Source organism: Rhizobium sp. Nf11,1, assembly GCF_050587665.1.
Lineage (GTDB): Bacteria > Pseudomonadota > Alphaproteobacteria > Rhizobiales > Rhizobiaceae > Rhizobium.
The window spans coordinates 1-54246 of the sequence record NZ_JBOBHU010000030.1 but is presented as its reverse complement, the minus strand read 5'-3'; the positions used below and the strand labels follow the sequence as shown (position 1 = coordinate 54246).

At 61.2% G+C, this 54246-nt stretch carries 57 protein-coding genes (1 of these 57 only partly in view); 22 read left to right on the top strand and 35 right to left on the bottom strand.

From position 1 onward, the window contains the following. On the top strand, nt 1-634 hold the 3' portion of the coding sequence (locus tag ACQ7C1_RS29115; RefSeq protein ID WP_430960800.1) for a dihydrofolate reductase family protein. 8 nt of this gene lie to the left of the window's left edge; the window shows 634 of its 642 coding nt (coding positions 9-642); the start codon falls outside the window, past its left edge; the stop codon is at nt 632-634. 207 nt (nt 635-841) lie between these two features. Here ACQ7C1_RS29115 and ACQ7C1_RS29110 read toward each other — a convergent pair whose 3' ends face one another. Beyond that, the gene (locus ACQ7C1_RS29110) at nt 842-2287 is read right to left on the bottom strand and encodes a DUF5939 domain-containing protein (RefSeq protein WP_430960799.1); all 1446 of its coding nucleotides are present in this window, start codon (nt 2285-2287) and stop codon (nt 842-844) included. Nucleotides 2288-2665: 378 nt separating this feature from the next. Between ACQ7C1_RS29110 and ACQ7C1_RS29105 the strand changes: the two genes are divergently transcribed. Then, the gene (locus ACQ7C1_RS29105) at nt 2666-2869 is read left to right on the top strand and encodes a hypothetical protein (RefSeq protein ID WP_430960798.1); all 204 of its coding nucleotides are present in this window, start codon (nt 2666-2668) and stop codon (nt 2867-2869) included. A gap of 107 nt (nt 2870-2976) precedes the next feature. Here ACQ7C1_RS29105 and ACQ7C1_RS29100 read toward each other — a convergent pair whose 3' ends face one another. Then, nucleotides 2977-3627 (bottom strand): TetR family transcriptional regulator, encoded by a 651-nt coding sequence (locus ACQ7C1_RS29100; RefSeq protein ID WP_430960797.1) that lies wholly within the window; start codon nt 3625-3627, stop codon nt 2977-2979. A gap of 91 nt (nt 3628-3718) precedes the next feature. Here ACQ7C1_RS29100 and ACQ7C1_RS29095 point away from each other — a divergent pair, with 91 nt between their 5' ends. Further along, nucleotides 3719-4372 carry an O-methyltransferase gene (locus ACQ7C1_RS29095; protein WP_430960796.1) on the top strand — a complete coding sequence of 218 codons (654 nt, stop codon included), beginning with the start codon at nt 3719-3721 and terminating at the stop codon, nt 4370-4372. Between the two features lie 121 nt (nt 4373-4493). On the opposite strand, the gene ACQ7C1_RS29090 is transcribed toward ACQ7C1_RS29095, so the two are convergent. Next, nucleotides 4494-5369, bottom strand: a complete 876-nt coding sequence (locus tag ACQ7C1_RS29090) for a bifunctional helix-turn-helix transcriptional regulator/GNAT family N-acetyltransferase (protein ID WP_430960795.1) — start codon at nt 5367-5369, stop codon at nt 4494-4496. A gap of 140 nt (nt 5370-5509) precedes the next feature. Between ACQ7C1_RS29090 and ACQ7C1_RS29085 the strand changes: the two genes are divergently transcribed. Then, complete coding sequence (locus ACQ7C1_RS29085; protein ID WP_430960794.1) at nt 5510-6322, top strand: hypothetical protein; 813 nt, start codon at nt 5510-5512, stop codon at nt 6320-6322. 116 nt (nt 6323-6438) lie between these two features. After that, nucleotides 6439-7437, top strand: coding sequence for a DUF808 domain-containing protein (locus tag ACQ7C1_RS29080; RefSeq protein ID WP_430960793.1), 999 nt, complete (start codon nt 6439-6441; stop codon nt 7435-7437). A 43-nt stretch (nt 7438-7480) separates the two neighbouring features. Here the strand turns inward: ACQ7C1_RS29080 and ACQ7C1_RS29075 are convergent, their stop codons facing one another. Continuing rightward, complete coding sequence (locus ACQ7C1_RS29075; protein ID WP_430960792.1) at nt 7481-7858, bottom strand: winged helix-turn-helix transcriptional regulator; 378 nt, start codon at nt 7856-7858, stop codon at nt 7481-7483. A 133-nt stretch (nt 7859-7991) separates the two neighbouring features. Here ACQ7C1_RS29075 and ACQ7C1_RS29070 point away from each other — a divergent pair, with 133 nt between their 5' ends. Next, a complete protein-coding gene (locus tag ACQ7C1_RS29070) occupies nt 7992-8831 on the top strand; it encodes an SDR family oxidoreductase (protein WP_430960791.1) in 840 nt (279 codons plus the stop codon). A 65-nt stretch (nt 8832-8896) separates the two neighbouring features. On the opposite strand, the gene ACQ7C1_RS29065 is transcribed toward ACQ7C1_RS29070, so the two are convergent. Then, nucleotides 8897-9796, bottom strand: a complete 900-nt coding sequence (locus ACQ7C1_RS29065) for a transcriptional regulator GcvA (protein ID WP_430960790.1) — start codon at nt 9794-9796, stop codon at nt 8897-8899. Nucleotides 9797-9971: 175 nt separating this feature from the next. Between ACQ7C1_RS29065 and ACQ7C1_RS29060 the strand changes: the two genes are divergently transcribed. From ACQ7C1_RS29060 to ACQ7C1_RS29050, 3 genes are all read left to right on the top strand, one after another. Further along, nucleotides 9972-10451, top strand: coding sequence for a VOC family protein (locus tag ACQ7C1_RS29060; protein WP_430960789.1), 480 nt, complete (start codon nt 9972-9974; stop codon nt 10449-10451). A gap of 23 nt (nt 10452-10474) precedes the next feature. Continuing rightward, nucleotides 10475-11206: an SDR family oxidoreductase gene (locus ACQ7C1_RS29055; protein WP_430960788.1), complete on the top strand. Its 732-nt coding sequence runs from the start codon at nt 10475-10477 to the stop codon at nt 11204-11206. A gap of 85 nt (nt 11207-11291) precedes the next feature. Continuing rightward, nucleotides 11292-11651, top strand: a complete 360-nt coding sequence (locus ACQ7C1_RS29050) for a hypothetical protein (protein WP_430960787.1) — start codon at nt 11292-11294, stop codon at nt 11649-11651. 114 nt (nt 11652-11765) lie between these two features. Here ACQ7C1_RS29050 and ACQ7C1_RS29045 read toward each other — a convergent pair whose 3' ends face one another. Continuing rightward, nucleotides 11766-12233 (bottom strand): Lrp/AsnC family transcriptional regulator, encoded by a 468-nt coding sequence (locus ACQ7C1_RS29045; RefSeq protein WP_430960785.1) that lies wholly within the window; start codon nt 12231-12233, stop codon nt 11766-11768. Between the two features lie 125 nt (nt 12234-12358). On the opposite strand from ACQ7C1_RS29045, the gene ACQ7C1_RS29040 reads away from it, so the two are divergent. The 3 genes from ACQ7C1_RS29040 (at nt 12359) to ACQ7C1_RS29030 (ending at nt 16034) form a co-directional block, all read left to right on the top strand. Then, nucleotides 12359-13573, top strand: a complete 1215-nt coding sequence (locus tag ACQ7C1_RS29040) for an argininosuccinate synthase (RefSeq protein ID WP_430960784.1) — start codon at nt 12359-12361, stop codon at nt 13571-13573. 785 nt (nt 13574-14358) lie between these two features. Then, nucleotides 14359-15135: a phosphodiester glycosidase family protein gene (locus tag ACQ7C1_RS29035; protein ID WP_430960809.1), complete on the top strand. Its 777-nt coding sequence runs from the start codon at nt 14359-14361 to the stop codon at nt 15133-15135. Between the two features lie 497 nt (nt 15136-15632). Further along, on the top strand, nt 15633-16034 hold the full coding sequence (locus tag ACQ7C1_RS29030) for a GFA family protein (RefSeq protein WP_097600055.1): 402 nt from the start codon (nt 15633-15635) through the stop codon (nt 16032-16034). 39 nt (nt 16035-16073) lie between these two features. Here the strand turns inward: ACQ7C1_RS29030 and ACQ7C1_RS29025 are convergent, their stop codons facing one another. Further along, nucleotides 16074-16547: a VOC family protein gene (locus tag ACQ7C1_RS29025; RefSeq protein WP_430960783.1), complete on the bottom strand. Its 474-nt coding sequence runs from the start codon at nt 16545-16547 to the stop codon at nt 16074-16076. Between the two features lie 161 nt (nt 16548-16708). Between ACQ7C1_RS29025 and ACQ7C1_RS29020 the strand changes: the two genes are divergently transcribed. Then, nucleotides 16709-16924, top strand: a complete 216-nt coding sequence (locus ACQ7C1_RS29020) for a hypothetical protein (RefSeq protein WP_430960782.1) — start codon at nt 16709-16711, stop codon at nt 16922-16924. A 144-nt stretch (nt 16925-17068) separates the two neighbouring features. Further along, nucleotides 17069-17857: a 4-hydroxy-tetrahydrodipicolinate reductase gene (dapB, locus tag ACQ7C1_RS29015; protein ID WP_430960781.1), complete on the top strand. Its 789-nt coding sequence runs from the start codon at nt 17069-17071 to the stop codon at nt 17855-17857. Nucleotides 17858-17879: 22 nt separating this feature from the next. Here the strand turns inward: dapB and ACQ7C1_RS29010 are convergent, their stop codons facing one another. The 4 genes from ACQ7C1_RS29010 to ACQ7C1_RS28995 form a co-directional block, all read right to left on the bottom strand. Then, nucleotides 17880-18818 carry an ornithine cyclodeaminase family protein gene (locus tag ACQ7C1_RS29010; RefSeq protein ID WP_430960780.1) on the bottom strand — a complete coding sequence of 313 codons (939 nt, stop codon included), beginning with the start codon at nt 18816-18818 and terminating at the stop codon, nt 17880-17882. 82 nt (nt 18819-18900) lie between these two features. Then, the gene (locus ACQ7C1_RS29005; RefSeq protein ID WP_430960779.1) at nt 18901-19407 is read right to left on the bottom strand and encodes a GNAT family N-acetyltransferase; all 507 of its coding nucleotides are present in this window, start codon (nt 19405-19407) and stop codon (nt 18901-18903) included. Nucleotides 19408-19575: 168 nt separating this feature from the next. Then, complete coding sequence (locus tag ACQ7C1_RS29000; RefSeq protein ID WP_430960778.1) at nt 19576-19947, bottom strand: hypothetical protein; 372 nt, start codon at nt 19945-19947, stop codon at nt 19576-19578. A 140-nt stretch (nt 19948-20087) separates the two neighbouring features. Next, the gene (locus ACQ7C1_RS28995) at nt 20088-20909 is read right to left on the bottom strand and encodes an AraC family transcriptional regulator (RefSeq protein WP_430960777.1); all 822 of its coding nucleotides are present in this window, start codon (nt 20907-20909) and stop codon (nt 20088-20090) included. Between the two features lie 93 nt (nt 20910-21002). Between ACQ7C1_RS28995 and ACQ7C1_RS28990 the strand changes: the two genes are divergently transcribed. From ACQ7C1_RS28990 to ACQ7C1_RS28980, 3 genes are all read left to right on the top strand, one after another. Next, nucleotides 21003-21926 carry a phytanoyl-CoA dioxygenase family protein gene (locus ACQ7C1_RS28990; RefSeq protein ID WP_430960776.1) on the top strand — a complete coding sequence of 308 codons (924 nt, stop codon included), beginning with the start codon at nt 21003-21005 and terminating at the stop codon, nt 21924-21926. A gap of 165 nt (nt 21927-22091) precedes the next feature. Further along, nucleotides 22092-23495 (top strand): pyridoxal phosphate-dependent decarboxylase family protein, encoded by a 1404-nt coding sequence (locus tag ACQ7C1_RS28985; protein ID WP_430960775.1) that lies wholly within the window; start codon nt 22092-22094, stop codon nt 23493-23495. A 117-nt stretch (nt 23496-23612) separates the two neighbouring features. Further along, nucleotides 23613-24101: a hypothetical protein gene (locus ACQ7C1_RS28980; protein WP_430960774.1), complete on the top strand. Its 489-nt coding sequence runs from the start codon at nt 23613-23615 to the stop codon at nt 24099-24101. Nucleotides 24102-24210: 109 nt separating this feature from the next. On the opposite strand, the gene ACQ7C1_RS28975 is transcribed toward ACQ7C1_RS28980, so the two are convergent. Both ACQ7C1_RS28975 and ACQ7C1_RS28970 read right to left on the bottom strand, forming a co-directional pair. After that, nucleotides 24211-24633: a TIGR02594 family protein gene (locus tag ACQ7C1_RS28975; RefSeq protein ID WP_430960773.1), complete on the bottom strand. Its 423-nt coding sequence runs from the start codon at nt 24631-24633 to the stop codon at nt 24211-24213. 414 nt (nt 24634-25047) lie between these two features. Next, the gene (locus tag ACQ7C1_RS28970; protein ID WP_430960772.1) at nt 25048-26631 is read right to left on the bottom strand and encodes a Na+/H+ antiporter; all 1584 of its coding nucleotides are present in this window, start codon (nt 26629-26631) and stop codon (nt 25048-25050) included. 215 nt (nt 26632-26846) lie between these two features. Here ACQ7C1_RS28970 and ACQ7C1_RS28965 point away from each other — a divergent pair, with 215 nt between their 5' ends. Beyond that, complete coding sequence (locus ACQ7C1_RS28965) at nt 26847-28748, top strand: potassium transporter Kup (protein ID WP_430960771.1); 1902 nt, start codon at nt 26847-26849, stop codon at nt 28746-28748. 118 nt (nt 28749-28866) lie between these two features. After that, nucleotides 28867-29643: a protocatechuate 3,4-dioxygenase gene (locus ACQ7C1_RS28960; protein WP_430960770.1), complete on the top strand. Its 777-nt coding sequence runs from the start codon at nt 28867-28869 to the stop codon at nt 29641-29643. A gap of 104 nt (nt 29644-29747) precedes the next feature. On the opposite strand, the gene ACQ7C1_RS28955 is transcribed toward ACQ7C1_RS28960, so the two are convergent. From ACQ7C1_RS28955 to ACQ7C1_RS28870, 18 genes are all read right to left on the bottom strand, one after another. Then, entirely contained in the window at nt 29748-31217 is a 1470-nt protein-coding gene (locus tag ACQ7C1_RS28955) for a right-handed parallel beta-helix repeat-containing protein (protein WP_430960769.1), read from the bottom strand. 353 nt (nt 31218-31570) lie between these two features. Further along, on the bottom strand, nt 31571-33061 hold the full coding sequence (locus ACQ7C1_RS28950; protein ID WP_430960768.1) for a right-handed parallel beta-helix repeat-containing protein: 1491 nt from the start codon (nt 33059-33061) through the stop codon (nt 31571-31573). Nucleotides 33062-33443: 382 nt separating this feature from the next. Further along, nucleotides 33444-34670, bottom strand: a complete 1227-nt coding sequence (locus ACQ7C1_RS28945) for an ABC transporter permease (RefSeq protein ID WP_430960767.1) — start codon at nt 34668-34670, stop codon at nt 33444-33446. 4 nt (nt 34671-34674) lie between these two features. Beyond that, nucleotides 34675-35814, bottom strand: coding sequence for an ABC transporter permease (locus ACQ7C1_RS28940; RefSeq protein WP_430960766.1), 1140 nt, complete (start codon nt 35812-35814; stop codon nt 34675-34677). Then, nucleotides 35811-36515 carry an ABC transporter ATP-binding protein gene (locus ACQ7C1_RS28935; RefSeq protein WP_430960765.1) on the bottom strand — a complete coding sequence of 235 codons (705 nt, stop codon included), beginning with the start codon at nt 36513-36515 and terminating at the stop codon, nt 35811-35813. Before ACQ7C1_RS28935 ends, ACQ7C1_RS28940 begins: the two co-directional genes overlap by 4 nt. A gap of 67 nt (nt 36516-36582) precedes the next feature. Continuing rightward, nucleotides 36583-37758, bottom strand: coding sequence for an efflux RND transporter periplasmic adaptor subunit (locus ACQ7C1_RS28930; protein WP_430960764.1), 1176 nt, complete (start codon nt 37756-37758; stop codon nt 36583-36585). A gap of 414 nt (nt 37759-38172) precedes the next feature. Next, on the bottom strand, nt 38173-39180 hold the full coding sequence (locus tag ACQ7C1_RS28925) for a helix-turn-helix domain-containing protein (protein ID WP_430960763.1): 1008 nt from the start codon (nt 39178-39180) through the stop codon (nt 38173-38175). A gap of 143 nt (nt 39181-39323) precedes the next feature. Then, a complete protein-coding gene (locus ACQ7C1_RS28920; RefSeq protein ID WP_430960762.1) occupies nt 39324-39905 on the bottom strand; it encodes a dienelactone hydrolase family protein in 582 nt (193 codons plus the stop codon). Nucleotides 39906-40016: 111 nt separating this feature from the next. After that, nucleotides 40017-40382, bottom strand: coding sequence for a cytochrome C oxidase subunit IV family protein (locus tag ACQ7C1_RS28915; protein WP_183705870.1), 366 nt, complete (start codon nt 40380-40382; stop codon nt 40017-40019). Between the two features lie 7 nt (nt 40383-40389). Continuing rightward, nucleotides 40390-41109: a heme-copper oxidase subunit III family protein gene (locus ACQ7C1_RS28910; RefSeq protein WP_430960761.1), complete on the bottom strand. Its 720-nt coding sequence runs from the start codon at nt 41107-41109 to the stop codon at nt 40390-40392. Nucleotides 41110-41120: 11 nt separating this feature from the next. Beyond that, nucleotides 41121-41834 carry a cytochrome c oxidase subunit 3 gene (locus ACQ7C1_RS28905; RefSeq protein ID WP_097600075.1) on the bottom strand — a complete coding sequence of 238 codons (714 nt, stop codon included), beginning with the start codon at nt 41832-41834 and terminating at the stop codon, nt 41121-41123. Further along, a complete protein-coding gene (ctaD, locus tag ACQ7C1_RS28900) occupies nt 41831-43609 on the bottom strand; it encodes a cytochrome c oxidase subunit I (RefSeq protein ID WP_430960760.1) in 1779 nt (592 codons plus the stop codon). Before ctaD ends, ACQ7C1_RS28905 begins: the two co-directional genes overlap by 4 nt. A gap of 67 nt (nt 43610-43676) precedes the next feature. Beyond that, on the bottom strand, nt 43677-44495 hold the full coding sequence (locus ACQ7C1_RS28895) for a cytochrome c oxidase subunit II (protein ID WP_097600077.1): 819 nt from the start codon (nt 44493-44495) through the stop codon (nt 43677-43679). 143 nt (nt 44496-44638) lie between these two features. Beyond that, the gene (locus tag ACQ7C1_RS28890) at nt 44639-45028 is read right to left on the bottom strand and encodes a c-type cytochrome (RefSeq protein ID WP_198175452.1); all 390 of its coding nucleotides are present in this window, start codon (nt 45026-45028) and stop codon (nt 44639-44641) included. Between the two features lie 233 nt (nt 45029-45261). Continuing rightward, nucleotides 45262-46185 carry an MYG1 family protein gene (locus ACQ7C1_RS28885; RefSeq protein ID WP_430960759.1) on the bottom strand — a complete coding sequence of 308 codons (924 nt, stop codon included), beginning with the start codon at nt 46183-46185 and terminating at the stop codon, nt 45262-45264. 153 nt (nt 46186-46338) lie between these two features. After that, on the bottom strand, nt 46339-46899 hold the full coding sequence (locus ACQ7C1_RS28880) for a hypothetical protein (RefSeq protein WP_430960758.1): 561 nt from the start codon (nt 46897-46899) through the stop codon (nt 46339-46341). A 147-nt stretch (nt 46900-47046) separates the two neighbouring features. Then, nucleotides 47047-48327 carry a bifunctional sulfur transferase/dioxygenase Blh gene (gene blh / locus ACQ7C1_RS28875; RefSeq protein WP_430960757.1) on the bottom strand — a complete coding sequence of 427 codons (1281 nt, stop codon included), beginning with the start codon at nt 48325-48327 and terminating at the stop codon, nt 47047-47049. Between the two features lie 176 nt (nt 48328-48503). Then, nucleotides 48504-48899 carry a hypothetical protein gene (locus ACQ7C1_RS28870; protein ID WP_097600080.1) on the bottom strand — a complete coding sequence of 132 codons (396 nt, stop codon included), beginning with the start codon at nt 48897-48899 and terminating at the stop codon, nt 48504-48506. A 306-nt stretch (nt 48900-49205) separates the two neighbouring features. Here ACQ7C1_RS28870 and ftsZ point away from each other — a divergent pair, with 306 nt between their 5' ends. Next, a complete protein-coding gene (ftsZ, locus tag ACQ7C1_RS28865) occupies nt 49206-50228 on the top strand; it encodes a cell division protein FtsZ (protein ID WP_085780110.1) in 1023 nt (340 codons plus the stop codon). 289 nt (nt 50229-50517) lie between these two features. Here ftsZ and ACQ7C1_RS28860 read toward each other — a convergent pair whose 3' ends face one another. Then, nucleotides 50518-51342 (bottom strand): helix-turn-helix transcriptional regulator, encoded by an 825-nt coding sequence (locus tag ACQ7C1_RS28860; RefSeq protein WP_183705860.1) that lies wholly within the window; start codon nt 51340-51342, stop codon nt 50518-50520. A 91-nt stretch (nt 51343-51433) separates the two neighbouring features. Between ACQ7C1_RS28860 and ACQ7C1_RS28855 the strand changes: the two genes are divergently transcribed. Continuing rightward, nucleotides 51434-52336 carry an SDR family oxidoreductase gene (locus tag ACQ7C1_RS28855; RefSeq protein ID WP_430960756.1) on the top strand — a complete coding sequence of 301 codons (903 nt, stop codon included), beginning with the start codon at nt 51434-51436 and terminating at the stop codon, nt 52334-52336. 80 nt (nt 52337-52416) lie between these two features. Here the strand turns inward: ACQ7C1_RS28855 and ACQ7C1_RS28850 are convergent, their stop codons facing one another. Together ACQ7C1_RS28850 and ACQ7C1_RS28845 are read right to left on the bottom strand one after the other, a co-directional pair. Continuing rightward, nucleotides 52417-52626, bottom strand: coding sequence for a hypothetical protein (locus ACQ7C1_RS28850; RefSeq protein WP_085778591.1), 210 nt, complete (start codon nt 52624-52626; stop codon nt 52417-52419). A gap of 1 nt (nt 52627) precedes the next feature. Then, nucleotides 52628-52828, bottom strand: coding sequence for a hypothetical protein (locus ACQ7C1_RS28845; RefSeq protein WP_085778592.1), 201 nt, complete (start codon nt 52826-52828; stop codon nt 52628-52630). Nucleotides 52829-52954: 126 nt separating this feature from the next. Here ACQ7C1_RS28845 and ACQ7C1_RS28840 point away from each other — a divergent pair, with 126 nt between their 5' ends. Further along, the gene (locus ACQ7C1_RS28840; RefSeq protein WP_097600084.1) at nt 52955-53128 is read left to right on the top strand and encodes a hypothetical protein; all 174 of its coding nucleotides are present in this window, start codon (nt 52955-52957) and stop codon (nt 53126-53128) included. Nucleotides 53129-53302: 174 nt separating this feature from the next. Here ACQ7C1_RS28840 and ACQ7C1_RS28835 read toward each other — a convergent pair. Continuing rightward, nucleotides 53303-54246, bottom strand: a 944-nt coding sequence (locus ACQ7C1_RS28835; protein ID WP_430960754.1) for a calcium-binding protein, incomplete at its 5' end; no start/stop codon positions are given.

Here is a 54246-nt window from a genome sequence, read left to right as displayed (position 1 = left end):
GGTGCGCGTCGCGGGGTTTTCCGTTTCCGTGGATGGTTTCGGCGCCGGGCCGGAGCAAAGCCTGAATGATCCGCTCGGAAAGCGCGGGCCGGAAATGTTTCAATGGTTTTTCCACACGCGCACCTTCCGCGCGATGATGGGTAAGGACGACGGTTCATCCGGCATCGACGAGGATTACGCATCCCGCGCCATGGCCAATTTTGGCGCCTTCATTCTCGGGCGCAACATGTTCGGCCCGATCCGCGGCGAATGGCCCGACGATGCATGGAAAGGCTGGTGGGGTCCGAACCCGCCTTACCACGCGCCGACCTATATCCTCACCCATTATCCACGCGAACCGCTTGTCATGGAGGGAGGCACCACCTTCCATTTCGTCACCGGCGGCATTCATGAGGCACTCGACCAGGCGAAGGCGTCGGCCGGCGATAAGGATGTGAAGATCGGCGGCGGGGTGGCGACCGTCCGCCAATATCTGCAGGCTGGTCTGATCGACGAGCTGCATTTCGCCGTCTCGCCCGTCGTGCTCGGCAAGGGCGAAGCGATGTTTGCAGGCATCGACCTTCCTGCTCTGGGCTTCCGCGTCGTCGAGCATGCCGCCAGCGAAAAAGCCACGCATGTCGTACTGGCGAAATAACCGAACCGCCGGTTCAGTCTGGCGATCTCCAGCGTGAGCATCGCCGGAAGAATATTTCTTCCGGCGTCAGAACCAGGCGTCTGCCATCGCCGTCTCGCCTCGCGTCGATCCCGTCACATTTTGCCCGTGCTTTTTTATGGGCATCTCCACATGCACCTCGCGGTCGTGCATCTTCATGACGACTTTTATAAATCAACGGACTTGGGATTAGGCCGGCATCACCCGGTAGACGCATGCCATCCCTTCGACGCCCCGAAGCGGAGCCTCGAAGGCGACCACCCTGTGTCCGGAGAGCAGCCGGCTGACGTCAGGCGCCGAAAACAGGGCTTCGGATAGACAGATCTCGCCGGCCTCGGCCAATGATTGCACCCGTGCCGCGACATTGACGGTCTGCCCGAAATAATCGAGGTTGTCGTTCAAGGTCACGGCGATCGACGGACCGCAATGGGCGCCGATCTTCAGGATGATGCTGGGATCGCCATGCTCGCCGTTGAAGCGCTCAATTTCTTCAAGCATATGCAGAGCAGCCGAGATGGCGTCGCTCGGGCGGGAGAAGGCCGCCATCACCGCGTCGCCGATCGTCTTGACGATCGCGCCCGAATGCTCCTGCACCGTGGCGCCGAGCAGGGCGAAATGCTCGCGCACCAGTGCATAGGCATTGAGATCGCCGAGCCGCTCGTACATCGCGGTCGAACCCTTGAGATCGGTGAAGAGAAGCGTCACCTGACGGATGCCGAGGCCCTCCCTTTCATCAACGCATTCGGAGCGAAACAGCCTCCGAAAAGTCTGGCGCGCAAGCAGCATCCCGCCTGACATGTAAGGATCGAAATCGAGAACAGGCTTGGTGGTCTGCGCCAGGATCTCGGGCGGCCAGTTGATGAGAAGCAGTGAGCCGCGCGCGGCAGCCGAGTTCTCGACTTCGACGATGGCCGGGCCGGGCCGAACCGCTGAGGACGAAGGGCAAAAATGCCGACCGTCGTACCCGATTCTGAGGAGTGCCGGCGCCGTAACGGGCTGGCCTGCCACCGGCAGCGCAAAGCTCGCCTGGGTCTCCACATTGATGCCAGCGAGCGCACCTGGGCCGAGTTCAGCCCTGATCGTCGTAACTGAACCCGGCGTCAGGAAGGAAAGGCCGCGCACCAGCCCTTTCAGGACGTCGAGGAAGCGGACCTGCTGACCGGGCAGCCGCGCATCGCTGAGAAACCGTGCCTTCCAGTGAAAATCCTCGACCGAGAGCGAGCCGGGATCGTGAAAAGACAGCCGGCGCAGCTGCGGCGACACTGTGAAGGTGACCTCGATGAAATCGTCGAGGTCGGTTTCGCCGGAGACGTCGCACAGGCCGCAGACATAGTGAGTCTTCAGCGTTCTCAAGGCGCCGAAACTATCGAGCACCATTCCAGATTGGGGACATACGACGTCCCAGCTCATCTCGAACAAACCGCTGCGCGTCGCATAGAGAAAGAGATCGATGCTTTCCGCCTCCGAAATGGCGACGTCGTGCGCGAAAGCCAGCGGGTTGACGCGGTAGAGGGACAGATCGTCACCGCTGCGGATCAGGTTTTCGAATTTGGCGAGGCCTCGCGGGCTCCAGGACCGGGCCTGCTGGATCTCGGTCATCTTGCTCTCAAGGAGCCGTTCCTGAACGCCAGTCATCTGACGCCTCACAAAGTTCGGCCGGGCCATGCGACCGGGAATCGCCGCGATTATAGCAGACGCTCGTCCGTGCGGGTCAAACGGAGCCTGGCCGAGCAGAAGTCTTACGGATTAGCCCGGAAAGGCGGCGCCAGGGTTTTCAGAAGCTTTCCCGCTCGATCCCCTATCCCGGCATTTACTATCTGCGACATCCGGACTGCCTCAGCGGACCATAACGCTCAGCAGTGCTGTTCTCGAGCGGTCGTCAACTAAGCGTCTCCAAATAGCTGTGGCATTGCTGCAGAATGAGCGTAGAGTACGTGTCATCGGCCCATCGGATCATCGGCACGACCGCTTGAGAGACCGTCGTGCTCTTGCCGCTTTATACAGGGTACGAAGATGCTCTTGTCGCTTATTTCACTCGACGACAGCCAAATAACCATCGTCACCGATGCCGTTCGGCAATGGTGCTGCGAGAAAAAGCTCGACATCGACAGCCTCGAAGGACGCCGCGCCATCACCGTTGCCGTCGATCTCGTGCAGATGAACACGGCTCGCGACCGGCTTTTTGCCGAACTGTCGAAGCAGTTGGATCACCAATAGGAACCCGAAATCGGTCCATCAGGGCTGCCCCTGCGCCGTGACAGGGGCTGCGATAATCCGTGACCGGCTCGCAGAAAGCCTCTCATTTGCCGTGTTGCGGTCGTTTGTTAGGAATTCACCGCGTCCCGGCCGGATTCGAGCTCTTCAAGATACGCTGCGAACATGTCGGCCATGGCTTCCGCGTAGGTTTCGATCTCGCTCAAGCTTCGGGGAGCCTCCGAGAACTGCTTGCCCACCGTGGCGAGCGTCGTGACGATCAGGTCACCGGCAAGTGCCCGGCTTGCCTCCGGGACCGATGGCAGCACCTCCTGCATGAACAGCCCGATGATGCGGTCTCCCGACGCCCTCACCGCCTGCGCCTCCGGCGCATCGCGATAAAGCGGCGCTGCGTCGTGAAGCGCCACTCGCATCGCCGCCTCCTCACACTCGGAGCGAAGAAAAGCGTGAACAAGGCTGCGCAGCCGTTCGAACGGCGGTCGTTGTGCATCGGCAAGAATATCGGCGAGCATGCCGTTCGTCTGCCGCCATTCGTCGCTCTGCAGCCGGAAGAGGATTGCCGCCTTGTTGGGGAAATATTGGTAGAGCGAACCGATACTGACGCCCGCCCTCTCCGCTACCCTCGCCGTGGTGAAGCGATGGGCTCCCTCACGCGCCAAAACCTGAGCAGCAGCATCGAGGATCGCCGCCACGAGCTCCGTCGAGCGGGCCTGCTTAGGCTGCTTTCGTGAAGAAATCCGGGTACTTGGCCGGTCGCTCATGGCGGCTCTCCGCAATGCGATTAGAAAATGCGAGGGATTATTCGTATTTTTCACCCAGCGCAAGACCCTCATCATTCCAAGGAGCCCTCCGATGACGACACTGACCACCGCGCCACTCGCGCCTCTCCTCGACCGCCTGTTCGAAGAAGCCGCCGCGGCGACGAGCCCCGCCATATCCGAGCTTTCCAGCGAGGAGCGGATGCGCCTGATCAGCAGCAAGACGGAATATCTCGACCTTTACGGGCGACTGAAGGATCTCTGGCTTCCTGTCTCGCGCGAGGCCGGCACGCTGCTCTACATGCTGGCGCGCAGCTGCCGTGCTCAAACGATCATCGAGTTCGGCACATCCTTCGGCATCTCGACCCTCCATCTTGCTGCAGCACTGCGCGACAATGGCGGCGGCCGGCTGATCACCAGCGAGTTCGAACCCTCGAAGCTGAGGCGGGCGCGCGAAAACTTGACGGCCGGCGGCCTCATCGACCTTGTCAAAATCCGTGAGGGAGATGCCCTCCACACCCTCGGCACAGATCTTCCTGATACCATCGACCTCCTGTTTCTCGACGGCGCCAAGGGCCTCTATCGTGACATCCTGGAGCTGGTGGAAGACCGCCTGAGACCCGGCGCCCTCATCGTCGCCGACAATGCCGACCTCAGCCCCGAATATCTCGCACGCGTTCGCTCCGCCGCAGCTGGCTATCTGTCGGTCCCGTTCGAAGAGGACATCGAGCTGTCGATGCGCGCCTGAGGATATTCGCAACTGACTCCGCGCCCTCACCCTTGGATGTTCGCAATGGCACCAACGGTGAGGCCGCGCACAAGCATCGCACAGCACCATCGCAGCCACTTCGGGACAAAGCCGGTCACGCTCAAAGACGCTTTTCGAAGAACGTATCCGGATATGGATCGTCATTGAACCGCTCGATCTCGGTCCAGCCGATGCCGCGATAGAGCTGCTGCGCCTCGGGAAGCGCGCTGTTGGTATCCAGACGCAGGAGCCGGATGGACAACTCGCGGGCGATCGTCTCGGCAGCCGACATAAGCCGTTTTGCCATCCCGAGGCCGCGCGCGGCCGGGGCGACCCAGAGCCTCTTGATCTCCGCCACCTCGCCGCCGCTACCCTTCAACCCGACACAGCCGATCGGCAATCCGTCGGACATCGCGACCAGGAACGCGCCGCGCGGGCGGATCATGTCCTTGGCGTCAGGATCGCGGGAAAGCGACACGTCGAAACCGTTGTCGAAACGGCGTGCGAGTTCGCCATAATATTCGTTCAGGCAATAGCGGGCGTGGTCGTGCCGAGGATCTTTCTCCTCCAGCACGATCCGGTCGCGTCCAAGGGAGCAGGCGACGATATCCATGGCGCGCAGGAGTTCGTCCGGGCGGCGATGACGCGCCAGAAACGCTTCGGCCTGGGCATTGGAAAGTGCTTCATAAGCCTGAAACTCGCACTCGCCGGTGCTGGTCAACCTGGTGATGCGGCGACGCGCATCCCGATCGTTCGGGATGGTCTCGATCAGCCCCTCCTCCTCCAGAGCGCGCAGCAGACGACTCATCAGACCCGAGTCAAGACCGAGATAATCGCGGATCGCCGCAACATCCGATTGGCCACGACCGATCGAATTGAGGACACGAGCAGCACCGAGCGGACGACCGCGCCCAAGGAAAGACGTATCCAGAGCGCCGACTTCGGAGGTGACGGCGCGGTTGAAGCGGCGGACGCGGGCGACAGGATCGGCAACCATATTATCTGACTTAGGTCAGATAAACTCCGCAGTCAATTCCGACCGCCAAAACTCGAAGTGTCAGGCGGGTGCGCCGACCGTCTTGCGCATTCCCACTCCCTCACCTATGGCAATGCAACTCCCCTCCACAAGGCTGCCCCGTGCTCCGCTTTATCCTCCACGCTCTGATCGTCATCATTCTGACGCTGCTCACCCAAATCGGCGGCCTCACCTATTTGACAACGCTTGCCGTCGCACGCGCCTTGCGCCTGCGCCGACTTGCCGCCAACCTCGCGCTCTTTCTGCTTCTCTACGCCGGCGGCACCTTCGTCGCGCACCTCACCGCGCCCGCGTTTGGCCGGGTTCCGCTTTCCTGCTTCGCCAGCACCGCCGATCCGCTGGTCATCCGCTCGCCGATCTACTGCACGCTCAACCGCAACTACGTGACGCCTGAACTGCGCGATCTGGCAGGGGCACTCGCCGCCCACATGGATAAGCAGTTTCCCGGTACCGTTACCGTCGCGCTGGATGCGAACTTTCCCTTCGTCGACGGTTTTCCGCTACTGCCGCATCTCTCTCATGCCGACGGCAAAAAACTCGATTTCGCCTATTATTACAAAGATGCCGACGGCGCCTTCCTGAACGGCGCCACACGCTCCCCGATCGGCTATTTTGCCTTCGAGGAACCCGCCCCGGCCGACGAACTGCCCTGCGCGGGTCGCCACGACTGGCTCACCACGCGTTGGGATTTCGATGCCCTGCAGCCGCTCTTCCCTGTCTACCGGATCGAGGAGCAGCGCACCGCGGCAGCGATCGCTTGGCTGACGACGGAAGGCGTCGCGCGCTTTGGCCTGCAGAAGATCTTCATCGAGCCGCATCTGAAGAATGCGCTTCGCATCACCGACGCCCATGTCCGTTTCCAAGGCTGCCGAGCCGCGCGTCATGATGACCACATTCATGTCCAGATTGAATGAGCGGTTCGCTTACCTGACCTTTCGGTCAGGCACCACCAAGCGTAGCGGCGCCCCTTTCCGGCTGGCGCCCGATTGGATATTCTCGCCGTCATTGTCCCTGAATGAGAGGTTTACTTGTGAGTGTCGGCCTGATTGCCCTCCTTGATGATGTCGCAGCGCTTGCAAAGGCGGCCGCCGCTTCTCTGGACGACGTGGTTGCCCAGGCGGGCAGAGCCGGCGCCAAAGCCGCCGGCGTCGTGATCGACGACGCAGCCGTCACGCCGCGTTATGTAACCGGCCTCTCGGCTGCGCGCGAATTGCCGATCATCGCGAGGATCGCCATCGGTTCCCTCAAGAACAAGCTGGTCTTCCTCCTGCCGGCCGCACTCGTCCTTAGCCTGCTCGTGCCGCAGGCCGTGATGCCGCTGCTCATGCTCGGTGGGCTCTACCTCTGCTACGAAGGCGCCGAAAAGGTCTACGAACTCGTCGTGCCGCACGCGGCCCATGCCCATGAGCACGCTCTCGAGACGGTCAGCATCGACCCTAAGACCTTCGAGGACGAAAAGGTCGCGAGCGCCATCAGAACCGATTTCATCCTCTCGGCCGAGATCATGGCGATCACCCTCGGCTCCCTGTCCGATTCGGGTCTGGCGACGCAGGCGCTGATTCTCGCCCTGGTCGGTACTCTGATCACGGCGGCCGTTTACGGGGTCGTCGCCTTGATCGTAAAGGCGGACGACTTCGGCCTCTGGCTTGTCCAGCGCTCTTCCCGCTCCCGGACAGGCGCGTTCCCGCGCATGCTCGGGCGCGGCCTTGTGCAGGGCATGCCCTATCTTCTCAAGGTGCTGGGTCTGATCGGGACGGCGGCGATGATCTGGGTCGGCGGCGGCATCATTGTGCATGGCGCCGAAAGCTTTGGCTTTGCCTGGCTGAGCCATCTGCTCCACGATGCCGGGGAAGGCGCCGCGCACGCAATGCCTGCCGTTAGCGGCGTGGTTTCCTGGCTGGTCCAAGCTGCCGGCTCAGGTCTCGTCGGCATCCTCCTCGGGCTTGCGACCATCCCGGCCGTCGGCTACGTCGTTGCGCCCGCATGGCGGTGGTGCGCAGCACGCCTGCGCAGGATGAGGACTGCGTAATCGCGGAACAGCAGATCTTGCTTACGTCGAAGCGCCGGCACCATCAACCGGCATCCCTTTCATCATACGCACGCTGCGCCGCAAAGATTGCGTCCATGTTCTGCTCCGCCCAGTGAGCGAGTGCCGAAACCGTATCCGTCAGGGTGCGCCCGAGCGGCGTCAGCGCATATTCGACGGTTACCGGCACGGTCGGAAAGATCGCGCGTGAGATCAAGCCGTTGCGCTCTAGCCTTTTCAGAGTCTGCGACAGAACCTTCTGCGAAATGCCCTTGATATCGCGCCGGATGTGATTGAAACGCACCGGCCCGCCTTGCAGCCGGTCGAGGATCAGCAGCGCCCATTTGTCCGCCAGGCAGTCCAGCACCAGCCGCGTCGGGCAGCGATCCTCATAAACATCGTAGCTCTGCTCTGTCGTCGTCATTCGATCCTCCCCTTCCCGCTCCGGGTTTCCCGCAGGAAACCAGGTGAGAAAAAAGTGCTCTCTTTTCCAATCCCGTTTTCTCTGTATGTATCCCATGGAAAGATAGTTTCCAACAGAAACCATGGAGAGTGACATGAGCAGCAAAATTCTGGTTCTCGGCGCGACGGGCACCGTCGGCCGACATGTGGTAGATGGGCTTTTGGCGAAGGGCGAAGCCGTTAAGGCCGCCTCTCGCGACGGCAAGCCGGTAGCCGCCGCCGAGGGCGTCACCTTCGACTATGCCAGGCCCGAAACTTTCGGCCCGGCCTTCGAGGGCGTCGACCGTGCCTATGTGTTGCTCGCCTCCGGCTATGTCGATTCCAAGGGCCTGCTGCTGCCTGTGATCGAAGCAGCCGCAGCCCGGAAGGTTAAGGTCGTGCTCCAAAGTGTCATCGGCGTCGATGCCGACGACTCCATTCCCTATCGCCAGGTCGAGATCACGCTGGAAAAATCCGGCACGCCCTATGTCATCCTGCGCCCGAACTGGTTTTCCGACAACTTCCACACCTTCTGGAAACCAGGCATTGACCACGGCCAGATCGCCCTACCCGCCGCCGAAGGCAAGTCGAGCTTCATCGACGCCCGAGACATCGCGGCAAGCGGCGTGGCAGCGCTCACCTCCTCGTCCTTCGACGGCAAGGCCTTCAACCTGACGGGCCCGGAAGCGCTCTCCTATGCCGAAGCCGCCGCCATCCTCTCCGAAGCGATCGGCAAGCCCGTCACCTATAACGCCGTCTCCGACGAGGCCTTCATCGAAATGCTGACGGGGGCCGGCGTGCCGGCTGGCTATGCGAGCTTTCTCGCTTCGATCTTCTATCCCGTCCGCCAGAACTGGACGGCCGTCTTGACCGGCGACGTCGAGACGCTGACCGGCAAGGCCCCGCGCTCGCTGAAAACCTACGCGGCCGACTATGCCGCCGCGCTGAAAGCATAGTTACCGAATGAAGCGCAGGCGGCGGATCGCCGCCTGCGCTGTCCCGTCCGCCCGACCCAGAGATTCTATTCCGCCTCTGCGCAATTGCCCATCTCGGCCAATATCCAATCCCGAAATGCCCTGACCTTGCGCTGGCGGATGGCGCGCGGGGGATAAACCAGGAAATAACGCGACGAAGATGTAAGGGCCTGCTCGAAGGGTCTCACCAACCGGCCCGCGGAAAGATCGGCAGCGACAAGCATCGTGCGCCCCAGCACCACGCCCTCGCCCTGCACCGCGGATTCGACGGCGAAGCTTGCCGAATCGAAAGTCAGGCCGCTCTTCGCATCGACGTCGGTAACGCCCGCGCTCTTCAGCCAAGCCGCCCAATCGATCGGAAATCCGTCGTGAATGAGCGTGTGATGTTTCAGATCGCCGGGCTCGCGGAGCGGATGCGCCCCTTGTAGAAGCCGCGGACTGCAGACGGGAAAGACATCCTCCCCGGTCAGAAACTCCGATGTCAGTCCGGAATACTCGCCGCCGCCATAGCGGATGGCGATGTCGATGCCGTCGCCGAGGAAACTCGTCAGCCGGCCGGTCGTCGATATGCGCACGTCGATGTCGCGGTTCGCCTGGTGGAAACGATAAAGCCGCGGCACCAGCCAGCGGCCGGCAAAACCGTCCGACGTGCTGACATTGAGGGTCCTCTCCGAATGGCGGGCCGAGAGCGATTTCGTCGCCGCCGCCAAAAGATCAAGCGCTTCGCGCACCGACTCCGCATAAGGCTCGCCGATGGGGGTGAGGCGCACTGACCGCGTCGCCCTTTCGAACAGCTGAACATCCAGCTGATCTTCGAGGTGCTTGATCGCCCTGCTGATGGCGCCATGCGTCACGTTCAGCTCGGTGGCGGCCCGGGAAAAGCTGAGATGGCGCGCGGCCGCCTCGAAGCTCGGCAAAGCATTCAGCGGTGGCAATCGCCTTGGCATTATCCGATCCACGTGTGAGTTTTGATCACAAATCATGGCCGAAAACTCGTTTGTCGTCCAGCCATTCGCTCCATATCTTCTAGATAAGCGCCATGCCTCTCCTGCCTCGGCGCGACAAGGCAATCTGTGACTTCCAATCAACTGTGCAAGATGAAAATGTTCGGAGCAAACGGCGATGGCAACGATTTTCCCTTTCCTCTGGTTCAATACCCAGGCCGAACAGGCTCGGGAGTTTTATCTCTCCGTCTTCAGCAACGCGAAAAAGCTCGGCTCGACGGAGGTTCCGGACTGGGTCTCAGGAACGAACCGCACCGTTCCGATCGGAATCTATGACTTCGCGCTTGAAGGGACGCGGTTCAGGGCATTCAACGCCGGCCCTGCTGACAGCTTCAACGACGCGGTCTCGTTCTTCATCGAGACCAAGGACCAGGCCGAAACCGATTATTATTGGCAGGCACTAACCTCGGGCGGCGGTGCGGAGCGGGCCTGCGGGTGGCTGCGCGATAAGTTCGGCGTCAATTGGCAGATCGTCCCCGAGATCACACTGCGCCTCATCGGCGATCCCGACCGCGAGAAGGCCGAGCGCGCGCTCCAGGCCATGTACAAGATGCGCAAGATCATCGTCGCCGATCTTGAAGCGGCCTACGCCGGCTAACCCATCAGGAACAGAGAGCACCCATGACCTCGCTCAAAGGACAAACCATCATCATCTTCGGCGGCAGTTCCGGCATCGGCTTCGGCGTTGCTGCAGCTACGCTCGAACGCGGCGCCAACGTCGTCATCGCGGGACGCTCGCCGGAGAAACTGCAGGCTGCGGAAGAAAGGCTCGGCCGGCCTCGCGGTCTGCGAAGCTTTGCCGCCGACCTCGAAAGGGAATCGGATCTCTCCCGCCTGTTCGAGGAGTTCGGTGAATTCGACCATCTCGTCACGACCGCCGGCACGCCGCCGCCGGGCGCGCCGATTGGCGCCGTCGATATCGACGTCATCGGGCGCTTCGTTGCCAACAAGCTGATCGGCACCGTGGCACTTGCCAAACACGCTTCGCCATATCTGAAACCCGGCGGCTCAATGACAATCACTTCGGGCATCAATAAGGACCGGCCGCCGGTGCCTGCAGGCGCGGTCGTAGCGGCGGTCGCCGGATCGTTCGGCCACCTCGCCCATGCCCTCGCTCTGGAACTTGCGCCCTCGAGAGTCAATGTCGTCTCTCCGGGTTGGGTGGACACGCCAATGTGGGATATCCTCGTCGGAAACGACAAGTCCGCTTACATGAGAGAAATGGCCGCTCGCCTGCCGGCAGGCCGCATCGCCACCCCCGCCGACGTCGCCGGCGCCTATATCTATCTCATGGAGAGTGATTTCATGACGGGCGAGACGATTCACGTGGATGGCGGACAGAGATTGATCTAAAGCATGTCGCGCACAATCTGCATTGGTTTTGCGCTAGCGATCTGCGTAAGGCCCGACCCCTCCCAAGCCGCAAGGGAGCCACGTCATGCATTCAGCCTTCCTGATCCTATTTCTTATCGAGACCTGCCTCTATGCCCTTGCCTCGCTTGCCCATGCCGGCTTCATTCTCGAAGACCACGAACATCGACAGGCAATGATCGCCGAAGCAGTAACCGCGGCCGCCCTGCTGCTCGGCCTGATTTCGCTCGTCCTCTACCGGCCATGGAGCCGGGCAGCCGCGATCTCTGCCCAATCCTTCGCCCTCCTCGGCACCTTCACCATTGCGGTCGGAATCGGCCCACAGACGACGCTTGATTATATCACCCATGCCGCAATGATCCTGCCCCTCGTAACAGGCCTGACCTGGCTGGCGCGAGACCGACACCCTCCTCCGGGCAGACGCTAAGTCAGCCGTCATCTGCTGCCTTTTCTTCAGTCGAACCTCCGATGGCTCTCCTCGAAGGACGGGCTGGCCACCTCGGCGGCTTTATGGCTCGGAAGGCGGAATGCATAAACGGCGCTAGCGCAACGGCAGCTCGAAGCTCCGCTTCAGTGTTTCCATCGGCACATCGGTCTTGACATTGAGGACGCTCGGAATGCGCGTCAGATGGTCGGCCTGAAAACGCCAGTAGCTGTGCAGATCGGCAGTGACGATCCGAAGCACGGCATCGCACTCCCCCGCCGTCAGGTAGCACTCCATCACCTCCGGAAACCGCCTGACCGCTTCGGCAAACCGCAGCGTGACCTCGGCATCCTGGGTCTTGAACCACACGCGGGCAAAAACCGTCAGCCCCGCCCCCACCTTTGCCGGATCCAGCACAGCGACGTAGCGATCGATGATCCCGGCCTCTTCCAGCAACCGAACGCGGCGCAGGCAGGGCGAGGGCGAAAGCCCCACCTCCCGAGCCAGCTCGACATTCGAAATGCGCCCGTCGCGCTGAAGGACGCGGAGAATATGGCGGTCGATCGCATCCAGAAGATCTGGCATTTATATCCCATTTGACGCGCGATTGTGGCGTAAGATGCCAATCTCTCGCAATTTCCGGAATATTTCGCAAGCTCATTGCACACGACTTAGCCTATCGTTCCACGCAGTTGATGTGGAGATGGCTGATGGCAACAAAGATAGAGAAAATCGTACTCGCTTATTCGGGCGGGCTGGATACCTCAATCATCCTCAAATGGTTGCAGGAGACTTACGGATGCGAGGTCGTGACCTTCACCGCCGATCTCGGGCGGGACGAAGAGCTCGAGCCGGCGCGGGCGAAGGCGGCGATGTCCGGGGTCAAGGATGTCCGCATCGTCGACCTGCGTGAGGAATTCGTCCGCGACTTTGTCTTTCCGATGCTGCGGGCCAACACACTCTACGAGGGTCAGTATCTGCTCGGCAGTTCGATTGCCCGGCCGCTAATTGCCAAACATCTTGTCGCCATAGCCCGGCAGGTCGGCGCTGATGCCGTTGCCCATGGCGCGACAGGCAAGGGCAACGACCAAATCCGATTCGAGCTGGCCGTCAATGCGCTCGATCCGTCGATCGAGGTCATCGCTCCCTGGCGCCAATGGAACATTCGCTCCCGCACCCAGCTTCTGGAATATGCCGAAAAGCATCGAATCCCGGTGCCGAGCGACAAGCGCGGCGAGGCGCCGTTCTCGACCGATGCCAACCTGCTGCACACCTCGACCGAAGGCAAGATCCTCGAAGATCCAGCAGCGATCGCGCCCGCTTATGTCTACCAGCGCACGATCGATCCGCTCGACGCCCCCGATACCACGGAGACCATCACCATCGGCTTCGAAAGCGGCGACCCGGTTTCCCTGAACGGCCAAGCGCTGACGCCGGCAACATTGCTCGCCGAACTCAATGGCCTCGGCGGCCGGCATGGCGTGGGGCGGCTCGATCTGGTCGAAAACCGCTTCGTCGGCATGAAGTCGAGGGGCGTGTATGAGACGCCGGGAGGAACGATCCTGCTTGCGGCGCATCGCGGGATTGAATCGATCACGCTCGATCGCGCCGCTGCACATTTGAAGGATGAGATCATGCCGCGCTACGCCGAGCTGATCTATAACGGCTTCTGGTTCGCGCCCGAGCGGGAGATGCTGCAGGCGCTGATAGACCGAAGCCAGGCCTTCGTCAGCGGCGAAGTGACAGTCAGGCTCTACAAGGGAAGCGCCTCGGTCATCTCCCGCAACTCGCCTTGCTCCCTCTATAGCGCCGACCTCGTCACCTTCGAGGAAAGTTCCATCGCTTATGATCATCATGATGCCGAAGGCTTCATCAAGCTCAATGGACTGCGGCTCAGGAATTGGGCTGTCCGCAATACACGGTGAGCGGCTGATCTTAACTCGGCAGCGCCATCTCTCAGCATCCACCAATGCATTCATCGAAGGCATTGCTCCTAACGCTTTGAGTGCTTGTTGGAGCGCACTATGCGGATCTCGCTCGCCCGGCCGAACTACTGTCCGATCCACGGGAAACCGAGGAAGCTAATTCAAACGATTTTAAAAAACCCCACCAAAAGCTAATCGATTTTAATTTTATCATTCAAATTTTCTTGTTGCGGCGCAAGAGAAATTAACCATTAATTTCCGCAGATGCTCAGTATGTTCGTTGAGGAACCCGCATGACTGTGACATTTCCGTTGACCGAGAAGCGAGACGCAGAAGCGCTCCTGAAGCACTTGACGGCGCACAAACTTAGCTTTCCGGGAAACTGCGTCGTATCGCTCAAGGCGCACGTCGCCCACGTCTCATCCTCTCATACAACAGCACTCGGCACCGCCCGTACCGCCTGGTAGGATTGAATGTTCCCACCTTTGCCGGGTGCCTGGGTTCTGATGATGGAGCCGTTTTGCCGCTGAGAGTCCTTCCCCCCTCATCGGTCTGATCCACTTCTTCTGCCAACGGGAGAAGAAGAGCATGACGCTATTGTTTCGTTCCAGCAGAAGAAGGAGGCAGGACGCGTTTCACGAGAAATCTTGGATACTCATCCCGGCTGACAATCGTTGCTGTACCGGTGAAAATTCCTATTCTGGCCGTCGCCGATGGCGATGAAAAACCCGGCGCTGCGGCCGCACGATAGGAAATCATATCTCGTCATGACTATTCTGATACCGATGCCCTATCTCAAACAAGCCATGCTCGCCGCGGCCATGATGCTGGCGACAATGATGACATTCCTGCCTCAGGCGCATGCAGAGCCATGCGAACAGGAAACTTTCGACCAGGCGGCGTACGTCGTTTGCACGCTGGAAGCAGGAAAAGCCGACCTGCGCCTGTTCTGGAAGGGCGCCGATGGCCAACCATACCGCGCTTTTTCACGCTTGGCCGAAGCCGTTCGCGCCGAGGGGAAAACGTTGGCCTTGGCCATCAATGCCGGAATGTACCGGGCCGATTTTTCGCCGATGGGACTATATGTCGAAAACGCCAGGGAATTGAAATCCGCCAATACCGCAGGGGCCGGAAGCCCCCCCGGTCAGGTGCCGAATTTCTACAAGAAACCGAACGGCGTGTTCTTTCTTGGTGAAACGGGCGCCGACATACTTCCGACCGATGAATTTCTGAGGCGTGCCCTCAAGGTGCGGTTCGCAACGCAGTCCGGCCCAATGCTCGTCATCGCCGGCAAGCTGAACCCGATCTTCATCCCCGGCTCGACAGACCGGACCCGCCGAAGCGGGGTCGGCGTCTGCGCGGGTGGCGCGGTTCGCTTCGCAATCAGCGAAGACGGGGTCAATTTCCACGATTTCGCACGGCTCTTCCGCGACCGACTGCAATGCCCTGACGCCTTGTTTCTCGATGGCGGACGAGGTGTTGGGCTTTACTATCCAGCATTAGACCGCAACGATTGGTCCTGGCATGGCGGCTATGGCCCGATCTTCGGGCTTGTGGAATAGGCACGACGAATTCGGCCTTTATCGAGACCCACAGCGCCGTTAGCCGGCCCTTGCATTTGACCGGAGTCGATATCGACCATGATCCCGTAGTGATCGCTCGGACATATTCCATCCACCGGCTGATCGAGGACGCGTTCGCAGGACCGGATTTCCGCCCGCGGGCACTTCGCCCTATAGGGCAGAGGTCTTTCGAGGAGAGGCCTTGTTGCCGCCATAGGTCATTCGGTCAGCCTTCAGGCGAGCCGGCGATGGTTACTCGATTGTCTTCGGGAATGAAGCCTCCAGTCGTTACGCCGTGGATGGTCGCCGAATGCCCCAGATGATTGTCAGATTGACTGCTTCACCGCCATCGACGTCAGCGCCATGGCGATGACCACCCCTCGGAACGGCCACAGGCCCGTGAAAGGCAGCGGCCGAGCGATCGAAGCGCCAATTGCGGTCGTTGCACGATTGAGGCAGGATGCAGCCGTTGAACGGGGAAGTGGATCCGAGCGCTCATGCTGACGGGCTCATGTCATTGCGGCAAGACGGGCTGGACCCTCGAAGGCGATCCGGGATCGATCACCGCCTGCAACTGCACCCTCTGCCGACGCTACGGCACGCTCTGGGCCTATGATTACGAAGGAGAGCGGATCACCCTTTTCGGCCAGACCGCCTCTTATACCCGGTCCGGCAGGGCAGCGTCGTCGCTTGAGATCTTGTTCTGCCCATCCTGTGCCTGCGTCTTGAGCTGGCGCGGTCTGCGCCTGCAAAAGAATGGCCGCCGCCGCATGGCGGTCAACATGCGGCTTGCACCGCCGGAACTCGTCGCCGATCTCCCCATCGATCATTTCGACGGGCTCGACACATTCAAAGATCTTCCCTCCGACGGGCGCTGCGTACGCGATCTCTGGTTCTGACAGCTCGACATCTGTCGGCCTCGCGCGGGCGGCGGCGCCTCAGCCGCGCCGAGCCGCCTCGATCGCCGCAACATCGATCTTTCTCATCGTCATCATCGCGTCAAAAGCACGCTTTGCCTGATCACCACCCGCAGAGAGTGCTTCCGAGAGGACGCGCGGGGTGATCTGCCAGGACAAACCCCATTTGTCCTTGCACCAGCCACACTCGCTTTCCTGGCCGCCATTACCGACGATGGCGTTCCAGTAGCGATCGGTTTCTTCCTGATCCTCCGTTGCGATCTGAAACGAGAAGGCTTCACTGTGTTTGATTGCAGGGCCGCCGTTCAGACCGATGCAAGGGATACCTGCGACGGTGAATTCAACAACCAGAACGTCTCCCTCCTTACCGGCAGGATATTCCCCCGGCGCACGAGTGACAGCACCAACCGTGCTGTCGGGAAAAGTCGCAGCATAAAAGCGGGCAGCATCCTCAGCGTCTTTGTTGTACCATAGGCATATCGTGTTTTTCGCCATTGCGCGGTCCTTCCCTCTTGGTTTGCGATTTCTACTGAAATAAGAAGAAAATCGCCTTTCTCCAGCCCATGCATGTTATTTCGGCGAAGGCCTTGTGCCTTCGCCGCAAAAGCGTGTCACAGTGCAAACTGCATCTGCGCGCGATTGAAAGGTCCGAAGCCATGCACAAGTTCACCGTTACCCTCACCCGCCAGATCGAGGCCGATACCGCCGAGGAGGCCGCCTTGCTTCTGTACCAGGAACTTTCGAAGGGGCCTGTCCCTGACCGGTACTCGGTCACCGACGAGACGAAGGTGACCACGGAGGTAAATCTCGACCGGAACAAGGCTGATGAATTCGCCAGCATCGACCACACCGCCGATCCCGGCAACTGGTAAGGCCAGTCGTTCACAGGGACGGTGGCAACAAATCCCCTGCTTTACGTCGGCAGCGCAATTGCGGTAGGTCCAGAATGGCGTTCCGGCGCGAACCCCGGATGCAAGCGGCCGCTCCATTGTAAATATTCCAGCCAAGGAAAACACGTGACCTCCCCTGTCAAAATAGCCGTCGCCGGCGCGAACGGCCGCATGGGTCGCACCATACTGCCGCTGCTCGCGGCCGATCCGGCTTTTGTCGTCATCGGCGGCATCGGCCGCCCCGGCTCTGCCGGTGAAGGGTTGATCGACCGTGCGGCCGCAATTGCAGCCGCCGACGTGATCCTGGATTTCACGACGGGAAATGCCGCCGCCGAACTCGCCGGCCTCTGTGCCTCGGCAGGCGGGCCGGCCCTGGTGATTGGAGCGACAGGTTTCGAGCCCGATGATATCCAAAGGATCGCGGCCGCCGCCCAAACGATTCCGATCCTGCGCTCCGGCAACTTCTCCATCGGCGTCAACATGCTGGTCGGCCTCGTCGCCCAGGCGGCGCGCGCTCTTCCCGCGCATGACTGGGATATCGAAATCCTCGAAGCCCACCACAACAGGAAGATCGATGCGCCGTCCGGTACGGCGCTGATGCTCGGTGAAGCGGCCGCCGAGGGCCGCGGCGTTTCCCTGGCGTCCGTCGAGCGGCGTGGGCGCGACGGCGTCGCCGGCGAGCGACCGCCCGGCGAGATCGGCTTTGCCGTCCTGCGCGCCGGCGGGATCGTCGGAGAACACAGCGTCCTGTTCGCCGCCGCCGAGGAAGTCGTGAGGCTGTCGCATTCGGCTTTCGATCGCACTATGTTCGCCCGCGGCGCGCTTGCCGCCGCCCGCTGGATCGCAGGGCGCGCGCCCGGCGAATATGGCATGCGGGATGTGCTGGGCCTGACGGCAGAAGGCGCGAATAGATAGTATGAACAGAGGGGTCTTTGACTCAAAGTCTACACCGACACCCCATTCTATCGAGCACCGCCGCGGCGACGACGACTTCAGTTCCGGCAAGGCCTACGGAGCAGAACAGGGTTATCTCTTCGGGCGATCTCCGCCCTGCCGCTTTCCCCGCAATGATGTCGGCGAGATCGACCAGGCGGCTGTCGCTGCCGGAGCCTGTCAGGAAAAAGGGCGATTGGTATGCGCGCGCCTGATCGGGAGAATCCGTCGCGATCACGGCCGCCGCGTTTGCGACATCCAAGCCGAGTTCGTATCCGTGAAGCGTTTTCGGGCCGACAGTGTTGACGTGCGCGCCGGCCTTTAAATCGCCCGCATGGAGGACGGGGGTTTGGCTTGTCGTCGCGCAGATGACGATATCGGCCTCATCAACGGCTTTCGAGACGCTGTCGACAGGCTCCACCTTAAGACCCAGGGCGAGCTGCATCTCGCTTGCAAAGGCAGCACGATTTTTCTCATCGCGGCTGTAAACGCGGGCGTGATCGAGGTTGCGAACGGCGGCAGCCGCTGCAAGCTGGGTTCGCGCCTGCGCTCCGCTGCCGATGATGCCGACGATTTTGGCGTCAGGCGCGCCGAGATGCCGGATCGCCAAACCTCCGATCGCGCCAGTCCTGAGGCTTCCCAAGAGCGATCCGAGAACGATCCCTTTGAGCCTGGCGTCGTCGGCCGACCATACGGCGACGATCTGCGCATGCTCAGCCCCATCGAATGTGTCGTAGACGCGAAAACCCGCGAGCGGCTTCTCGCCCATGATACCGCCAATGGTAAATACGAGATCGCCTCGATAAGGAAACGACACATGATGCCTCGGCGGCGAGATCAACCGGTTGGCGGCCCTGGCATGGAAGGCGGTCTCCAGCGCGTTGATCGCGACCGCCATCAACCCGCTATCGTCAATATCCTTGTCCATCAGGATTTTCATCACGGCAACCTCCGATTCAGCGGCATCCTGAAACCCCAACCCCGCTTGAGGTCAAGAGGCCGATGGCCCGCCGCGCCGCGACGGCCTAACCCATCAGCCGCCGCGCCATCATCACATCGTCGATCTCCCGGCCATCCTCCAGCACGCCGCCGGGGACACGGCCGATCTCGGCAAAACCTTGCCGCTGGTAGAACCGTATCGCCGCCGAATTTTCGGCGCTGACGAAGAGTTCCAATTGACGGATGCCGATATTGCGCGCGTGATCGGAAATCGCCTCCAGCAGTTTGACGGCAAGGCCCGTTCCGCGCAGCTTGGCGCGGACATAGACCATGACGATCGTAGCGCGGTGGGCCATCTTGCTCGACCGCTGCCGAAACAAGCCCATGATGCCGACGGGCTCGCCTTCCTGAAAGGCAATGAAAACCGGCTCGCTGAGCCGATCGCGCCACTCCTGCAGAGACAGAACTTCCCAGTCTTCGTAACGGCTGGCAAAGGAGGACGGCTCGGCGCGGAGCGCTTCCAGGCGGATACGCCGAAAAGCCTCCACCTCATCTGCACCTATGAGCCTGATCGCCACGCCGCCTGCATCCATCGCCACCTCCCGGAATATCGGAGATATGTCATCGCAGCCGGCTGCAGTGGATGCAACCCGGAAGCGCGAGCACAAGAGAGCCTCATCCTGAGAGCCTGTGAATCTATCAGTTCTACAATTTTTCGATGCGAGTTAAAGGCCGCGCCCGAATGGCAGCGCCAACTCTACCTACTGCGCCGGCGTTCCCACCCGGCCGCCTTTGCGCACGCCTGATTGATCGGGCTGCGCCTCCGGCTGATTGCCAAGCCGCAGATCCCATTGGTTGGGAGGCCGCATGGCGGGCTGGTCTGTCGTTGGTTCGCGGGTCGACCGCACGACCAGATCATCCGGTTCGAAGGCCGTTTGATCGCCAGGTCTCTCCATCTGAACCGGTGCAATCCGATGGAAGACGACGAGAAGAATTATCCCGACTGCCGAGCACACGAGCGCATAGAGAATGAAATATTTCAGTGCATATCCCTCGCTGATCGACAGAGCGGCCTTGACAGCAGCGCGAATAATATTTCGTACATCATTGATGGATACTTCGAAAGAAGGCAATAGATTTCAGCAGATCCTTAGAAAATTTTGAAAACAGCCGGCATAAAATCAACATTTATTGGAGAAAATCGTCTTTCTCTTCACGTAATGCTTGATTTGTTCAAGATCGCAGCAAAGACCGCGATCCATACTGCAACAGCTCAACCTCGCTTATATCGCGTCCGGAATTCACGGGGGCTGCAGCCCTCGCGCTCACGAAAGACGCGAGAGAAATAGAACGGGTCTTCGATACCGACCATGGCTGCGATGGTTTCGATCTTCTCGTCTGACATGGCGAGCAGTTGCTTGGCCTGGTCCATACGCGCTCGAAGCTGGAAGTCCTTTGGCGGCATGCCCGTTTCGGCTATGAATTTACGCCGCAGCGTGGCCGGCGACATGCCGTGCTCGGAGGCAAACGAGGCAAGGTCGAGCGGCTGCAGCGCCCTGCCCCGCAGCGTCTCGACGAGATCGGCGGACGCACCCTCGCCTTCGCGACCTGCGGCAGCGCTCGCCTGCCGCGCGGCGGTGATGACGATGCGATGGAGCGCCAATGCCGCCGAGGCCTGTCCTAGATGGCTGTCGTCGACGAGATCGGCATGCAGCCGCGCGAAGAGCCGCACCACCTCCTCGATATGGCGCAGCGTCACGAGGGGATGACGCTCGCCAATCAGCCGCATCCGCACGAAATCCCGCGTGAACGAACCTTCAAACAGGGCCCAGCGCTCGTCCCATCCAGCTTCGTCAGGCCCATAGGAATGCGGGCGGTTCGGAAACAACCAGAAGAGCGCCGGCCCCTCCACGGGTTGGCGCCCGCCCGCCGCGGTTTCGAGAAACCCCCGCCCGCGCTCCACCAGCACGGCCGCAAAGTTCGGCAGCCTCCTGTCCTTCACGGCATGGCGCGCATGCTGCCTGCCGCTGCCCGTCACAGCAAGCCCGCCGGCCGCGGCAAGGGGAGATCGATAGATGGCCTCGGCTTCTCTCATGAGCGAAAAATCCAGCTGCAGCTTTCCTCCATGGCGATCAACCCACTCAACCAGCAAGCTAAAGGCAGATAAGTCAAAGCCAGGGTGAATGAAATGTCAATTGTCGCGAACGCCGCCGGGGTGGAAGTGATGCAATCGCCCCTCGCCGCCCATGGCAAGACGATCCCTGCAGAAAGACTCGGCCTGCTGACGCAGACCGATCCTGCCATAGGAATCCGGGCCATCCGCCGCCGCTATGAGGAGGATGGTTATGTCTGGCTGAAGGGCCTGCTGCCGCGCGCCGAAGTGATCGATTTCCGCCGCTGGGTCTTCGCCCGCCTCGCCGATACCGGCCTGCTGGCCCCGGGCTACGATCTTGCGCTCGGCATCGCTGCCGTTGGGAGCGTCGACTGGAACCTTGCCAACCGCATGATGATGTCGCTCGTCCGCTCCGCAGCCTATGAAGGTTTCTGCGCCCAACCGAAACTCGTTCGCTTCATGGACGCCTTTCTCCAGGGCATCTCCTATCTCCATAAACGCAAGCTGATGCGCTATGTCCAACCCGGCACGGCGATGGCGACCCCCGCCCATTACGACCTCGTCTATCTCCGCGGCGGCACCAGCCGGCTCGTCACCGCCTGGATCCCAATCGGCGACACCCCTGCCGAAATGGGCGGCCTCGTATATCTCGAAGGCTCGCATGCGCTCGGCCGCAGGATGGAGGCGGAATTCCAGGCGAACAGCGGCACTCTCTCGCCGGAAGAGCGGATCAGCGCCTATAACAGTCACATGGCCGAAGGCGGCTGGATCTCCAAGGACCTGCCTGATATGGCCGAGCGCTTCAACGCCCGCTGGCTCGCCGCCAATTACAAGGCTGGCGACGTCGTGCTGCACTCCCCCTACATGATCCACGCCGCCACCAATAACGAAGACCGCACCCGGCGGCTGCGCCTCTCCACCGACATCCGCTACCAGAACGTCGACGACGAAATCGACGCCCGCTGGAGCAACCACTGGAGCCTTGGGGATATGCTGTAAGCCTTTGGCTCCGCGCCGCAACGCTTCAGCCGAAGCCAAACCCGCCTGGATCAATTCTTCGCGAACCAAGACAGCGACGGCGATATCGGATAGACTTGCCGGCGCCGGCAGCTTGCCTGGAGGCGGCCCCCAGTGACGGGCGGGCGTCCGGCGCAGGGGGAACGCATGTCGGCAATCGCGTCTCTGTTTCAGGAAGCCGCCCGGCTTGCAGCCGGGTTTCGTGAGCGCGCGCCGGCCCGCCATGTGCCCCGGCACGATTATGCCGCTTCGCTCGCCACCTTCGACGAGCCGCTGCCGGCGGCCGGCGCCGATATGGCCGATGTCATCAGGCAGCTCGCCGCGAACGCCGAGCCCGGCCTGCATTTCACCACGGGCCCACGCTTCTTTGGCTGGGTCATCGGCGGCTCTCATCCGGTCGGCGTCGCGGCCGATTTCCTGACCAGCGCCTGGGGACAGAATGCCGGAAACCACGTCGCCGCCCCGGCCGCGGCGGCCGTCGAAACCGTTTCGGCCAAATGGCTTGTCGACATATTGAAGCTGCCGCCCGAAAGCTCCGTCGGCTTCGTCACGGGAGCCACGGTCGCCAATTTCACCTGCCTTGCCGCTGCCCGCGGCGAGGTGCTGCGCAAGGCTGGCTGGGATGCGGACGCAAAAGGCCTGTTCGGCGCGCCCGAGATCACGGTGCTGATCGGCGACGACGCCCACACGACGGTCTTCTCGGCGCTTCAATTCCTCGGCATCGGCCATGACCGCGTGCTGCGCCTGCCGACCGATTCAATGGGCCGGATCGATCCGGCCGCGCTCGGCGACGCGCTTACGTCGGTCATCGGCCCTTGCATCGCCATCCTCCAGGCCGGGCAGATCAATACCGGCTGCTTTGACGATTTTCGTCGGATCATCCCGGCCCTGAAGGAAAAAGGCGCCTGGGTGCATATCGACGGCGCCTTTGGCCTCTGGGCGCAGGCTTCGGAGAAATTCTGCCATCTCAGCCGCGGGGTCGAGGCGGCCGACAGCTGGGCGACGGATGGTCATAAATGGCTGCAGACGCCCTATGACTGCGGCTATGCAATTGTGCGCAACGAGCTTGCCCACCGCCGCGCCATGACGATCGCCGCAAGCTACCTGCCGCTCGCAGCCGAGGGCGAGCGTGATCCCTCCCATTACGTGCCGGAGCTTTCCAGGCGCGCTCGGGGCTTCGCCACCTGGGCGATGCTGAAACATCTCGGCCGCGACGGCATCGCCGCCCTCATCGACCAATGTTGCGCGTCGGCCCGCCTGCTGGCCGAGCATCTCCAGCGCGAACCAGGCATCACCACCTTGAACGAGATCACGCTGAACCAGCTCATCCTCCGGTTCGCCGCCGACCGCCCGGACGATGAAAGCGACGCGATCACCCGTAAGACCATCGCGAAGATCCGCGACGACGCCACCCTCTTCGCCGGCGGCGCCAAATGGCGCGGCCGCGATGTGCTGCGCCTCTCCGTCACCAACTTCCAGACGACCGCGGACGAAGCCCGAATGGCCGCCGACAGCATCATCGCTGCCTTCCGGAGTGTCAGCCGCGACTGACCTTGTTCCACTTGCAACCTCAGCCATTGACGCCTTCCCGAGCAGGATTACGGTCCTCGCTTAAGCACTGCGAATTCAACCAGCCGATTCCTCGCCGCATGTTCTCAACGGTTTGCCATGTCTCGATATCTCCCCGCGATTGCCGCTCTTCTCACGCTGATTCCAGCCACCGGCGATGCCAGTGAGGCGCGTGGAAAATCGACGCCTCCTCCTGCGAAGGGCTGCGTGGAGATCGGCGGAACGGTACTACCAGGAATGGTCGGAGGCCCAGCCTATGCGGCAGCCGAGCTAAAATGCGGCGCAAAGCTTTTGCTGGTGCTTCGACGCCAGACCGGCATGAATGGAAGTCTCCCCGTCTGGACCGTGATCGACCAGGTAACGATCTCAAAGCCGAGCCCCCGCCACGAACTTCTGCAGCCGGCCTTTTGCTCGTCGAGGCGGTTTCCTGATGCCGCCATCTTTGCACTCGGCAGGATGGCGGAACAGCCAGATGGCTCTTATCGATCCGAGAATCTGGTCAAAGCCTGGCGATTCGACATCACGCGCGAAAGGCTACCCTCCATCCCCATCGATGGCGTGCTATGTGCGTTGGACGGGTTTGATTGACGATCGGTGCGCAGATTCCAACGATTAGCCGCCCCTCCTTCGAGGCGCAGCCTCCGAACCTCAGCACGAGAGCCGACCGTTGAACCAGGTGCCAATCAACAGAACGGCTTCATCGTCGAACGGCAACGACCGAGCTGGCGCGGTAGCGTGACAGCTGGACGCGGTTGGATTGGTTGCCGCCGAAGAGATAGACGTATTGGTGCCGCTGATCGAAGTGATCGAACAGGCTGACATGGAACCGCCTGCCGCTTCGGATCACAACGACATCTCCCCGCCTTGCCGAACGAAAGAAGACAGGTTTGCCGAAGCTTTTCCAGGAAACTGCCATATTGGGATTGGGCGGCGGCTGGCGTGACGATCGTTTGGCGACAAAGGCGAGGAATGCTCCGCACCACGACGTTCTGCGGGGATTGATGCTGAGAAATGAAATAGAACGTTCGTGCATGCGATTATATTTCGAAGCCGTGACGAGCATGTCGGCCTCACACGGCACGGCAAAAACCGTGAGGGCTATGACGAGAATAATTTTCATTGTTTCTCACCATTGTTTGGACAATTTGAAACATCCGAAATGTGGCGAAGAAAAAATCGCGGCCGGAACGTATATTTGAATCATGGCGGCAATTAGAAGCAATTTGACCGCGTATTTTTCCCGGATTTAAAGAAATAAAACTTAAGCGACCGGCGACGTTACCGGAAAAACGGACGAATATTGGCAATCTCCAAACGCTCAGCTGGCGAAGTCGAAAAATAGAGAATTCGATGTTGGGGGTGACGAAAGCCCGATGCCATATGGGAGCCGAAGCGGAACAATCCGCCGGCACTCGCAACGATCCGGTGGGACGGCATTAGTTACGAAGGGATTTATATTTCCATGATCGCATCGAATACTTCGAATGCAGTGGGTATTTTTCCCGGCCGTCTTTGATCTGGCTCGATCGCAAACTCAGGCTTTAGCTGAAATCGCGCTCAATTCCTCCAGATCGAGATCCCGTTCCAGCTCCTCCAGCGTCTCGTCGTCGATATCACCGGCGCGGTGGAGCCGAATGAGTTCCCGACGGCCGGTCGCAACCGCCTCGAGAACGACATCAAAATGGGCGTGGAGCATCGGGATATAATGTTCCGTTCTCGCGGCGTAATCGACGATAGCAGTGGCTCGGCGTTGGTATCGCTCCAGCAATTGCGGGTGGATGAGATTTCCCTCAGGGTCGTATGCCAGGTTTTGGACGGTTCCAAGCTGCGCCTGCGCCATGGCGGCTTCGGCCTGACTCATTGTGAGACGCGCCCTTTCCGTCTCCGGCTCCACCAGCCGCGCCCAGGCAATAATCCGCCCCAAACTCGTTCCCTGGACGAGCACGGTTCCGACAATGACGGCAAATGATGTTGCGAGGATGAAGTCGCGGCCGGGGAATTCTTCTGGCAGGCTGAGCGCCAGGGCAAGCGTCACCACGCCCCGCACGCCGGCCCAGCTGAGGACGGTGGCGCCGCCGGCGCCCAGCGGCTTGGCGCGTTTGAACCCCAGCGGAGCACAAAGCCGGATGACGATATCTGAGGCGAAGACCCATGCAAAGCGGGCGATCACGAGCGTCACGAGGATCGCCAGCATCGGCAGTCCCATGGTCGCGATAACTGTGGTAAAACCACCGCCGCGCTCAACGACGTCGCGCAACGACAGCCCGATCAATGTAAAAACTGAAGCCTCCATCAGGAAGATCATCACAGTCCAGAACGACGTGCCTCGCATGCGCGTTGCGGCCGAGAATACGGTGTGCTGGTGCCAGGAAGCGATCAGACCCGTGGTAACCGTGGCAATGACGCCGGAAACGTGCAGCAGTTCGCCGAGCAGATAGGATATCCAGGCGAGCAGCACAGTGGCGGCGATGATGAGATATTCGTCGCCCAGGCGCCGGACGAATTTCACCCACACCGTTCCGACAACGACGCCGACGACCGCGCCGCCGAGCGCCAGCACAAGGAAGCTGGCAGCCGCCTCCATCGCGCTGAAACTTCCCGTTGCGGCGGCGGCGACGGCAAAGCGGAAGAGAACCAGACCGCTCGCATCGTTCAGCAAACTCTCGCCTTCCAGCAGAATCTGCAGCCGCCGCGGCAACCTGACGCGCTCCAGCACGGCACGGGCCGACACCGCATCAGGCGGTGCAACGATCGCGCCAAGTGCTGCACAGGCGGCCCAGGGAAGTGACGGAAAGAGAAGATGAGTCACGACGGCCACGACGGCACAGGTGAAGAATACTGCTCCGACGGCGAGCGAGGCAATGCCGATCATATGGCGCCGCAGCCTCACGAGAGCAATGGCCCAGGCGCCGTCCATCAAGAGCGGTGGCAGGAAGATGACAAGCACCAGCCCGGGATCGACGGTGATCGCCGGCAGCCCCGGCACGAAGGCCAGCAGAGCGCCGCCGGCCAGCAGCGCCACGGACGGCGGCAGTCCCAGCCTGTGGGCAGCGTAATGCAGCGCGATGATCGCGAGAAACATCGCAATGACCAGCTCGAACAATTGAGTGGGTTCCATCTCGCTTGGCCCCGCCTAAATACTGATTTCGGATGCCTACTACATAATTTTCAGGACCGAAATCGATTCATTCCGAACTCCTCGCGGCAGGCATGTCGGGGCCGACAGTCATGCTTCGCTTCGCCACGAAAAGATTGCACCGACACGAATTTACTTGCCCTTCTCCAATGCGGCATATGTTTCTGTCTGTAAGCAAGCGGCGTGAGCGGGGAAACATGACTTCAACACATGCGGACAAGAGCAGTGACCTCGGCAGTCGGAGCGGCTTTGTCGGATTGGTCGTCGGTGCGGTCGGCGTCGTATATGGCGATATCGGCACCAGCCCGCTCTACGCCTTTCGCGAGGCGCTCAGGCCTTTTGCTGCCGATGGCATACACGAGCCGGAAGTGATCGGCCTGATCTCTCTGATGGTCTGGACGCTAACCGTTATCGTGACTTTCAAATATGTGCTGTTCCTTCTCAGGGCGGACAATGACGGCGAAGGTGGCACCCTCTCGCTTCTTGCCCTCCTGATGAAGAAGATGGGGCGAAACGTGCCGGTCCTGTTCTTCGCCGGGCTGATCGGGGCAGCCCTCTTCATCGGCGATGCAATGATCACGCCTGCCCTCTCGGTCATGTCAGCGCTCGAAGGTTTGAAGCTGGTCACGCCGACCTTTGCCGATTATGTCCCGCTCGCCTCGGCTGCGATCATGATCGTTCTCTTTGCCGCGCAGTCGAGGGGGACTGCAGCTGTCTCCATGTTTTTCGGGCCGATAACGGTCTTATGGTTTCTGGCCATGGCTGCCGGCGGCTTGATCCATATCGGCGACGACTGGAGGATTCTGGCCGCCCTCAATCCGATCAATGCGCTCTCATTCCTCGCTCATGCCGGCACGGTCGGCCTTATCGTGCTCGGCGCCGTCTTTCTGACGGTGACGGGTGCCGAAGCGCTCTATGCCGATCTCGGACATTTCGGCCGCCGTCCCATCCAGACGGCATGGTTCGTGCTCGTCTTTCCCGCATTGCTCCTGAACTATCTCGGCCAGGGCGCGCTCGTTCTCGCCCATCCCGAAACGGCCACCAACCCATTCTTTCTGATGTATCCGGATTGGATCCTGTTGCCAGTTGTCATACTCGCGACAATGGCAACGATCATCGCCAGCCAGGCCGTCATCACCGGCGCGTTTTCTCTCGCCCGCTCGGCGGTTCATCTCGGCTTCCTGCCGAGGCTGCGGATTAAATTCACGTCCGAGACCAACACGGGCCAAATCTACGTACCGAGCGTCAATCTCCTCCTGCTGGTCGGCGTGCTGATGCTGATCTTCTCCTTTGGCGACTCCGAGTCGCTGGCGACTGCCTACGGTATATCGGTGACTGGAACCATGGTCATCTCGACCATGCTGTCCTTCCAATTCCTGCGGGCTGTCTGGGGCTACTCGCTCATGCTAGCCGCCATGCTGCTGCTGCCCCTCTTCATTATCGAAGTCTTGTTCCTGGCAGCCAATCTGCTGAAGATCCACGATGGCGGCTGGGTTCCGGTCGCCCTGGCGCTGGCGATCATGATTTTGATGTGGACTTGGACCCGTGGGCAGGCCTACCTCAAGAGACTGCGGGCCAACAACGAAATTCCGCTCGATTCCTTCATCCGGTCGATCGAGCGGAAGTCGGATCATTCACCGGTTACCGTTCCGGGAACGGCGGTTTTTCTTACCAGCGTGCCAGACCGGACGCCGAACGTTCTGCTCCACAATCTCAAGCACAATCATGTGCTCCACGAACAGAACGTCATCTTGACTGTCTGGACCGAGGACGAACCCTATGTTCCCGACAACAGGCGCATCAAGATAAGCCAACTCTCGCCGCGTTTCGTGCGTCTCGATATAACTTTCGGCTTCATGGACGATCCCGATGTCACCAGGGCGCTAGCGCTCTGTAGAGAAGGAGGTTTCAAGTTCGAGATCATGAAAACGTCCTTCTATCTCGGCCGCCGCAACCTCGTCAGGACGCCGAACACCGGCCTGCCCGGCTGGCAGGAACGCATATTCATGGCGCTGGAAGGCTTTGCCATCGATCCCTCCGACTATTTCAACCTGCCGTCAAACCGCGTTGTCGAGCTTGGCGAACAGGTTGCCATCTAAGGTCTGATGGCATCGCCCTGCTTCGCCGACAGCCTCGTCACTGTGATCATTGCCGGGATTTAACTGAAGGTGCTGGCCTGCCCCCTTACACGCCAGGTCTTGAGACAAAGGAGGACATATGAAGAGGCGCACTCTTGTACTTGGCGGCGCCGCGATTGCCGCATCCTCGGTTGTTGCGACGGCAATCTGGCCGCGGCGGCATGTCGTGGCGGCAGCCAGGACATTCGACTGGAAGGGCACTGATTTCCTGAGCGGCGGCACCAAGTCTGTCGCCCTGGAAAAGCTGCCCGCGCCGCTCTTCCGCACTCGCCCGAATTGCGTCGTGACCCTGGCCCAGACCCTTGGCCCCTGCCATGTCAACGACGTCCCGGCCCGCCAGGACATCTCTGAAGGACAAGCCGGACTGCCGTTGCGGCTGGCCCTCCGTATCGTCCATGCCGCCGACTGCCGGCCGGTCGAAAACGCCCACATCGAAATCTGGCATACCGATCACCGTGGCATCTATTCCGGCCGAGAGGCTGCGAAGATGTGTACGCTTGGTGACGCCGAGGCAATCAGCGGGCTCGCCTTTCGCGGTCGCCAACTGACCGACGAGGCCGGGCAGGCAAGTTTTTTGACAGCCTATCCGGGATGGTATAGTGGCCGCACGCCGCATGTTCATTGCCGCATCCTCGCGGACGGCAAGGAGCTTCTCGTCAGCCAGCTCTATTTCGACGACGCCCTGAGTGACATCATCTATGGTGAGCATCCCGACTATCGTGAACGCCCCCGCCGCGATACGCGCAACGACAATGACGGCCTCATTCCGCAGGACGCTACCGATCACATCTTCGATTTTGAGAAGCTCGATAGCGGCGTGCTTTCCGCCACGATTACGATCGGCCTCTCTTCCTGAGCCGATGGCGGCGAGCGACAAGAGAGCCTTTTCACCGAACGCTGCTCGGCGACCTCTGATGCCGCCACGGCTTCGCCCCGTAGCGGCGATGCGCCCCGCTATCCTCAGTGCAGCATGCCGTGTTGAAGGATAGAGACGATCAGCGGATCCGCTTCTGAATGATGCAACGGCTGAGGCGTGATCTCATGGTGTGAAACTTCGCTGCTGTTTTCCGGGCCAGCAAGATCGGCGGCTTCGATGGTGACGCCGTGATCGCCGTTGCCAAATGTCGACCCGTGCTTTTCGACAGCAGCCTTGCCGAAGTGACGAAGCAGCAGGGTCTCATCCGATATGCCGTTTTCCCAGATTGGATTGTCATGATGAGCGCCGACTTTATCCGCTGCAATCTTGTCGGCAGCAAGTTTCAGGTCGTTGTGAGATGTGAGCCCGGTGTCCGATACGAGGCTGACGCTCGCATCCGCGGCGGCGAGGCTGTCGGCGCTTGCAAACGTGGTAGGACCTTCTTCGACGATCGTGTTATCGCTGACGGGAAAGGTGCCTGCAGCGATGATCGAGGGGGAAATGCTGTATGGCGTGACATCGCTCGCGATAAAATTGTCATGGAAGGATCCGGATGCCGGCCGGTCGACCTTCAATGCCGCCTGGGTCAGGTCGTCGAAGAGATTGCCGTAGATCTCGATACCCTCGCGGACATAAGTGGTCGTGCCCGCGGCGCTGACTGCCACGCCCCAGGCGCCATCATGGATGTAATTTCCAGCGATATCGTAATTACGCGTATCCCCCTGGTCGCCGAGGCCGATCGCATAGGACCAGCTGTAGCCGCCATAGCCGGAGATATCGTTGTCATGGATGGCGACATTTGTGCCGGCTTGCGCAGTGATCCCGAATCCGCCGCCGATGAGCGTGTTGCCTTCAACAACAGCATCCACAGGTCGGATGAGCGCCAACACGCCTTTAGGAGTGATGGCACCAGTCTGGTCGAGGTAATTGCCGCTTATGACGATGTTGCTGCTGTCGTTGATCTGGACGGCATCCGCTGTGGTACCGTGGGCATTGGTGACGGTGCTGTTAAGGAGCGTGACACCGTTGAACTTCTCGACCCAGATGCCGTCGCCATTGACGTCGTTGATCGTGCTGTTTTCGATCGTGAGGTTTGAGCCGGTCCGGAAGGTGATGGAGCCGGATTTGGACAATCCGGTGTGATCGACCTCGACATTCCGAATGGTCCAATTTGAGACATAGCCACCATAGATGGCCGCGCCACCAGTGTCTGAGATCTTGATATTCTCAATGACGATGTTCGAGGCATATAGGCTGTGAATGCCGTCATTGGGGCTCGTGATGACGGGCGCATCGCCAACGCCGTAGCTGCCGATGGTGATCGGGGCAGCGACGGTGCCGGAATACTTCAAGTCGAGCTGGTCGTTGTATACCGTGCCGGCCGCGAGCAGTACGCTGTCGCCCGGCTGCAGCTTCAGGTTTTCTACCGCCCAGAACGACGCGATGGGCGCGTCCGCACTGGTTCCGGCATTGGTGTTGGAGCCAGTCGCTGAATTCACATAATAGATTGTCATATCGCCGTGTTCTCGCATTGTCGCGCAGCCGTCTGGTTCGGCTGCAACGAGTGGATCGGATGCGATCGGGATCTGAAGCCATGCTCAACAACATGGCGTTCCATTGCCGTTACGTTACGGCAGCCAGCAGACCATGGCCTGCCTTATTCCCGAGAAGCGCCTGGCGGAGGCTGCTCTGGATAATACAACTTACGAGAAGATAATCTAGGAAATAACGACTAAAAGGTGAATGAACGGTAAGCGCCGTGCTGCCGCTTGACGGTCAGGACGAGGCGCCGGCCAAGGCGTCCGGCCAAAGGCCGGAGCCTCGGAACACGAGGGCGGGATCAACCCGCTCCTCGCACTCGGGCCACTCAGCTCAGCAAGCCATCCATATGGATGTAAACGGTCAGCGCATCCGCGTCACTATGATGCGAGTTGCCATCATTGATTTCGTAACTGAAGGATTCGCTCACATGTCCATCATGGTCGGGGAGCTTCGTTTCATCGAGCGTGTAGGAATAGTTGCCATCGCGGTCCACATGGATGACGCCATAGTCGCCCGTCAGCGTCAGTCCGTGCTTGCCGACGGTTTCGTGGCCGAAGCGGCGGAGCGCCAGGGTTCCGTTGTCTGAGCTGTCGTTTTCGAGAAGATTGCCGTGATGGGCCGCACCCGTGTCGGTGATGATCTTCAAATTGTCATGGGCAGCGACGACCGCGGCATCCATGGCCGCTTCCGTCGTAGCGGCAGCCTTGGTAGCCGAGATCGCCAGCACCGTCTCGACATTGGCGATGGTCTGATTGTTGCTGACGGAAAAGGTGTGCGAGTCGGCAACGGAACGCGCAATGCTGGTGGCCGTGACGCCACTCTCGACGATATTGTTGTAAAAGGAGCCCGACGCGGGCCTGTCGAGCTTCAGCGCCGCCCGAGACAGGTCGTCGAAGACATTGTCGTGGACCTCGATATTCGTGCGGGCATAGCTGGGGCTGCCGATGGGGGCGGTGATGACCACGCCCCATGCGCCATCATGGATGTGATTGCCGGCGATGTCGTAGTCTCGCGCGTCGCCCTGATCGCCGAGACCAATGGCAAAGGACCAGTCGTAACCATGATATCCCGAGATGTCGTTGTCGTGGATCGCGACGTTCTTGCCGGTTTGCGCGCTGATACCAAAGCCGCCGCCGGTAAGCACATTGTCCTCGACCACGGCATCCGTAGCCCCAATCAGTGCGATAACGCCCTTGGGGCTGCTGGCATGGGTCTGATCGAGATGATTGCCCTTCACCAGAATACTGCTGCTGTCGTTGATCTGCACGGCATCTGCCGTCGAGCCGTTTGCGCTGGTAACGGCGTTGTTCAGAAGTTTGACACCTTCGACTTTCTCGATCCAGAAGCCGTCGCTCTTGACGTCCGATATCTTGCTGTTTTCGACCGTGACATTCTTGCTGCTCCGGAAGGTGACCGCACCTGCGCTTTCCGACAATCCCGTTTTGGTGATCTCGACATCGCGCACCGTCCAGTTCTTGACGCTGCCGCCATAAATGCCAGCACCGCCGGTATTCGATATCTTGAGATTCTCGATAACGATGTTGGAGGCATAGAGACTGTGGATGCCGTCGCCGCCGCTATGGATGACGGGTGCGGCCCCCGTCCCGTAACTGCCGATCTTGATTGGCGCGCTCTCGCTGCCAGAATATTTGATATCGAATTGTTCGTTGAACACGCTCCCCTTGGCGAGCAGCACGCTGTCGCCTGGTTTCAGTGCCAAGGATTCCACTTTGGACAAAGTCGCAAAAGCCGAGTTCTGGTTTGTCCCACCGTTGCGGTCGGAGCCAGTCGCTGAGTTCACATAGTAGATTGTCATATCACCAATGTTGCCCTGTTCGTCGGATCGCTATGTCGCCACTGAGACCGACCGGGATCGGCCAATCGTCCTGCGGCCGGGGCAACCGTCCACGGCAAGAAGGCGAGAAGATGTTGTCAATGCGGCAGCGACCGGTTTACGGGTTTTGTTCCACAGGCAACGGCCCCCGGTCTGATAAGGCGCTGAAAAGCCGCAACCAAAACAGGGAAAATAGCGACTCAGAGGCGAATAAATCGAGGAACGTCGGGCAGCGAGATATCTTCCTTCCAGGCGGTACCGCAGTGATTCTGCTTGCGATTCGCATGAAGCCACAGCGCCAGCTATGCCAATCAGCCCCAATCGTGAGCAGGCCAGAGGGCCTCTCGAATGACGGGGCGGGTGATCATCTCAGCGCTATTTCTCCCCTCGCCTGCAGCGCCGAAGTCAACGGCAGGCGAGCGGCGGCAATCGCCGGCAGGGCGCCGCCGAGGATGCCGATGGCAAGGCCCAGCAGGCCGGCAGTGAACACCACGTCGGGAGTGACGTCGAGCTGAAAGGCCATCCTGGTCGTGTTGCCGCCCATCGTGCTTGCCTGCCAACCATCGAAAGCGAGCTTGGAGGCCAAGACACCGAGGCCGGCGCCGGCCACCGACAGGAGCACCGCCTCCACCCAGGTAGCGACCAAAGCCGGCAGGCGGGCAAAGCCGAGGAGGCGCAGCGTAGCGATCTCAACGCTGCGGTCGGAAACCGAACTCATCATCGTATTCAAGGCACCCGCCGACGCACCGATCGCCATCAGCAGCGCGATAGGCCAGCCGAACAGGCGGATCAGGCTCTCGGTGCGCTCGGCCTGGCCGGCGTAGAGCCCAATCTCGGAAACGGCCACGAGCGGCGTGCCGGGCAAGGCCGACAACCGATCACGCAATGCCGCCAGTGCTCTTGCGGGATCGCCTTCCCCGTCGAGCCGCACACGCAGGCTCTGCACCTGCCCCTGCCGGTCGAAAGCCGATTGCACCGTCTCCAGATCCGCCCAGATCTCGGATTCAAAGGCGCTGCCGTCTGAAGTGAAATGCCCGACGATCCTCCAGTCGAGCGCGCCAAGGCGGATCGTGTCGCCAACCGCGAAACCCGGAAAAGTATCGGCGATGCGGGCACCGACGACGATCTCACGCGCGCCTTGCGAAAACAGCCGCCCCCGCGAAAGCCGCGCGCGTTCACGCAAGCCGGGGCCTGCCGGATCCATGCCTCTGAGCGACAGCGCCTGCTCGACGCCTTCGCCTTGTCTGACATCGACGGGAACGACGGTCTCGCGCGACAATGCAGGCCCGCTCGCGCCGTCGCGCGCGATCCCGGTCTCGCCGCTCATGGCCGCAAGGCTGCGGATTGCCTCGGCCGGCACCTCCGAACCAGTCTCCTGGTTGGTGCCGCCGCCGAAAATGACGACGATATCAGCCGACCCGGCGCCAGCGAGCGCGGCCTCGAAACCGCGCGCCATCGCCAGGAAACCTGAGAGCACCGCCACGACGAGAGCGACCGACAGCACCATCGACAACGAGATCCACAGCCGGCGCGGCAAGCTGCCAAGGTTGACTCTGATCATAAGAAAGGTCTGCTTGAGCGTTGATGACATTGGATTATCTCGTTCTGAAGGCGTTGACGATGGGCAGGCGCACGGCGATCACCGCAGGCAACAGCCCGGTCAGCAGGCCGAGCCCTGCCATGATGGCGAGAGATTTCGCAAGCACGCTCGTGCCGAAGACGAGGCCGAACTCCGGTCCGATGGAAAGCGCCGCAAGCTTGGCCAGAACAAGTCCGCCCGCGCCGCCGACAAGAAAGATAAACAATGTCTCGCCAAGAATGAGCGCTAGAATCCGCGGACTAGAAAAGCCGAGCACCTTCAAGACGCCGATCTCGAAACGCCGCTCTCTCACCGCGAAGAGCATAGTGTTGACCACGATCATCAGGATGGTGACGAAGGCCGCCCCCACGACGAGGCTCACGATCAGGCCGATATCAGCGAATTGCCGGAGAAACGCTTCAAGGAACTGCTTTTCCGACTGCGTCCTCGTCTGCGCCGCCGAATTGGCGAATAGAGCATCGATCCGCGCTGCCAGCACACTTGGTGACACGCCCGGGCGCGGACGTACCACAAAGGCGTCGACAGTATCCTTGTCACGCGCACGAGCGGCATTGAGGGCGTCGTAGCGGGCGAGCATGAAATAGGTATCGGTGCTGGCATCCGCGCCCTCAAAAATACCCGCGATCGTGAAGCTCCAATTGCGCGTGCCGTCAGCCCTGGCAAGCTGACCGGTAAAGCCGATGCGCTGGCCGATCGACCAGCCCTCGGCTTCCGCCAGTGCCCTGCCGACCAGCACCCGATCACCGGCCTCTTCCAATGCCGCGATCAACTCCGGCGTCAGTTTGAGTTCGTCGCCGTTGGCGGCGGCGATCGCCTGTGGATCGACGGCGCTGACGGCAACCACATTCTTTTCGACCTCGACGAAGCCCCGCATGCGTGCGGTATAGGCGACTGCGGCGACATCCCGGTCGGCCGCGATCCGGTTGAGATAAGCAAGCGGCAACGGCAGCCCGCGGCTCGCTTTGTTGGAGACGCCGAGCAGATTGTCGCTGGCGCCGGCCGCTCCTTGGCTGCCGCTGACGAAGCTCGCCGTAAGCCCGTAGATCAGGAAGGCGACGCCGACTGAAAACATTAGCAAAATGGCGCGCAGCCGCTTGCGCCAGACATTGCGACGCATGAGCTGAAAGATGGTCATCGGCCCGTCCTTTCCTCGCTGACGAATTCGCCCTTGTTGAGATGCAGCGTGCGACGAGCAAAGGAAGCGGCCTCGGGATCATGCGTGACCATGATGATGGTCTTCTGAAGCTCGCGATTGAGAAAACTCAGCATCTCCAAGATGTCATCGGCCGATCTGCGATCGAGATCGCCGGTCGGCTCGTCGCAGAGAATAAGATCTGGATCGGTCACGATGGCGCGGGCAATGCCGACGCGCTGCCGCTGCCCGCCCGACATGCTCGATGGAAACTGCCGCTGGCGGCCCGCAAGTCCGACGAGATCCATGACCGTATCGACGCGAGCCCGTCGCTCCTTGCAGCCGAGCGGCTTCAACAACAGCGGCAACTCGATGTTCTCCGCCGCGTTCAGCATCGGCAGCAGATTATAAAACTGGAAGACGATGCCCATGGCATGTGCCCGCCAGACCGCCCTTGCTCCTTCGCCCATCTGCTCGAGATGGCTGCGGCCGACCCTGATTTCACCGGCATCCGGGCTGTCGATACCACCGAGCATGTTGAGCAATGTCGATTTCCCGGAACCGGAGGGTCCCATGACAGCAACGAAATCGCCGCGCGGAATGAAGAGATCGAGCCCGGAAAAGATCGGAATCGTCTCCGCTCCGATTCTGAAGGACTTGCTGACGCCAACAAGGGCGATATAGGGTTCTGTGGTGTCTATCATGGTTCTGCTCTTTGGTGGTCTGCTGGTTGTGGCCTCGAAGGTTCGCGACGTGGAAACCGATCAGCCCTCATCTTGAGATACGCAGGCCAGCGGCCGGAGCCTCGAAGGACGAGGCGGCGTGCTGAGCCTCCTCGCCGACCACCAGCCGGATGCGCGCCGCCATTGCAGGCCGCATGCCCGGCGGCGGCGAAGAGGGCGACAAGCGCAACGTCACCGTGCCCTTCTCCTTGGAAAGGACCGGTGCAATTTTCGCCACTTCGACCGCGAACGGTTTATCGGGGAAGCCTTCGAGCACGGCCTCGCCGTTGAGACCCGGACGCAGCAGCGCCATATTGGCCTCGGCCACATCGGCATCGATGGCCAGGCTTGCGGAATCGGTGATGGCAAGCAGGCTTTCGTTCTCCCGCACGCTATCCTCGCGCGACAGTACGGTGTCGCCGACATGCGCATTGAGCCGCGTCACTGTGCCGGAAATCGGCGCCCGCACGGTCAGTGCCTCCATCTGCTCGCGCGCCCTGTCGATATCGAGCTTCGCCTTTTCGAGATCCTGCCTTGCCAGTGCCGCGGCATTGCCGGCCGTATCGAAGGCCGTGCGCGCTGCCTCCAGCGCCTCGGCCGATATGGCGTCACGCCCAGCCAACCGCTCCGCACGATCCAGCGAAGATCGCGCCTGGGCAAGTGTGATGTTCCTCGCCTCCAGCGCCAGCTCCGCCGCCCGCCCCGCTATATAGGCGCCTCGGAGCGCGAAACGTGCGCCGGCATCATCAAGCCGAACGAGCACTTGGCCTGCCACGACCGGATCGCCCGCCTCGACCTCGATGGCGACGATCCGCCCCCCATATTTGGAAAAAACGGTGGCGATGTCGGGTGCCACGACATAACCGGAGCCTGTGATCTCGCGGCTTGGCGTACCCCGGGTCGGTGCGACGATGCCCGGAGTTGGCGTGGCGTCGTCAACCGCCGCATCCTCAGGCAAACTCGTGACTGGCAACGCCGCTCCACCAGCCGATAGAACTGCGTCACCGCGCATAAACTTTGCAAGGGTAGCGATCCGCTCTAGCGCATCCGGCCGATAAAGAAGAGCCACCGCCAGCGACACCACCCCAGCAAGGGCAAGCATCGCCGATACTCCCCGCCGCCGGGCTCGGCGCTCCCGCGGCTCAATCTCGAAGACCGTGGGCTCGATCGAAAGCGATCTGAGCCTGGCGGCAAGGTGTCGTTCATGTTCCGATGTCGTGTTCATGCCGACAGAATGACCGCGGGCGAAAAAATCGCGACCTGGAACATGTTTCAGGCATGCCTCGATCGCGATTGTGTACGTGGTGGCTGCACTATTGGCGGCCGTGACTGCGCATGCGCGCCTCACCCAACAACTGTATTGCCGTGTGGCACCCCCCTCTGCCCTGCCGGGCATCTCCCCCACAAGGGTGGAGATCGGCAAGAGGCTTGACCATTGGTCCCTCTCCAACGGCATCGACAATTACAAGCTTTCGTTATTTTGGGGCTTTAGTTGTTTGAGGAAGCCATCTCGCCCAGCCAATCTCCCCCCTTTGTGGGGGAGATGCCCGGCAGGGCAGAGGGGGGTGTCCCACGGCACGCCCGCCACAACAATCGATGGCGAGTCCTACAGAAGAGCAAGGCCGGGTGGCCCCGCACCTCACCCCCTCCGCTGCCGCCAAGCCACCGGCGTCATATCGGTCACCCGCCTGAACTCCCGATTGAAGTTCGACTTCGTTTGGAAGCCGACCTCGAACATCACCTCGGTCACCGATTTTTCGGTGGCGGAGAGCAGGCGGCAGGCCTCGCCGATTCTGTAGTCGTTGACATACTGCGAGACGTTTTTGTCCATCGCCCGATTGATCGCTGCCGAGATCTGACGGGCGGGGATTCCGGCCTTGCGGGCCAGCCGGTCGAGGTTGAGATTGGCGTCGCGATAAAGCTTCTTTGCCTCCATCAGCGCATCGACCGCCGCGATCGTCCCCTTGTCCTCGCTGGTATCAGACCTCGGCGCTACCTCTGTTATTTCCGGCGGCACCCGGCTGCGGCTGGCAGCTGCCGCAGCAATGCCGAGGATAACGAGGGCGGCGAGATTTCCCACGCTGATCAGTGCCAGCGCCCGCTCGCTATGCGCTGAGATGAAATCGAGGAAGACAAGAATATCGACAGCGGCCGATAGACAAAGCGCGGCTGCCGCGAAGATGATCGCCCGATAGGCCGGCACGGCGCCTTCGAAGGGCGCGAGCCGCAGCGCGTCCGCCCCCGGGCGCATCAAAAGCAGGATTGCCACGGCGTAACCGACGAAGATGAGCACTAGCGCCACGTCGATCGCATCCCGCCAGAAGGTCACCAGCAGCAGGATGAAGATAGCGGGCACGGCATGCAGCCCGATCCGCCCAGCAAGCGACCGCCGGCTCGTCCTCACCAGCCTGGAAACCCCGCCATAGGCAAGCGGCGGCACCACTGCTGCAATCACGGGCACAACCAGCCCCACGCCCTGCACACCATAGCCCCAACGCAGGCCGGAAAGCGCGGATTGCAGCGCCGAAACCAGGATCAGCGCCAGAAAAGGCAGGTTCGGCGCCACCTCCTCATCGCGCCTGAGAACAGCGACGAAGAGGATGAGCAGCAGGAGAGCAACGACGAAGGGAAGCGGAATGAAGATCATGGGACTCCAAGATCGGAATGACGAACGGCGCCATCATTGCCGAGTCCGGCGCCCGGCGCGACCTCCATCATGTTTTAGGACATATTTTATATGGGAATTTTAGATTTGCGGTCGCGGGGTTCGAGCGGGCCATCAACGCCGGATCAGACGCGCCCCAGAAACGCAAGCACACGTGCAGTGAGCAGCGCGGTAGCATCCGCGTCATATGTCGGAAGCGAGCTGTCGGCGAAGTAGTGCTGGTCGCCGGGATAGAGGAAAAGCTCCGCGTCCGTGACCTTCGCCACGATTTCGCGGGCCGCATCGATGTCACCCTCGCCGACGAAGATCGGATCGTTGTCCATGCCGTGGATCTGGACCGGAACGCTCTCCGGCCAGGATCCGAAGGCCCACTCGCCGCTGATCGGCAGGCAGGAATAGAAAAGCAGAGCCCCGCGGGCTCCAGGCCGCGTTTGTGCCAGCTTCTGCGCCGGCAGCACCCCAAATGAGAAGCCGGCATAGACCAGTCCGGGAGGTAGCTCGTCGGCGAGCCGGACACCGTGTTCCCTGATCGTGTCGAATCCGATCTCGCCGATATAGGCGAGCCCCTCCTCGATGCTATGGAACGTGCGTCCATCGAATAGATCAGGCGTGTGTACGATGTGGCCCGCCGCCCTGATCTCGTCTGCGAAGGCATGCACTCCAGGGGTCAACCCTTGTGCGTGGTGGAACAGCAAGATCTCAGCCATAAGGCGTCTCCCGTCGAGGTGTTGGCCCGTTCGATAAGAAAGTTCAGAGGAGTTCAGACCGGGCCTGCGGCAGTCATCTCGGACGTCGCACTCAGCCCCCGACGACAATATTTAAGGGGCCGCGCCGAAAAAGGCGAGCCGCGTAAAGATCGTGTATTGCGATTCCGATACCATCAGTGCCACGAAGACCAGCACCAGCACCGGCGGCAGCAGGATGGCGTAGACGAGCGCCAGCCGCTCCCAGGCCATATGCATGAAGACGGCGACGATCAGCCCCGCCTTCAGCATCATGAACAGAAGGATCAGCGTCCATCTGAGATAGCCCTGAATGCCGAAATAATCGACAAGGTAGGAAAAGGCGCTGAGCACGAAGAGCAGGCCCCAGACGAAGAGATAGAGCCGGATCGGATGTTGCTGTCCCGTCTGTGCTTGTGCATGCGCCGTTTGGGTTTGGGCATGCGCCGTTGTCTCGCTCATGACGACCTCACCATAGATAAAAAAACGCGAAGATGAAGACCCAGACCAGGTCGACGAAGTGCCAGTAGAGGCCCATGATCTCGACGGCCTCGTAGCGACCTTTCCGGCTGGTGAAGAAGCCCCGCCGTTCCACGTCGAAATCGCCCCGCCAGACCTTGCGGGCGATGATGAGCAGGAAGATAACGCCGATCGTCACATGGGTGCCGTGGAAGCCGGTGATCATGAAGAAGGACGATCCGAACTGGGCTGCCCCCCAGGGGTTCTCCCAGGGGCGCACGCCTTCGGTGATCAGTTTCGTCCATTCGAAAGCCTGCATGCTGACGAAGGTTACGCCAAGAACTGCCGTCAGCAGCATGAGTATCGCAGTCACGCGGCGGTCGCGGCGATAGCCGAAATTGACCGCCATCGCCATGGTGCCACTGCTGGAGATCAGCACGAAGGTCATGATCGCGATCAGGATCAGCGGCACATCCTGGCCGCCGATGTGGAGCGCGAAGACCTCGCTTGGATTGGGCCACGCGACGGGCGTCGACATGCGGGCGGTCATATAGGCGATCAGAAAACAGCCGAAGACGAAGGTGTCGCTGAGCAGAAAAATCCACATCATCGCCTTGCCCCAGGAGGCGGTCTTGAAGGCGCGCTGATCCGAGCTGAAATCGGCCGCGACTCCGCGAAGGCCCGCGGGCCTGAGGTCTGCCTCACCGTGTGTCTGGACAGAATGTGCCATCTGCAAATCCCCTAGCTTATCAACGTGCGGCAGAGATCGACGAAATCATTCGCCCAGCCGGCAAAGAGCGCGAAAAGCAAAAGCCAGACGGCGAGCATGAAATGCGAATAGATGGCCGATAGGTCGACGCTGAGCCGCAGTCTCTCCGGCGCGACATCGGCTGCGAACGCCTTGACCGTCGTATGCGCGAGGACGGCAAGCCCGCCCAAAATATGCAGCCCGTGCAGGCCGGTGAGCATATAGAAGAAGCTGTTGGCGGGATTGTCGGCCAGTATGTATCCGGCCGCCGTCAATTCCCGCCATGCCTGGATCTGCCCGGCGAGAAAGAAGACGGCAAGCGCAAATCCTGTCGCAAGCGCCGGCCGTAGACTTTCCATGCGACCATGCTGTGCTTGATGTTTGGCCCATTGCAGTGCCGCGCTGCTCAAGGCAAGGGCCGCGGTGTTCACCCAGAGCAGCCGCGGAACCGGCATCCCCCACCAGTCCGCTGAGGCCGCGCGCATGAAATAGGCGCTGACGGCAAGGCTGAAGACCGCGCCGACGACTGCTAGAAACACGAAGAGGCCTATTTTCACCGCAGGCACAGGCGGCCGGTCTGCACCATGATGATCCGGCTGCTGCAGCGAGCCGGTTTCAAGCCAGGGCTTCGAGGTCAGCCGCTGTCCGGCCAGCCACCAGATCATGATGGCGGCTATGGCAGCGAGGAAGATCAGCACGACGTTCATGCCGGGACCTCCCGCGTTGCGCCGCCGCTTGCCGGCACATTCTGCGGAATGAAATCCTCGTCCGCCCCCGGCACGCTGTAATCATAGGCCCAGCGGTAGACGACGGGCAGATCGCTGCCCCAGTTGCCGTGTGCGGGCGGCGTCTCAGGCGTCTGCCATTCGAGCGTCGTCGCCCGCCAAGGATTGCCGCCAGCCTCCCTGCCCCGGAAAAGGCTCCAGACCAGGTTGAACAGAAAGACCATCTGCCCGGCCCCGACCACAAGCGCCATCACGGTGATGAAGATATTCAGCGTATGGGCCGAAGGCGGAACGAAGGCCGTTTCTCCCATTTCGAAATAACGGCGCGGTACGCCGAGCAGGCCGAGATAGTGCATCGGAAAGAAGATCGCATAGGTGCCGAGGAAGGTGATCCAGAAGTGGATATGGCCGAGTGTCTCGTCCAGCATGCGTCCCGTTACCTTCGGATACCAGTGATAGATCGCCCCGAAGATGACGAGGATCGGCGCCACGCCCATGACCATGTGAAAATGCGCAACGACGAACATCGTATCCGACAGCGGCACGTCGACGACGACATTGCCGAGGAATAGGCCGGTCAGACCGCCATTGACGAAGGTGACGATGAAGGCGAGCGCAAAGAGCATCGGCAGCGTCAGATGAATATCGCCGCGCCAGAGCGTCAGCACCCAGTTGTAGACCTTGATCGCCGTCGGGATGGCGATGATCAGCGTCGTGGTGGCGAAGAAGAAGCCGAAGGCCGGGTGCATGCCGCTGACATACATGTGGTGCGCCCAGACGACGAAGCTCAAGCCCCCGATGATGACGATCGCCCAGACCATCATCCGGTAGCCGAAGATGTTCTTGCGCGCATGCGTGCTGATGAGATCCGAAACAATGCCGAAAGCCGGCAGCGCGACAATATAGACCTCCGGATGCCCGAAGAACCAGAACAGGTGCTGGAACAGGATCGGGCTGCCGCCGCCATGCTTGAGCTGCTCGCCCATCTCGACGATGGCGGGCATGAAGAAGCTGGTGCCGAGCAGGCGGTCGAACATCATCATGACGCAGGCGACGAACAGCGCCGGAAAGGCCAAGAGCGCCATAACGGTCGCTGTGAAGATGCCCCAGACGGTGAGCGGCATCCGCATCAGCGTCATGCCGCGCGCGCGTCCCTGCAGCACCGTCACCACATAATTCAGGCCGCCCATGGTGAAGCCGATGATGAAGACGATCAGCGAGATGAGCATGAGCAGGATGCCCCAGTCCTTGCCGCCGGGTGTGCCCGACAAAACGGATTGCGGCGGATAGAGCGTCCAGCCTGCCCCCGTCGGGCCGCCGGGGGCGAAAAACCCCGCCGCCAGGATCAGCACCGCCAGCAGATAGATCCAGTAGCTCAGCATGTTCGCATAAGGGAACACCATGTCACGCGCACCGACCATCAGCGGGATGAGGTAGTTGCCGAAGCCGCCGAGGAAGAGCGCAGTGAGCAGATAGATCACCATGATCATGCCGTGCATTGTGATGAACTGGTAATAGTGATCGGCATCGATGAAGGCGAAAGTGCCGGGAAAGGCGAGCTGAATGCGCATCAGCCAGGAGAGCACCAGCGCCACCAGGCCGATCGAGATGGCGGTCAGCGAATATTGGACGGCAATGATCTTGGCATCCTGGCTGAACACATATTTCGTCCACCAGCTGTGCGGATGATAAAGCTCGACATCCTCGACTTCGGCGGTCGGGATGACACCTGCGCTGCCGGACGGAATCTCGACCATGATATCTCCTCCTATGTCAGCCGGTTGGTTAGAGCCGCCTGCGGCCTCCGGCCGTCTTCCCGCCAGTTCAGTTTGCCGGCGGCGGCTCTCCCGATGACGCCGTCAGCTGGGTGAATGTCTGCTGCTGCCCGAGCCAGGTCTGATAGTCCGCGTCGCTGTCGACAATGACGGTGCCGCGCATCTGCGGATGACCGACGCCGCAAAGTTCGGCACAGAGGATCTCGAACGTGCCCGTGCGTGTCGGTGTCAGCCAGAAATAGGTGACCATGCCGGGGATCATGTCCATCTTGGCGCGGAATTCCGGCACGTAGAAATCATGGAGCACATCGACGGAGCGCAGCAATATGTGCACGGGCTTTCCGATCGGCAGATGAAGCTCGCCGCCTTCGACGATGATGTCGTCGAGGCCGTTTGCATCGTTCTTGTCGAGGCCCAGCGGATTGTCGGAAGTGACGTCACGCGTCTCGGCGCGGCCGAGCTTTCCGTCCGCGCCCGGCAGGCGGAAGCTCCACAGCCACTGCTGGCTGACGACTTCGACCGATGCGGCATCGGCGGGCACTGTGATGAACTGGTTCCAGACGATCAGGCCGGGCGCCAGCATTGCCGCGACGCCAACTGCCGTTCCCGAGGCCAGAAGCAATTCCAGTCTGCGATTTTCAGGCTCATAATGCGCCCGATTGCCCGGTCTGTGGCGGAAGCGGAAGACGCAATAGGCCATGAACGAAACCACCGCCACGAAGACGATGCCGGTGATCCAGAAGGTGATGACGAGCGTGTTGTCGATATAGCTCCAGTTGGACGCGATCGGCGTCCACCACCACGGGCTCAGCACGTGGAACAGCACGGAGCCAACGACAACCAAGACGAGAATCAGCACAACAGCCATTTCCGCCCCTCCTGGGCCGACCGACCGTGAAACCGCACTCCACAAAATGTCGAGTTTATTATCGCACAAATAGAAAATGTCGGCAATTACGACGATTTAGGCATGCGCCGCCGCCGGCAAATCGTCATTTGGAGTATTGCCCGTCATTGAGAATATTGTTTGAGATAGGCAATGAGATTGGTGATTTCCTGGTCATCCTTCACTCCTGCGAAGGCCATCTTGGTGCCCTTCACTTTGGCTTTCGGATTATGCAGATAGTCACGCAACGTCGCCTCGTCCCAAACGAGACCACCCTCGCCGGCCGCCTTCATCGCCGCAGAATAAGCAAAATCAGGATGCGTTCCGGCCTTTCGGCCGAACAGCTTGTTCAGCGACGGACCCACCTTGTTCGTATCGGACTCGACGACATGACAGGTGGCACATTTCTTGAAAACGGTGGCGCCAGCCGTCGCATCCCCCTCCTGCGCTCCAGCGTTGAGAGGGAAAAGGGCAATGACGGATGCAGTAATCAGCAGAACAGCACGGTAATCCACGGCAAACCTCATCCTCCTCAAGGTCGCCAGCCACTCTCACCCTCGGCCATCATTCGCGCGGGGGTGGTGGTTGCTAGGGGTTAAAGTTAGTCCTTCGCGGATGCAAGTCAATCGCTTCCACGATTGCCGGCACTTGGGCGCAATCCGATATCTTGTGCCCCGACGCAAATACCGGGCCCGAAACCCGGTCAGCACGCGGTGATCTGCCGGAGAATGGCGCCGCGCCACCCGACTTATACTCCGATCGAAAGCGCCTCTTGCACGGCCAATTCGGCCATGGCAAGCGCCGCCTCCCGGGTTTTGGCGGCAGCGATAAAGCGGCCGTTATGGCAGAAGCTAGCGCCCTCGATGCCGCAGACCGCCTCCAGCTCACTATTGGTAAGGCCGGCCCAGGTTGCCGGCAGATCGGCCCGGAGCTCGAACCCGTCGTCGCCACGGCGAATGCCGGTCACGCACCAATCCTTTTCGCGCGGGTGGACGACGAACAGCAGGTGATCGGCGCCGGCCTTGACGATGGAGGGACGGAAGGGCATCCCTCTCGGCAATTCCAGAATACGCCCCTGCCCAGCAGCCTCGATCGCCCGGTACACGACCGCCTCGGCCCGCAGTTTTGCGGCCCTCTGGGCGATCCCGGCATCGATAAAACTGCGGGCAATGGCCAGCGCCGCCTGGAAGGCACGATCGTCAGCCTCGGGTTCCTCCTCATCGAACACCGGTTTCAGGGTCTCGAGCAGCGCCGGCAGTGTCAGGCCCGCCAAAGGCCCGGAGGGGCTGAGCGCGCCATTGTCGGTCAGGTCGATCGGCAGCACGAAACCGGTGTCGAAAGCGGAGTGCAGGGCTTCGACATGATGATCGGGGAGACCGGAGGCTACGAGGTATTCGCGGCCGTAGTGCTTCCAGATCAGGCCGAACGAACTGTAGGGCTGGCCGTCCTCTCGCAGTGGCGCGCCGCGCTGATGATGATCGAATATGCCGCCGGCAGGATCATAGGCTCCGCCGACATCATAGATGATCCGGTCCGGGGCTGGCGTGATCCATTCCGGCGCCCGGCTGCGGATCAGACGCGCCTGCGGGAAAAGCCGCGTCAGGATGACGCTCGACAGCAGCTCATCGGCATGGAAACCACCGGAATGGGTAACGAGGAAATCGGGGCTCATCGAAGTTATGCGCCTTGTGGTTTGGCGGAGGATCCGCTTGCGGGTCTGAACGAGATAGCCGTTGCCGGCCGCTATCTCAACCCGGCTTCGCGCATTCTGCATAGTGTCGAAGGCGACAGGGCAGCTTTGACCGATGTGTGTGGAGGCAATGGCCTAAGGCAGCGCCGGTCCCGGCTGTGCTGCAACGAGCGCGCGCTCGGCTGCGCCGATATGCAGGCAGATGAGCCCGATTACGGCCAGAGAATTGATCAAAAGAACCTCGGCGACGACCGCTGCCGAAAACGCGCCATCGCCGGACGGAAGCACTACCGTCGCTGCAAAGAGCACTGCTTCATACGCGACGAACCCGGCGATAAAGGCGGCGGCCATGGTGGCGGCAAGGCTGGCCTTGAGGTGAAGCACGCCGAGTGGTGCCACGAGCGATGCAAATGCGGCGATACCGATCGTCAGCCCCCAGGCAAAGCTGTCGAAGGTCTGGGGATAGCCGAGCATGAGATATCCGACTGTCTGGTTGGCAAGCCAGGCGAGCAGCACCGCCATTATCGCCATTTTCCGGGGAAGAACGACCGCCGAGACTGCCGCCAGGGCAACGAAAGGCGTGACGCAGGCAAAAAGCAGGCTGAGAGCGACGCTGGCGCCGGCAATGACCGTGACCCAGGCGACCGCGAAACCGGGAGCTGCCGGGCGCAAAGGAAGCTGATTTCGTTCGAGCATTTCGAAACTCCGTTCGAGCGGGCGCCCACGCCCTCCGGCGCCGCGCGTCCTATCAGATGCGCAAACACGGGGCGGTAGGAAATCATAGGGCAATCCGGGAAAAAGGCCAGCGAGCTCATGGCGGCCGTCGCCGCCTCGCCGTCGCCGTCATAAAGCATCCAGCGGGATCTTCAGATACCGGCGGCCGTTCTCCTCTGGTTCCGGCAGCCGACCGCCGCGGATGTTGACCTGCAGCGCATGCAGCATCAGCTTCGGCTTGGGCAGCGTACGGTCGCGCGCCTCACGCAGCGCCACGAAGCCGGCCTCGTCCATGCCTGCAATATGCGGATTGGCGCGCTTTTGGGCTGCGACCGTGCTTTCCCAGCGCGGGTGACGACCCCCGGGCTGATAATCGTGGCCGGAAAAGAGGCGGGTCTCCTCGGGCAGCGATAGGATCGCCTGGATCGAGTGCCAGAGGGCGGTCGCGCTGCCGCCGGGAAAATCGGTGCGCGCCGTTCCCGAATCCGGCGTGAACATCGTATCGTGCACGAAGGCGGCGTCGCCGACCACATAGGTCACCGATGCCAGCGTATGGCCGGGCGAAAACATCACTCGGGCCGTAAGACCGCCGATTTCAAACATGTCGCCATCGGCAAAGAGCCGGTCCCATTGCGAGCCGTCGGTCGCGAGCGCCGGCCAGTTATAGATCTCCTCCCAAAGCCTCTGCACATCGGTGACATGGACGCCGATCGCTGTCGGCGCGCCAGTCTTTTCGTTGAGATAATGGGCGGCGGAGAAGTGATCGGCATGCGGATGCGTGTCGAGGATCCACTCGACCGTCATCCGTTCGCTCTCGATGTAAGCAAGGATGGCATCGGCGTTCACCGTTCCCGTCGCGCCCGACATCTCGTCGAAGTCGAGCACCGGATCGATGATGGCACAGCGTTTTGTCGCCGGATCGGAGACGACATATTGCACGCTGCAGGTCCGGGGTTCGAAGAAGGCCTTCACCTGGGGCCGTCGGCTTGCCGCCTTTTCGAGCCAGCGGCGTGCGGCGGCAAGATCGAAGCCAAGGCCTTCGCCGAAGGTCTGGACATCCGCCGGCTTCATCCGCCCGTCGAGCACCTCGCCCAACGCGTAGAGCGTCAATGCTCGCGTGCCGCTCTTGCAATGGGCGACGACCGGTCCCTTCGCCTCAACCATCGCCGCCTGAAAGGCGCGTATATCGGCCTCGGTAATCTCGTTGCCTTTCACCGGCACGAAACTGTAGGAAAGCCCGGCGGCGGCAGCGGAAATCTTTTCTGCCGCATTGCCTGGCTGGCCAGGCTCCTCGCCGTCGGGCCTGGCGTTGATGACGGCGGCGAAGCCCTCCTTGGCGAAATCGGCAAAAGCGGCTGGATCGGGCTGCCCCGCCACCGATAGCCGCTCATTGACCCTCACCGGCATCATCGAAGCCTCCGCGCCGCCCTGATCACGCAGTATCGCACGTATAGCAGTACAATCTCACAAGTATATTGCCGAGCGCAAGAATAGAGGCGCCTGTTCTCGCGCTCGGCCGGCTGGTCAAAACGACAGCGTCGGCGCCCCTTGCCGCCGATCGACATCGAATGTGACGTCCGTTGAAGTCAATCCTGGCCCTGCAGGCGATCCATCACCTGAAGCAACAGATCGGCGCATACCTTTGTCGGTTCGTCCTCAGCGCATTTCAGGTCGATCCGGGTATTTCCATCCTCGATCTGGAAACGGGCCGCCTTGGAGGGCGGCGGGAGGCGATGACCGCGATAATCACGGAAGCCCATGTCGCCTCTCGAACCATGCCAGCGGTAGTCGGGGCGATCTCGGGACTGCTCATCCGCCCCGTGACGCATCACCCTCTCATCATCAGGCGCAGGCGGGGGTGGCGATGCGGGCTCATTCGCTGCGGGTGGCTCGCCGGCGGGTGGTGGAGCGGGCGGCTGTTGGGCGAAGGCGGTGGCGGCCGATGCTGCGAGGGCAAGACCGGAGAGCAAGAGTCTTTGCATGGGGATGTTCCTTTCAGAGAAGAGGTATGCCTGTAAACACCGCGGCGCGGCTTTAGTTCACGCCCCGCCGGCGCTTGTGATCGAAATCAGCAGCACAGCTAGGATGTCTCGCCTGCGTCCCACTGCGAGAGGACACGCACTTGCCCGCCGCTTCGGATTGCCGACGCAGAGCTGACGAGAACTTCGCGTCGCTCAAGGCGCACCGCTTCTTTCGCCTCGCCTCTGCCTTGTTGGGCGACTATGCTCAACGCCGATTCGCTGTCCGCGATGAGGGCGTGCGGAAACGAGATATCGAAGGAGAAGACGATGACGGACGCCAAGAGCGGCATTACCGGGCTGCGGCCGCAAATCACCGTGGTTGGCGTCGGCGGCGGCGGCGGCAATGCGATCAACAATATGATCGCGGAGAAGCTGGCAGGCGTCGAATTCGTCGCCGCAAACACCGATGCCCAGGTTCTTGCCACCTCAAAGGCATCGCGCCGCATCCAGCTCGGCGCGAATGTGACGGAGGGCCTCGGCGCCGGTTCCCTGCCGGAAATCGGACATGCGGCGGCAGAAGAATCGCTCGACGAGATCATGGATCACCTGGCAGGATCGCACATGTGTTTCGTCACCGCCGGCATGGGCGGAGGAACGGGCACGGGCGCAGCCCCGGTCATCGCGCGCGCCGCACGCGCGGCCGGCATCCTGACCGTTGGCGTCGTCACCAAGCCGTTTACCTTCGAGGGTAATCGCCGCATGCGGACGGCGGAAGCTGGCATCGAGGCCCTTCGTCAGGCGGCCGATACCGTTATTGTCATTCCCAATCAAAACCTTTTCCGCATCGCCGATGCGAAAACCACCTTCGCCGATGCCTTTATGACGGCCGACCGCGTGCTCTTTGCCGGTGTCGGCTGCATCACCGACCTCATCGTCAAGGAAGGTCTGATCAACCTCGATTTCGCCGACGTGAAGTCGGTCATGCAGGGCATGGGCCGCGCGATGATGGGCACCGGCGAAGCCGCCGGCGAAAGCCGGGCGATGAAGGCGGCGGAAGCGGCAATCGCCAACCCGCTTCTGGATGATATTTCGATGAAGGGCGCCAAGGGCGTGCTGATCTCGATCTCCGGCGGCTCGGATATGACCTTGTTCGAAGTGGACGAGGCGGCAAGCCGCATTCGTGACGAAGTGCAGGACGACGCCGACATCGTCGTCGGCGCGATTTTCGACCGCAGCCTCGACGGCAAATTCCGCGTCTCGGTGGTGGCGACCGGCCTGGAAGGCAGCTCTCTCTCCGCGTCCCCTTCTCACGCGCCCGCTGAGCCGATTCAGACGCGCACGCTGCAGTAAGCGGCGGCAGTCAACCGGCCGGTTTGTCAGAGATCGGCCGGATGAGCATCGCACTCAAAACGCAGGAAAGAATGCGGCGCTCATGCTTCGAGGCATGGCCCCTAAGGCTATCAGCCTCATCATGAGCGTGGTCGGAAGATACCGCGCCAATGCTCAAGAGAGACACCGCGGAACTCAAGATAGAAAATTGAAGTACCTGTTTCTATTCGCCGCATTATCACTGACCACGGCTCTCCTTTCGAGCTCTCCCGTAGCAGTCCCTATCAATCACGGCAGCAGCGTCACTGTCTCACCTGACTAATTCTCTGATCTTCGCCGCATCCTCCTCCGTCGCCGGATTATACACCACCATGCTGAGGTCCGGCCGACCGTCCACCTGGAAGGCGGAATATTCGAAGGAGAGCAGGCCGAGGACCGGGTGTTTGATGTGTTTGGCGCCCTCGCCATGGGTGCGCACATCGTTGTCGCGCCACATGGCCAGGAATTCCGGGCTCTTGCGGCAGAGTTCGTCGACCAGCGGCTCCACCTCGGCGGCAGCACCGGCGCGTGCCGCATCCACCCGGAAGGCGGCCACGACGAAGCGGGCGACACTTTCCCAGTCATATTGAGCAGCGCGCACGCGCGGGTCGAGGAAGATGAAGCGCAGCACGTTGCGCTCTTCCGGCGGCAGCGCGCCGTAGTCGGTCAGTAGCACGGTCGCCGCCCGGTTCCAGCCGACCACGTCCCAAATCGCGGTGCGGATCAGCGCCGGGCACGGATCAAGCGCGTCGAGCACGCCCTGCAACCGCGGCGTGATGCCCTGGTCGCTGCGGTAGCGCACTTCGGGCGGGCGGCCGAGCCCAATCAGAAAGAGGTGCTCGCGCTCGATATCCGTCAGCATCAGGGCACGGGCGATTCGGTCGAGCACGTCGGCCGAAGGCGCACCGCCGCGGCCCTGCTCCAGCCATGTGTACCAGGTGGGGCTGATATTGGCGCGGCTCGCCACCTCCTCGCGGCGAAGCCCCGGCGTACGGCGCCGCTCGCCGGCAAAGCCAAGGGCGGCGGGATCGAGCTTGCCGCGGCGGTCCTTGAGGTAGCTGCCCAGCCGATTATCGGAGGCGACGAATTCGCTCATCCTGTTAGCCTTTATACCGTGATAAGATCACTACTTTACCATGATATCAGCCTGCTCGATATCTGTCTGCGTCCAATCAGGAGATATCGACATGCGCGTATTCGTTACCGGAGCCACAGGGTGGGTGGGCTCGGCCGTCGTCAAGGAGTTGATCGGCGCCGGCCATCAGGTTCTCGGCCTGGCCCGCTCGGACAAGGGAGCGGCCGAACTGGCGGCATCAGGAGCCGAGGTCCAGCGCGGCACGCTTGACGACCTGGAGGGTTTGAAGCGCGGCGCGGCCGAGGCCGACGGCGTCATCCACACGGCCTTCAACCATGACTTCTCGAAATTCGCGGAGAATTGCGCCGCCGACCGGCGCGCCATCGAGGCGCTCGGCGAAGCCCTCCGGGGCTCCAACCGTCCGCTACTGGTCACTGCCGGCCTCGGCCATGCGCCCGGCCGCATCGGCACCGAAAAGGACCCGCCGATGCCAACGACCGAAACCTATCCCCGCGCCTCCGAAATCGCTGCGGTATCACTTGTCGCCCGCGGCGTGCGCGCCTCCACCGTCCGGCTCCCGCCATCAGTGCACGGCCATGGCGATCACGGCTTCATCCCAATCCTCATCGATATCGCCCGGCGGAAAGGTATTTCCGCCTATATCGGCGACGGGGAGAATCGCTGGCCAGCCGTGCACAGGCGCGATGCCGCCCGGGTCTACCGCCTGGCGCTGGAGCATGGCGCCAGCGGTGGCCCCTTCCTCGCGGTCGCCGAAGAGGGTGTGCCCTTCCGGGAGATTGCGGAGCTCATCGGCCGCCGCCTCGGCGTGCCTGCCGTCTCGCTGTCGCGGCAAGAGGCGGCTGAGCATTTTGGCTGGTTTGGAATGTTCGCCGGCTTCGACGTGCCCACCTCGAGTGCACACACCCGCATTCTCCTCGGCTGGCAGCCCATGGAACCTGGCTTGCTCGCCGATATCGACCACCCGGCCTATTTTACCGGGGCAGCGCAAGCCTGAATGTCGGGCCATCGCTCACGAGCCTCATCCTGAGTTGCCCCGCAAGGGGCCGCGTCGGATGAGGCGGGTGCGCTACCGGCTCAGCGCATCCGTCCCTCGTTCATATCGGCGGGATCGTAATTGATGTCCCAGTCCTTCTCGGGCTTCTTCTTGCCCGGCGGGTTCTTGTTCACCGTGGCGTCCTCCGAGCCGGTGATCACGGTCGGCTTGGCGCTGGCAACGCCGCTGGCCTTCCGGTCGGCCCGGGATTTGGCAAACTGACCGGCGGCGTCCTTTTTCGGATTGCCCATGTCATTCGCCTTTCTGCTTCATAGCGTCGGAAATGTCGTTCATTTCAGGATCGCGGTTGTTCTCACCATTGGCGTCGCGATTCCTGTCCGGATCGTCCTTGGGTTTGAGATATCCGCGCGGGGTGTTTCCCTTCGGTCCTTCCCACCGAGGCGATTGATCGGTGGTGCCGGGGGCGCCGTCCTTGGGGGTGGTCATGCCCATCGTCGTTTCTCCTTGGTTGAATAGGAAAAACCGCGAAAGCGAGGAAGGGTTCCGGCAGAAAATTTGGAACAGTCCCGGTCCCCATCGGTTGGTGAAAGGTCGAGAACCTCGAAAAAGGAGCCGAACATGAGCAAGACCAACGTTCGAGAACTTCAGAAACGCGCCGAACAGCAGGTCAGAAACACCAGCGCCGGCGGCCATCTCGGCGGCACCTATTTCGGCCAGCAACCGGACGGAAAAACCGCGTCGGACACCACCAATGACAGCGCAAAGGCAAGACCAAACGATGGGACCAATTGAGGCCGGCAGGCTCCCGCGACGCGTGAAATGACGCTATCTGCCACCCGACGAATTCTGTGCGCCCAGTACGCTGGGCGCACAGAATTTCAGACCCCCCGCCAGGCCCGGCCGCCGAAATGACCTTCAGTCCGGCTGCTGTCGGAAAACTACCTCGTTACGCGATCACAAATCGCCTCAGCCAAACAAGAAGTCGCCCGAGTTGAAATTTGCAAGTCCGGCGAGGGTGGTGATGTTGTCGAATTCAGCGACCAGCACCGCGCCGCCGGCTGAACCTGGGTTCTGATCGTAGTAGACCGCCGCATGGCCGAGATCCGTATTGTGGAACACGAACAATGCCCCTGTGGTTATGTTGCCGTAACCATCAATGGTGCTCTGGACGGTTGCGTTCGTGACGCTCACGTCTGTTTTGACAGCAAGCTCCGTTCCGGCAACATTGATCGTGGCGTTGTTCCCCACCTTCACATTGTCCACAATTGTATTGTTGTTGCCGACGGCGAACTCGAATGTGCCGCCTCCAACGTCCAACTGGAACCTGTCCACGGTTGTGCTATTCGTCCCAGCATTGAAATCAGTCATATGGTTCGTTGTGGTGGCAAACCTTTGGAAAAAGAAGGTGTCATTTCCCACGCCACCGGTAAGGATGTTGTTGCCAGCACCACCGTTTAGCGTGTCGTTGCCGTCTTGACCGAAAAGAGTGTCGTCACCTCCCAGCCCGAACATCATATCGTTACCGCCGCCACCGTAGAGCACATCGTCGCCGGTTCCACCGGTCGGATTGTCCACTGAATTGCCATTGCCACCGGTAATTACGGTGAACGTCTCCGTCTTTTCGAAGGTCGGCCCTATAGGATCACCGGTCTGCGTTGCCGTTACCGTCACTGAAAATGTACCGTTCGTCGATAGCGCACTCGAATGAAGCGTATTGCCGGTTATCGAGAACAAGCCCGGATTCGACTGCGAAGCAATGTTGAAGCTGAATCCACCCGCGTCGGGATCAGTCGCCGACAGCAGACCACTGAACTCAAAATTATTGAAGTTGACGCTGTCCGCCGGAACGACAGGCGTCAGCTTAATGTCGGTGGGTGCCTGCCTGGCTGGTCCATCATCCGCGCCGGTGA

What these genes read in the sequence shown, in the direction of transcription:
- ACQ7C1_RS29075 (WP_430960792.1), bottom strand. Translation starts at nt 7,858, where the DNA reads ATGACGACGACAGAGCAGAGCTACGATGTTTATGAGGATCGCTGCCCG.
- ACQ7C1_RS28895 (WP_097600077.1), bottom strand. Translation starts at nt 44,495, where the DNA reads ATGGCTGTTGTGCTGATTCTCGTCTTGGTTGTCGTTGGCTCCGTGCTG.
- ACQ7C1_RS28925 (WP_430960763.1), bottom strand. Translation starts at nt 39,180, where the DNA reads ATGATCTTCATTCCGCTTCCCTTCGTCGTTGCTCTCCTGCTGCTCATC.
- ACQ7C1_RS28860 (WP_183705860.1), bottom strand. Translation starts at nt 51,342, where the DNA reads ATGAGCGAATTCGTCGCCTCCGATAATCGGCTGGGCAGCTACCTCAAG.
- ACQ7C1_RS28940 (WP_430960766.1), bottom strand. Translation starts at nt 35,814, where the DNA reads ATGACCATCTTTCAGCTCATGCGTCGCAATGTCTGGCGCAAGCGGCTG.
- ACQ7C1_RS28935 (WP_430960765.1), bottom strand. Translation starts at nt 36,515, where the DNA reads ATGATAGACACCACAGAACCCTATATCGCCCTTGTTGGCGTCAGCAAG.
- ACQ7C1_RS29095 (WP_430960796.1), top strand. Translation starts at nt 3,719, where the DNA reads ATGACGACACTGACCACCGCGCCACTCGCGCCTCTCCTCGACCGCCTG.
- blh (WP_430960757.1), bottom strand. Translation starts at nt 48,327, where the DNA reads ATGATGCCGGTGAGGGTCAATGAGCGGCTATCGGTGGCGGGGCAGCCC.
- ACQ7C1_RS29045 (WP_430960785.1), bottom strand. Translation starts at nt 12,233, where the DNA reads ATGCCAGATCTTCTGGATGCGATCGACCGCCATATTCTCCGCGTCCTT.
- ACQ7C1_RS29100 (WP_430960797.1), bottom strand. Translation starts at nt 3,627, where the DNA reads ATGAGCGACCGGCCAAGTACCCGGATTTCTTCACGAAAGCAGCCTAAG.
- ACQ7C1_RS29050 (WP_430960787.1), top strand. Translation starts at nt 11,292, where the DNA reads ATGCATTCAGCCTTCCTGATCCTATTTCTTATCGAGACCTGCCTCTAT.
- ACQ7C1_RS28840 (WP_097600084.1), top strand. Translation starts at nt 52,955, where the DNA reads ATGAGCAAGACCAACGTTCGAGAACTTCAGAAACGCGCCGAACAGCAG.
- ACQ7C1_RS28990 (WP_430960776.1), top strand. Translation starts at nt 21,003, where the DNA reads ATGTCAATTGTCGCGAACGCCGCCGGGGTGGAAGTGATGCAATCGCCC.
- ACQ7C1_RS28910 (WP_430960761.1), bottom strand. Translation starts at nt 41,109, where the DNA reads ATGGCACATTCTGTCCAGACACACGGTGAGGCAGACCTCAGGCCCGCG.
- ACQ7C1_RS29105 (WP_430960798.1), top strand. Translation starts at nt 2,666, where the DNA reads ATGCTCTTGTCGCTTATTTCACTCGACGACAGCCAAATAACCATCGTC.
- ACQ7C1_RS28965 (WP_430960771.1), top strand. Translation starts at nt 26,847, where the DNA reads ATGACTTCAACACATGCGGACAAGAGCAGTGACCTCGGCAGTCGGAGC.
- ACQ7C1_RS28930 (WP_430960764.1), bottom strand. Translation starts at nt 37,758, where the DNA reads ATGAACACGACATCGGAACATGAACGACACCTTGCCGCCAGGCTCAGA.
- ACQ7C1_RS29065 (WP_430960790.1), bottom strand. Translation starts at nt 9,796, where the DNA reads ATGCCAAGGCGATTGCCACCGCTGAATGCTTTGCCGAGCTTCGAGGCG.
- ACQ7C1_RS29110 (WP_430960799.1), bottom strand. Translation starts at nt 2,287, where the DNA reads ATGACTGGCGTTCAGGAACGGCTCCTTGAGAGCAAGATGACCGAGATC.
- ftsZ (WP_085780110.1), top strand. Translation starts at nt 49,206, where the DNA reads ATGACGGACGCCAAGAGCGGCATTACCGGGCTGCGGCCGCAAATCACC.
- ACQ7C1_RS28970 (WP_430960772.1), bottom strand. Translation starts at nt 26,631, where the DNA reads ATGGAACCCACTCAATTGTTCGAGCTGGTCATTGCGATGTTTCTCGCG.
- ACQ7C1_RS28980 (WP_430960774.1), top strand. Translation starts at nt 23,613, where the DNA reads ATGTCTCGATATCTCCCCGCGATTGCCGCTCTTCTCACGCTGATTCCA.
- ACQ7C1_RS28885 (WP_430960759.1), bottom strand. Translation starts at nt 46,185, where the DNA reads ATGAGCCCCGATTTCCTCGTTACCCATTCCGGTGGTTTCCATGCCGAT.
- ACQ7C1_RS28960 (WP_430960770.1), top strand. Translation starts at nt 28,867, where the DNA reads ATGAAGAGGCGCACTCTTGTACTTGGCGGCGCCGCGATTGCCGCATCC.
- ACQ7C1_RS28880 (WP_430960758.1), bottom strand. Translation starts at nt 46,899, where the DNA reads ATGCTCGAACGAAATCAGCTTCCTTTGCGCCCGGCAGCTCCCGGTTTC.
- ACQ7C1_RS28870 (WP_097600080.1), bottom strand. Translation starts at nt 48,899, where the DNA reads ATGCAAAGACTCTTGCTCTCCGGTCTTGCCCTCGCAGCATCGGCCGCC.
- ACQ7C1_RS28845 (WP_085778592.1), bottom strand. Translation starts at nt 52,828, where the DNA reads ATGGGCATGACCACCCCCAAGGACGGCGCCCCCGGCACCACCGATCAA.
- ACQ7C1_RS28905 (WP_097600075.1), bottom strand. Translation starts at nt 41,834, where the DNA reads ATGAACGTCGTGCTGATCTTCCTCGCTGCCATAGCCGCCATCATGATC.
- ACQ7C1_RS29055 (WP_430960788.1), top strand. Translation starts at nt 10,475, where the DNA reads ATGACCTCGCTCAAAGGACAAACCATCATCATCTTCGGCGGCAGTTCC.
- ACQ7C1_RS29005 (WP_430960779.1), bottom strand. Translation starts at nt 19,407, where the DNA reads ATGGATGCAGGCGGCGTGGCGATCAGGCTCATAGGTGCAGATGAGGTG.
- ACQ7C1_RS28945 (WP_430960767.1), bottom strand. Translation starts at nt 34,670, where the DNA reads ATGTCATCAACGCTCAAGCAGACCTTTCTTATGATCAGAGTCAACCTT.
- ACQ7C1_RS29035 (WP_430960809.1), top strand. Translation starts at nt 14,359, where the DNA reads ATGCCCTATCTCAAACAAGCCATGCTCGCCGCGGCCATGATGCTGGCG.
- ACQ7C1_RS28855 (WP_430960756.1), top strand. Translation starts at nt 51,434, where the DNA reads ATGCGCGTATTCGTTACCGGAGCCACAGGGTGGGTGGGCTCGGCCGTC.
- ACQ7C1_RS29040 (WP_430960784.1), top strand. Translation starts at nt 12,359, where the DNA reads ATGGCAACAAAGATAGAGAAAATCGTACTCGCTTATTCGGGCGGGCTG.
- ACQ7C1_RS29020 (WP_430960782.1), top strand. Translation starts at nt 16,709, where the DNA reads ATGCACAAGTTCACCGTTACCCTCACCCGCCAGATCGAGGCCGATACC.
- ACQ7C1_RS29060 (WP_430960789.1), top strand. Translation starts at nt 9,972, where the DNA reads ATGGCAACGATTTTCCCTTTCCTCTGGTTCAATACCCAGGCCGAACAG.
- ACQ7C1_RS29030 (WP_097600055.1), top strand. Translation starts at nt 15,633, where the DNA reads ATGCTGACGGGCTCATGTCATTGCGGCAAGACGGGCTGGACCCTCGAA.
- ACQ7C1_RS28975 (WP_430960773.1), bottom strand. Translation starts at nt 24,633, where the DNA reads ATGAAAATTATTCTCGTCATAGCCCTCACGGTTTTTGCCGTGCCGTGT.
- ACQ7C1_RS28920 (WP_430960762.1), bottom strand. Translation starts at nt 39,905, where the DNA reads ATGGCTGAGATCTTGCTGTTCCACCACGCACAAGGGTTGACCCCTGGA.
- ctaD (WP_430960760.1), bottom strand. Translation starts at nt 43,609, where the DNA reads ATGGTCGAGATTCCGTCCGGCAGCGCAGGTGTCATCCCGACCGCCGAA.
- ACQ7C1_RS29070 (WP_430960791.1), top strand. Translation starts at nt 7,992, where the DNA reads ATGAGCAGCAAAATTCTGGTTCTCGGCGCGACGGGCACCGTCGGCCGA.
- ACQ7C1_RS29090 (WP_430960795.1), bottom strand. Translation starts at nt 5,369, where the DNA reads ATGGTTGCCGATCCTGTCGCCCGCGTCCGCCGCTTCAACCGCGCCGTC.
- ACQ7C1_RS28850 (WP_085778591.1), bottom strand. Translation starts at nt 52,626, where the DNA reads ATGGGCAATCCGAAAAAGGACGCCGCCGGTCAGTTTGCCAAATCCCGG.
- ACQ7C1_RS29025 (WP_430960783.1), bottom strand. Translation starts at nt 16,547, where the DNA reads ATGGCGAAAAACACGATATGCCTATGGTACAACAAAGACGCTGAGGAT.
- ACQ7C1_RS28955 (WP_430960769.1), bottom strand. Translation starts at nt 31,217, where the DNA reads ATGACAATCTATTATGTGAATTCAGCGACTGGCTCCAACACCAATGCC.
- ACQ7C1_RS28915 (WP_183705870.1), bottom strand. Translation starts at nt 40,382, where the DNA reads ATGAGCGAGACAACGGCGCATGCCCAAACCCAAACGGCGCATGCACAA.
- ACQ7C1_RS28995 (WP_430960777.1), bottom strand. Translation starts at nt 20,909, where the DNA reads ATGAGAGAAGCCGAGGCCATCTATCGATCTCCCCTTGCCGCGGCCGGC.
- ACQ7C1_RS28985 (WP_430960775.1), top strand. Translation starts at nt 22,092, where the DNA reads ATGTCGGCAATCGCGTCTCTGTTTCAGGAAGCCGCCCGGCTTGCAGCC.
- ACQ7C1_RS28950 (WP_430960768.1), bottom strand. Translation starts at nt 33,061, where the DNA reads ATGACAATCTACTATGTGAACTCAGCGACTGGCTCCGACCGCAACGGT.